We start from the raw sequence: 42,240 nt of genomic DNA, 5'->3' as shown, positions 1-42,240 counted from the left end.
CCCTCGCCCCTCGCCCCTCCCGTATACTCCCACTTTGCCCGCAGTCCCTAAGGAGCAGACCATGTCCCGCACCCCCGTCAAGAAGGTCGTGCTCGCCTATTCCGGCGGCCTCGACACATCCGTGATCCTGAAGTGGCTCGAGCAGGAATACGGCTGCGAGGTAGTCACCTTCACCGCCGACATCGGCCAGGGCGAAGAGGTGGAGCCCGCCCGCGAGAAGGCCCAGGCCGCCGGCATCAAGGAGATCTACATCGAGGACCTGCGCGAGGAGTTCGTGCGCGATTTCGTCTACCCGATGTTCCGGGCCAATGCCATCTACGAGGGCGAGTACCTGCTCGGCACCTCCATCGCCCGGCCGCTCATCGCCAAGCGCCTGGTGGAGATCGCCGCCGAGACCGGCGCCGACGCCATCAGCCACGGCGCCACGGGCAAGGGCAACGACCAGGTGCGCTTCGAGCTCACCGCCTATGCCCTGAATCCGGACATCAAGATCATCGCCCCCTGGCGGGAGTGGGATCTGCTCTCCCGCGAGAAGCTGATGAGCTACGCCGCCGAGCACGGCATCGCCATCGAGCAGAAGCGCGACGGCACCAAGTCGCCCTATTCCATGGACGCCAATCTGCTGCACATCTCCTACGAGGGCTACGACCTGGAGGACCCCTGGGTGGAGCCGGGCGGCGACATGTGGCGCTGGACCAATGACCCGCAGGACGCGCCGGACACGCCGCTGGAGATCACGCTGACCTTCACCCGGGGCGACGTCACCGCCATCGACGGCAAGGCCATGACTCCGGCGGAGGTGCTGGCGGAGCTGAACCGCATCGGCGGCGAGCACGGCATCGGCCGCGCGGACATCGTCGAGAACCGCTACGTCGGCATGAAGTCCCGCGGCTGCTACGAGACCCCCGGCGGCAGCATCCTGCTCAAGGCCCATCGCGCCATGGAGTCGCTCACGCTGGATCGCGAGGCGGCGCACCTAAAGGACGAGCTGATGCCCCGCTACGCCGAGCTCATCTACAACGGCTACTGGCTCAGCCCCGAGCGCGAGATGCTCCAGGCCGCCATCGACCAGACCCAGGCCGTGGTCAACGGCGATGTCCGCCTGAAGCTCTACAAGGGCAATGTGCTGGTGGTGGGCCGGCGCTCAGAGACCAATAGCCTGTTCGACGAGTCCATCGCCACCTTCGAGGAGGACGCCGGCGCCTACGACCAGGGCGACGCCACGGGCTTCATTCGCCTGAATGCGCTCAGGCTGCGGGTGCAGGGCCGGCAGCGCTGAGCCGCCGCCGGCGCGGGGGCGACCTGCCATGATCGATATCCTGGAGCAGGATCGCCCGAAGGCAGCGGAATCCGTCGGCGCCCGCACCCGGACCGGCTCGCCGATCATACCGGCAGCGCGAGCCCTCGAGATCTATGCAGACCTCCGAGCCGGCGGCTACGGGCAGGTGGCACGCCGGCGAAGCACGTGCGCGACTCGAGACCTGGGTCGGGGCGGCGTTAGAGCTGGATGCCGCGCTCGCCTGAGGCGGCCGGGGAGACGCCGAGTGGCTTGTCCCGCGGCGGCCGAGGTCAACGCCCCCCTGCCGCCAGCAGATCCTGAAGCGCCCGCAGCAGGTCTGTCTCGGTGATGATGCCGACCAGGTGGCCGCCGCCGTTGTCGGAGACGGGCAGGCAGCCGATGTGGTCGTCCATCATGAGCGCCACGGCGGTGCCGAGATCCGCGTCCGGGGTGATGGTGGTGACGGGCTTGTGCATGATCTCGCCGATCTCCACCGGCGCCTCCTGGAAGCAGCGGGCCGCGAGCTGAAGGTCGCGGCGTGCCACCAGTCCCGCGCAGTTGCCGGTCGCGTCCAGCACCGGCAAGTGGTGGAGGTTCTTCTCCTGCATGACACTGAAGGCCTCCTGATAGTCGGCGCCGGTCTCGATGGTGACGGGGGCGGGGCTCATGTAATCGCGGACTTGCATTGCAGCGGCTCCTGTTGGTGATGCGTTATTGGGGTTCATATTAGCGCTCGACGCAGTCCCCGGCAGCATGCGCCAGGTGCAAGCGCTTGAGAAGTGTTGTTGATCAAGCAAAGGCCGCCACCCAAAGCTCCGCCACGGTCGCTGCAACACCACTGCCCGCGCACCTTTGCCCTGAATCAAGTGAAATGCGCGCCATGGGTCAGCCGACAAGCGGTACCAGCCGCGCCGGCGCCGCCACAGCCCGGAAGGCAGCCTGGCACAGCGGCGTACCTGGGCCATCGCCCCCGGTACAACCAAGTACAGCCCGGCATCGCGTCGCGGGAGACACCGCGCTGAATCCTGGGTTAGGATGAAGTGCGAGCTGCAGTACGGGTTTTCCAACAACCGGGGGCGGAGGCAAGACCACCAGTGACCCGCGGCATCCGACTGAAAGCGCACACCCACACCGACCTCGGCCACCCCGGCCTGGCGCCGGGCACCTTGCAGGGCGGTATCCAGCTCGCCGACGGCGACCAGACCCCAGACGCCGAGAGCATCGCCGCCGAGACCATCGCAATAGCCCGCGAGGTCCGGCAGACGCTGGAAACCGTCTTCGACATCCTCAGCGCCGCCCTGCCCCCGGAGCGCGGCTGAGCCAGCGCGTGACGCGCGCTGCCCACAGCGCCGCTCCCGCGGCCACCGAAGCGCATACCACCGCAGCGGCGCCCGGCTCAGTCGGCGTGCTTGGCCGCAAAAAAAGACCGCCACGGCAGGGTGTGTACTGCCTGGCGGCCAACTGGCTTGCTGCCCAGAAATCGTGTGCGGGGGCGCTATGCTGGAGACTGCGACGCCGGCGCTCGGCCCCCAAGCGCGCAGCGAGGACCGGCCTCGACTTGTACGTGCGGCGTTCGCGGCTGGCGCCGCATGGGCAGGGCTACAGGAGAAGCAATGTGCCCCCGACGGAGCTCATCGTCGCCCAGGGGCGGCCGCGCGAGGCGCTCGGGTGGTGCCCTCGGACGAACTCCGCTCGACTCAGTCCGTGCCGGTGTCCTGCTCGTCCCTGCCGCGCAGGCGCTCGTTATTGCGGACGACGCCGACGATGAACCCGGCGCTCACGAGCGCGGCAACAACACCGCTGATGGTCAATGCGTCGAAACTCATGGTACTGCCTCTGTTTCCCGCAATTGCGCTGGGGAGATGGCGATTCCTTGGCCATGCTGGCCAAAAATCGCACGGAGCCCGAAAATGCGACTCTATGGCGCCTTCATTTTCAGCGGCTTACGCCGCTGCAAACGACGCGACATCCTGCCTTGGACGGGAAGCGCCCATGAATCGGCGTGTCCCTAGTCTTGCCGCAAGGCGAGCCGCGACCACCACCGGGGCGACGGGGCGACGGCCGGGGTCTTGACCGCAGGCTTAGGATTCTCCACGAGGGCGCTCACCAAGGTATTTCCTCACATACTAATATTGTGACAACTTGTTACAGCGCCGCAGCGCACAGCGGCGCAGCGCAGTAGCCCCGTGCGCCCAGCGATGCCGCTCGCATCCCCTGCACAACGACCTGGACCAAAACGCAAGCCATGCCCGCCGCCGAAGGACCCACCCGCGTACTCGTCATCGATGACGATGCCTCCCTGCGCGAGCTGCTGAGCGATTACTTACGCCAGGAAGGCTTCGACGTGAGCGCCGTCGAGGACGGCACCGCCATGCTCGAATGGCTGGAGACCCACCAGGCAGACCTGCTGATTCTGGATCTGATGCTGCCCGGGGAGGACGGCCTCACCTTGGCGCGACGACTGCGCACCATGGATGACACGCCTATCATCATGCTCTCGGCCCGCGGCGAGGACATCGACCGCATCGTCGGATTGGAAGTGGGTGCCGACGACTATCTCGCGAAGCCCTTCAACCCCCGCGAGCTCCTGGCGCGCATCCGGGCCGTGCTGCGCCGCCGAGCGCCGGCCGCGGAAGCCTCCGCCGCGGAGGCGAGCACCTTCGGCCCGTATCGGCTGGACATCGCCGCCCGCCAGCTCACCCGCGACGGCGAGCCAGTGACCCTAACCGGCAGCGAGTTCGACCTGCTGTGCATCTTCGTCGAGCATCCAAACCAGATGCTGCACCGCGACCGTCTGCTGGATCTGCTCAAGGGCTACGAGCGCAACCCCTTCGACCGCAGCATCGACGTGCAGGTGGCGCGGCTGCGCGCGAAGATCGAGCCCAACAAGAAACAGCCCATCTATATTCGAACCGTCTGGGGCCGCGGCTACATTTTCACGCCTCAGGCCGAGGGGTGAGCCCGTTGCGCTCCCTGCTGCCGGCATCATTGTTCGCACGGGTGCTGCTGACGCTGCTGCTGACCTTCGGCAGCTTCGCGCTCATTACCTTTGTTACCGTCGTCTACTATGCGCTGTTCCCGGTCGTCCAGCGCTCCACGGCGGACCTCGCCGCCTTCATGGAGCTCTCTGCACGCACCCTGGTGCAGCTGCCGGCGGACATGCGCAGCGAATACCGCTTCAAGCTCCTGAACGACTACCAGCTTTGGCTGCGCACCGAGGAGGAGCCGCCCGCCAACCTGCGCCATTACTTCTTTCCTTATGTGCTGCGCCTGAGCCAGGCCTTGAGCGAGCGCACCGGCGCGCAGGTGCAGATGCAAAGCAACGTCATCGACGGCAAGCGCTGGTTCTGGGCGGATCTGGCCACATCACAGGGCCAGGTCTGGGCCGGTTTTCCGCGGGATCGCATCAATACCAAGCCCTTGGAGGGCTTGTTCATCATCTCGACCCTGGCCCTGCTGCTGCTGGTGGTGACGGCCTCCGTGCTGGCCCGGCGCATCACCTCACCGCTGACCCGTATGGCACACGCGGCCGAAGAGGTTGCGAAAGGCCGTTCCCCGGAGCCGCTGCCGGAGACCGGACCGCGCGAGCTGGCGAATCTCGCTAGGCAATTCAACGAGACCAGCCAGCAAGTGCGCGAGCTCCTGGCGGACCGCACCGTGCTGCTGGCGGGCATCTCCCATGACCTGCGCACCCCGCTGACGCGCCTGCGCCTCGCCCTGGAGATGCTGCCCCGACAGACAGACCCGGCGCTGAAGGCGCGTATGGAGCGGGACATCGAGGAAATGAACGCCCAGATCAGTCAGGCGGTGGAGCTCGGCAGCACGCTCGGCGCCGGCGAGCGCCATCGCCTGGACATCGGCCGGCTCGTCAATGAGGTCGTGGGGGCGCGCCCGCGCATCGTCTGGGAGCCGGTGCGACATTGCATCCAAGCCGTGAACGCGCTGGCACTGCGGCGCATCCTCGGCAACCTTATCGAGAACGCGCTGCGTTACAGCCAGGCGCCGGTGGAGGTTCGGCTGGACTGCAACCACCGCGCGGCGGTGATTTTCGTGCTCGACCGCGGTCCCGGTATCCCGGAGGGCGACCGCGACGCGGTGTTCCGGCCCTTCTACCGCCTCGAGGGCTCGCGCAATCGCCGCACCGGCGGCTCCGGGCTCGGCCTCGCCGTCGCCCGCCAGCTCGCGGTCGCCAACGATATGGAAATCCATTTGAGCAGCCGCGTCGGCGGCGGCACGGTCGCCAGTGTGCGGCTGCCGCCGAAAGAGCAGGCGCCGGAACAGCACGACAGCGGCGGTGATACCGCGAGCGCCGCCCCCGCAGCTGCTGCACCGCCGCCGGCGTCCGGGCCCGTCGCGCAAGCCCCGACTGGGCAGCGCACCACGGCCCGCACCCACGACGCCGATGACTCCTGAACGCAGCGCAGCGCAACCACATCGCGCATTGACGCGCTGCGGTTGCGGTTGACGCCCGCTCGGCGCCTGCCTACATTTCGCCGGACATTCGACAGCGGACGCTCGCATCTTCGCCGGGCGACAGGCGCACCGCCGCCAGAGTCCCGGGCCATAACCGCTGATCAGGGGGAGACCATGCTGCAACCCGGCGACTCGGCACCGCCTTTCTCACTGCCCGACGCGGATATGGAGCGCGTCGACATCACCCGGCTCTGGGCGGAGCACAACCTCGTGCTCTGCTTCTACCCCAAGGACGACACGCCGGGCTGCACCATGGAAGCGCTGGAGTTCACGGACCTGCACGAAGATTTCGCGGCCGCCGGGGCGGACATCGTCGGCATCAGCCGGGACACCTGCGCCAGCCACGGTGCCTTCCGCGATAAGTACGGCCTCAGCGTCACGCTGCTCGCGGACACCGACGGCGACGTCTGCGACGCCTATGGGGTCTGGCGTGAAAAAGAGAAAAACGGCATCAAGAAGATGGGCATCGTACGCTCCACCTTCATCGTCGGCCGCGACGGCGTCATCCGCCACGCGCTGTACGACATCAAGCCCAAGGGCCACGCGGAGCGGGTCCTGGAGCTCGTGCGCGAGCTGTGAGCCGCTCCCACGGCGCCTTGATTCGCCGCGCTGTGTCAGGGCGTGGTTAGAGCGCCTGTCCAGCCAAGCTCGGCGAGCAGCCTGCCCCACTGCGCATCGAGCGGTGCTTCCAGATCCAGGGGCAGACCGCTCATCGGATGCGTGAAGCTGAGCTGCCAGGCGTGCAGCAGCAGCCGGTGCAGCCCGAAACGCTCGCGAAAGAAACGATTGTGCCGGCCCTCACCATGGCTGGTGTCGCCGATGATGGGATGGCGTATGTGCAGGAAATGCCGGCGGATCTGGTGCCGGCGCCCGCTGCGGGGCTGCACCTGCATCAGCGCATAGCGGCTGGTGGGGTAGCGGGTAACGGCCACCGGCAGCTCCACCGTCGCCAGGCGCCGATAGCGCGTCAGCGCCGCCCGGGGTGCGCGCTGTCCGGCTGCGCTCGCCTCCGGATCATCCAGCGACCGGTCGATAGCGCCCTCCGCCGGCGGCCAGCCGCGCACCACGGCGAGGTAGCGCTTGACCACCCGTTGCGCCTGGAATTGCGCTGACAGCCGCCGCGCCGCCTCCGCCGTGAGTCCGAACACCAGCACGCCGGAGGTGGGGCGGTCCAGGCGGTGCACCGTATGCACGCGCCGGCCGAGCTGATCGCGGAGGGCTTGCAGCGCGAAGGCATCGGCATCGGCAATGCGGCTGCGGTGCACCAGAAGCCCTGGCGGCTTGTCCACCGCCACCAGGTCGTCGTCGCGGTAGAGCAGGGTGAGGCGCATGGTCACAGATCATCGTCGCAGCGGGAGGCGGCGGGTCTCAAGGCGGCATCGAATCCGCAGATGGCGGCCGGCATGCCCATTCCCTCGGCCGCCGGTGGCCGTTATCGTAATTCGCTGGTCTAGGTCTTGAGGCTCGGCGTGAAGCTCCGCTACTACATTCTGATCCTGTTGCTGCTGTTCGGGCTGGCCCCGTTGATCGTCGCCGTGCTGATCAACCTGCCGCTGGTGCTGGACCGCACGGCGATGTTCTACCAAAAAGCCTACCTGCAGAATCTGCGGGCGGACTTCCGCGATCTGGATCAGCACCTGGCGAGCCGCGACGAGATGATCCGTCTGCTCGCGAAGCTGCCGGAGCCGGGGGTGATCCTGGGAGAGAAGGGCAGCGAGGACCAGGTGGACCGCGCGCGGGCACGCTATACCGGCTGGATCAATCAAATGCTCCCGGATCAGCTGGACGTGATCCAGATCCTGTTCGTGGACGCCGGCGGCAACGAGCGCTTCTGGCTGCGCCGCGACGCCCAGACCCACGAGTGGGAGCCGGCACCGCTGCCGCCGGAGCCGCCGAGCCGCGGTTTCGTCAACGCCGGCATCAAGCTGCAGGCGGGTGAGGTCATCGTCAGCCGCATCCGCATCAATCCCTATGCCGGGATGGAGGACCCGCGCCAGCTCATGACCCTGCAGCTGGCGAGTCCGGTGGGCGAGCGCAGCGGCGCCGATGGACTGCCGCCCGGACTGCTGTTGATGACCATCGACGTCGGCGGGCTCGCCCAGTACTACCGCGACACGCTCTGGGTGACCAACGACGGCAGCTATCTGCGCCCCGGGGAGCCGCTGAGCGACGCGGCAACGGCCTTCGATGAGTTCCCGGGCTTGGCGAAGATCTTCGAGCAGGGCAAGCTCGCCCTCTGGAAAAACCCGAACGGCCCGCCGCTGCTGTGGGTGCCCATGTTCCTCACCGAAGAAGGAGTGCCCCTGTGGGTGGGCCGCCCGGTGGACCCCTCCCCCATCGAGCAGTTCCGCGACGCGCTGATGGCGCGCGTGCTGTCCATCATCCTGGCGTTGGTGCTGGTGGTGCTGCTCATCGCCCGCTGGCTCGCGAACCGGGCCGAGCGCTTCGGCCAAGAGCTCACCAGCGGCGTGGAGTCCATCCTGCGCGACAGCGAGCCGCAGCGGTTCGATTGGCAAGGGCCGCAGGAGGTGCGCGAGCTCGGCCGCCAGCTCAATGCACTGGCGCGCAACCATGCCGAGCACATTGCCACCGAGCGCCAGCACACCCGGGAGTTGGAGCAGTCGAACCGCTACAAGTCGGAGTTCCTGGCCAACGTGAGTCACGAGCTGCGCACGCCGCTCAACTCCATCCTGCTATTGTCCAAGATGCTCGCGGCGCAGGAATCCGGACTCGACCACGAGCAGCGCCGCCAGGCCCAGGTCATCAACGAGGCCGGCCGCGACCTGCGCACCATGATCGACAATATCCTGGACATCTCCCGCATCGAAGCGGGACCGGTCACCGTGAGCCTGGAATGGGTGGAGCTGGGGCCAATGTTGGCCGAGCTCGCCGAGATGATGCGCCCGCCGATGGCCCAAAAGGGGCTCGCGCTGGACCTGGACATCGCCGCCGACGCCCCGGAGCGGATCTACACCGACCGCGGCAAGCTGCGCCAGATCCTGAAGAATTTCCTGTCCAATGCCGCCAAGTTCACCGACACCGGCGGCGTCACCATTGCGGTGAGTCGGGGCACGGAGGCGCGCCCGCTCGCCATCACCGTGGCCGATACCGGCATTGGCATCCCGCCGGGCAAGGAGCAGATCATCTTCGAGGCCTTCCAGCAGGCGGACGGCTCCACTCGCCGGCGTTACGGGGGCACCGGGCTCGGGCTCTCCATCAGCCGCGAGCTGGCACAGCTGTTGGGCGGCGAGATCGGTGTCGAGAGCAGCCTCGGCGAGGGCTCGCGCTTCACCCTGTGGCTGCCCCAGGCACTCGACCCAGAAGAGCTGGATGCCGTGGAGATCCTGGAGAAGCGCTCGGCACCGCCGGCCCTGGAGACGGAGCAGCCATCGGAGCCGGCGGAGGTGATCCGCCCGCAGCGCGCGCCGATCGCGTCGGCGCCGGCCGTCGCAGACCTGCCCCAGAACCGCTGGGTCTTGTTGGTGGAGCGCGACGTACAGTGCCTGGTGACGGCCACATCGGAGCTGGAGCACATGGGCGTGCGGGTGCAGACCGCCGCCGACGCGGACGAGGCGCTGGAGACCCTGTCGGAAGAACGCGACTGCGCGCTGCTGTTGCTCGCCGCCTCGGCGTCGACAGAAGAAAGCTGTGCTAGGATCAAACGGATTAATAATGACACGGCTGGCGCCGGGCCGCCGATCTACGTCATCGGCAACCTCGACGAGGCGCAGCGCGAGCGCTGCCGGGCCGCCGGCGCCGACGGGCTCCTCGCCAAGCCCCTGGATGGCCGCGCCCTTGCGGGCATCCTGGAGCGAGCGTTGACGCAGGCTCCGATTGACACTAGCAAGGCAGCGACACGGGACATGGCATGACGGCTGGCATGACAGACGCCTCCGGTTACAAGATCCTGATCGTCGACGATCATGCGCACAATCTGTACACGCTTCGCACGCTGATCGAGAAGCATCTGCACTCGGCCTCTGTGCTGGAGGCGTCCTCCGGGCGCGAGGCCATTGATATCACACTCGAGCACCGGGACATCGATCTCATCATCCTGGACGTGCAGATGCCGGAGATGGACGGATTCCAGACCGCCTCGCTGCTGAAGCTGCGCAAGCGCACCCGCGACATCCCGATCATCTTCCTGACGGCCGCCTTCAAGTCCGAAGAATTCCAGCAGCGCGGCTTCGCCGTCGGCGCGGTGGACTATCTGCTCAAGCCCATCGACGACAATCTGCTGATCAACAAGATCAGCACCTACTTCCGGCTCATCGCGAAGGAGCGCGCCCTCAACGTCGCGCTGGAAGAGAAGGTCGCCGAGCGCACCCGCGAGCTGGAGCAGGCCCGGCAATACCTGGAAAACATCGTCAGGTACATGGGGGAAGCCCTGCTGGTGCTCGACGCAGAAGGCTTGATCAAACAGGCCAACCCGGCGGCCTGTGCCATGCTGGACTACCCGGAGCAGGATCTGATCGGGCTGTCCATCGGCGACGTCTTCGAAGAAGAAGGCGACGAGGAGGCCGGCGCCTTCATGGGCACCTGGCTGGAAGCCCTGATCCGCACCGGCGCGCTGGCCAAAATCGAGGCGCGCTTCATCGCCAAGGACGGCAGCCGTGTGCCGATTCTGTTCTCGCGCACCGCGGTCAAGGACGAGGCGGGTACGATCAGCGAGATCATTTGCATCGCCAAGGACATGAGCGGCTATGTTCGCGTCGACGACGAGGCCGCCTATCGGGCCAGGGACGCCGGCAGCCGGGAGACGGTCTCATGACCCCGGCACTGCCGTTCGGACCCGCCACGATAACAACGACGCCGACAACCGCGACCCCCGCGCACAGCGGGTGTGCCCACCAAAGGTAAGCGATGGTTGTAACGATGAACGAGCAAAACCCCGCGGACGAGTCCACGCCGCCCTCGCAGGAGGACACCGCCCTGACGGCGATGGCACTAAAGGCGATGGCGCACCCGTTGCGCTGGAAGATCCTCTGTTCCCTGGGCGACCGCGAGCTCTCGGTCGGCGAGATCGTGGAGCGCACCGGTACCTCGCAGAGCAACATCTCCCAGCACCTGGAGCAGCTGCGCAACAAGAACATCGTCGTGGCCCGCAAAGAGGCCAACCGCATCTTCTACCGCATCCGCAATCACCAGTTGCTGGAGCTGATCGGTATCATGCGCGACGTGCTCTGCCCGGCCAATCTCGACGACCGCTATCCGCGCTGAGCCCACACAGACCGCCCGGCCGGACAGGTCAAGGGGGTCTTGTACCCAATCCACACCAGCCGCCGACGAAGCCGCCCCATGCCGACCCTTGACGACAAACACTGGTTCACCGAGGTGGAGGACGTCGCCGGCAGTGCCTTCTCGCTGCTCATTCGGCGCAAGCTGCACGAAGAGCGCAGCGACTACCAGACCATCGAGGTCTACGAGACCGAGCACTTCGGCAACCTCATGGTCATCGACGGCTTCACCATGCTCTCCTCGCGCGAGAACTTCCTCTACCACGAGATGCTCGCCCACCCGGTGCTGCTGACTCATCCGGCGCCCAAGCGCGTGTGTATCATCGGCGGTGGCGACTGCGGCACTCTGCGCGAGGTGCTAAAGCACGACAGCGTCGAGCAGGCGATGCAGATCGACATCGACGAGCGCGTCACGCGTATCGCCGAGCAGTTCTTCCCCGAGCTCACGGCCAGCAACGACGACCCGCGCGCCGAGCTGCTCTTTTCCGACGGCATCCAATGGATGGCCGACGCCGAGCCGGGCAGCCTGGACGTGATCATCGTCGACAGCACCGACCCCGTCGGCCCGGCCCAGGGTCTCTTCACCGCGGACTTCTACACCGACTGCCGCCGCGCGCTCGCCGACGACGGCCTGCTGGTGCAGCAGAGCGAGTCCCCGCTCTTTCACCTGGACATCATCACCAGTATGCACCAGGACCTGCGCAGCGCCGGCTTCGGCGCCGTGCGCACCCTCTTTTTCCCCCAGGCCATCTACCCATCGGGCTGGTGGAGCGCCACGATGGCCGCCACCGGCGAAGCCATCCCCGACTTCCGCCGCATCGACGCCGGCGCGGCGCTGGACACCACCTACTACAACGCCGACATCCACGCCGCCGCACTGGCCCAGCCCCAGTTCGTGCGCCGACACCTCGCAGCACAGGACTGAGCGCCAAGCGCGATACGCGGGACGGCAGAGGCGCAGCGCGGGGCCAATCGGCTGGACATAACTGCGGGGAAGCAACGGCGCGATGCCGGTTCAGTCGCAATGCGGCCAGCCGTAGCCCCAGCGCCACGGCAGTGCACTGCAGGGAATACCTCCTAAGCGTACCGAGCGGTACATGAGATCGGCGATCGCGCGATAGAGCGCCGCGACCTGCCCCTGGCTCAGGCCGTATTCCCCCGCCAGGGCAGGCGTGCGCTCGACACCGGTGGACAGGACGCATTGCCGCAGCGCCAGGTCGGCCGCCCGGCGCGCATCGAAGCTCTCCCGCGGTGTCGCATCGCGGGCTCCGCCGGCGTGATAAAGGCGGTCGTGATCGACACAGCAGTGCTGCCAAGGGGGCAGCTTGCCGTGCACCTGGCGGAACTCGCCGATCCAGGACGCGAAAGCGTCCCAAGCGGCAGACAGCCCGCCGCTGCAACCATCCGTGGCAAATGCGGCCAGCGCATTGCGCGGGTCCGTTTTCTGTGCTGCCAGGCGTTCGTGGTGCGGGATCTCCAGCGGCAGCTCAAGGGCTTCTGTCAGTGCCGGCAGGGTCATCGCCTGAGGGGCAGCATGCGCCGACGGCTGCGGCGCTCGTTGCGATGCCGCGGCGCCCGTGGCCGGGGCCCCTGCGCCGGCTGCGGTAACGTCCGGGGCGAGCGTCGTTAGAGCGAGCAGCAGCACGAGCCGTTGGGTGCGCCGGCGGGGCCGGATGCATCAGGGTGAGTCATCGCGGTAACGGCGCGCGGGGGGCGGTCGGTCGAACAGCAGGGCCGTGCGCAGCAACAGCAGCTCCACCGAACCCATCTCCCGGCGCTCGGCAAGCAGCCCGCGCATGCGCTCGGGCTCGTCGGTGATCACACCGGAGACACCGGCAGCGACGACACGCGCCAGCGCGGCCGGGTCGTTGATCGTCCACGCAAAGACTGGCTTGCCCGCGGCCTCGGCATGATGCACAAAGTGCGCCGTCGCCATGCCCTGATTCACGGCCAAGAAATCGACGTCCCGTCGGCTCAGATCGCCGATGGCCTTGGCGGCCAGCAAGCCAATGCGCCACTCGGGCCGCAGGGCGCGGACTTTCTGCACACCATGATATTGCAGCGACATGATCGCGACATCGTCGGCCATGCCCGCGGCTTCCACCAGATCCACCACGCGCTGCTCGAGCAGCTGGTCATGGCCGTAGTACTTGAGCTCAATCACCAGCTTGGCCCGACCGCGCACCGTCTCCAGCACCTCACGCAACGTCGGCACCTGCTCGCCAGCGAAGCGCGGGCCGCGCCAGCTCCCGACATCGATGCGGCGGATCTGCGCCAGCGTACCGTCCCAAACCTTCAACCGCTCCCCGGCCAGCTTCATGAAGTCGCTGTCGTGCACCACAACGACCTCGCCGTCGGCAGTCTCCTGCACGTCGATCTCGATCCAGTCAGCACGATCGCGGATCGCCTGGCGGACCGCGGCCAGGGTGTTCTCCGGTGCCTTGCCAGCCGCCCCGCGGTGGGCTACCACCAAGACGTCGTCGCGCACGTCGATCCCGCCGAGCAGCCACATGCCGGTCGCAGCGGCGATGCCGGCGACCACGGCCATGACGGCTGCGACACGCCCGGTAGTGAGCTGCGGCAGGCGTGCGGCGGGCCGGGGCGCCGGCGCTGCGGCAAAATCAGTCCGCAGCGGCGCGCCCAGACGGTCGGCGAGAGCCAAGGTCACGCCCGCAAACGCTGATGCGTTGATGGTGCCAGCGAGAAAGCTCAGCAGCCCCCAAAGCGCGACCAAGGCACCGAGCACGGCCACGAGCAGCGTCAGCGAGTCGCCCAGCTGCGGGATGATCCAATCGCCCAGCGTGTCGATGAGTGCCAGCACGACAGCGCCCAGCGCGATCGCGATGGCGGCCCAAACCGCGAACGCGCCCAACACCAGCGCGCGCTTTCCCCGCGTCAGCCGCTCGCTCTCGGCGAAGGCGCTCGCCGGACCCTGATTCGCAAACAGCAGCAGCGGCAGCACCAGCGACCAGCCAATCAGCTTTCGGACCAGCAAGAACGCCAGCACTGCCAGCAGCAAGCCGATGACGACCGCGGCGATCCAGAACACGGGCGGGCGCTCGGCCAGGTAGTAATTGATGTCGTGCGCGCTAAGCGCGAGCCATGCCGTGGCGGCCGCCAGCGCGATGAAGGGTATCGCCAGCGCCAGCACCCGCACGACCAGCCGTACCGACACCGACAGGATGGGCACGAGACGCCGAAAGGCGAACAGCACGGCATTGCGGGCCCGCCCGCCGGCCGCCGCGAGATACAGCAGCGACGCCTGCGTCAGCGCGGCAACCGCGACCAGCACAGTCGCCGCCAGGATCAGCGCAGCGATGCCCCAAGGCGTCACCAGGAACAGCGCGATCTCCTGGTCCGACAATGCCGTTTCTCCCGACAGGGCCAGCAGCAGCCGGAACACGATGCCCGGCAGCGGTGCCAGCAAAACCAGGCCGAGCACTGCATAAACGGCATTCACGGCCAGCATGCCGCGCCACACCGGGTGCAGGCGCAACACCATTGTCCGCCACAACGATAAGATCGATTCCATCGGCATATGCACAGCTTGCGCGAACCGGACGTGGGCGTCCACTGCCCCCGGCATCCCCACGCGGCTTGGCAGTGCTATGAGATCGAAGAGGTCGCCGCCGTCGACTGCGACGCCCGCGACCGCATCTACCGAGGCAAGGTCCTTGGTCTCACCGAGCGCATCACCTTCGAGGGCGAAGCCCTCCAATCATTCGGCGAGCCGCGGCACACGGCCTGGCACCGCGCCGGCACGTCCTGAACCGCTATGCGATCCAGCTTGGCGATCAGCCGTGCCTGCAAGGGCTCGTGCAAGCGCTCCTTGACGGGCATCAAGGCGAGCTCGTGACGGCGCTCCTCGTCGATGCGATGCAGCGCCAAACCGGTGCGTCGCGCCCGGTCACAGCCGCCTGTCCGGCGGGCCCGGTCGCCGTTCGCGGACCGGCCATGGACAGCTTGAGGTTCCACGCCATAAGCCATAGCATCGACTCGGAGGTGGACCACCTCTCAATCAAAAAGTCAGCCACGCCGGCGCATCACATCTCAGCGCCCTCAGTGCGAGCGCCACCAACCTGGTCTCTCTAACGGAGCTCCTGTCCCCGCCGTGAATTTGTGCCGCCGCCGGTTGCTTTGCGTGCTCATGACCTGGGTGGTGCTCGCGCAGCCGTCACTCGCGGCCGTGCTCGGGCCTGCGCACGTATTCGCAGAGCACGGCGGCGCCGAGGTGCACGCCGATGCCGGCCGGCACCGGCACTTCGTGGCTGATGCTCAGCCAAGCGCGGGCGCATCGCAAGCGCCGGACTCAACGCGCGCGGCCCCGCCGTCTCAGCCGGACGACGCCCACCACCACGGCTGCGATCACGCCTGCCACGGCTGCGCGCACTTCCTGGGTCTACCCCAGTGCATGCTGCCGATCGCCTGTCCCGGCGTCCGCGACGGCGTCTCCTGGTACTGCGCGACCTGCCGGTCGCAGCCCTGCTCCCCGCCTGAGAGGCCCCCTCGCCCCATCGCCTGATCCCCAGTGCCGTGGCGGCGGCGACGTCGCCCCGGGCTCGTGTGCTCAACGCGATGGAGGTGATCGAGCGTGACCACCCTGACCCAATGGGTCCGCCTGCGGCGGAGCCTTGCAGCATGCCTTGTCCTCAGCGTCACGCTGGGAATGGCCGGCACAGCCTGTGCCGACTCGCCCGCGGCCGACGGCGCCGCCGAGCCCCTCGGCGCTGACGAGGCCTCGGCTCACCGCCACAACCATGACGACGACGGCAACCCGGAGCCCGACGCCGACGAAGCGCATCGCCACGCCCGGGGCGGGCATCAGGATGGCTCACTATGGCATCGATTCCAGCACTGGCTGATCGGCGCGCTAGGCGGCGAGCATCCCCACGACGATGCCCACGACCATGCCACGGAGTCCGCGGAGATCCTGACGGCGACCCGCTACACGCGGGAGCTGGAGCTGTTCCTGGAGCGCCCGCCATTGGTCGCCGGGAAGCCCGCGACCTTGCTCGTCTTCCTGACCCGGCTCGCGGACTTCTCGCCGGTGCGCGCCGGTGAGGTCGCGGTGTCCCTCGTCCCCGAGGACGCTGACCAAGCCGCACAGGGTCCGGCGGCGTCGATCACCGCAGCGGCCGCCGCGCCGAGCCGCCCCGGGGTCTATCGACTGCGGCTGACGCCGACCCGAGCCGGGCGCCATCGGCTCGAGCTGGCTTGGGCGGACGGCGCCGAGACGGCCAGCTTCTCGTTGGCGGTTCCGATCACAGGGGGGAAGTCAGCTGCGGGGCACGCCGAGCCGCACGATCACGCAGCGGATCACGAACACCCGGCAGAGCATGATCATGCGGAGAATCACGAGCATGAGCACGGCCCCGGCGAGGATCAGGCGCATATCCACGCGGACGCGCACGAACATGGACACGAGCACGACCAAGAGGCCGGCGCGCCCCGCGACCATGCCGCTGCGGCCCGCGGCGAGCAAGCCGCGGCAGGCGACAGCGTCCGGCTGACGAAGGAGCAGCAATGGCTGTCGGACTTCGCGACGGCGGTGGTCGAGCGGCGCATCCTGCGCGGCTCCGTGCCCGCCACCGGGGTCCTGCGCGCGAGCGCCGACGGCGATGCCCATGTCACGGCACCCATCGACGCGCATTTGCGCTCGGCAGCGGGCGGCTTCCCGTACACCGGCCTGCGGGTGGAGCCCGGCCAGACCCTCGCCTACCTGGTGCCGCGGCTGAGCGGTGAGGCGGATGTCGCGGGCCTGGAGCTGGCCGTCACCCGCGCCGCAACGGCGCTGGACCTCGCCCGCCAGGAGCGCGAGCGGCTGGACGCCCTCTGGGAGGACCGCTCGATCCCCTTCCGGGAGGTCCTTCAAGCCCGCGGCGACGAGGAAGTGGCCGCGGCGGAGCTGTCCGCGGCGCGCCGCCGACTGGCGCAGATCCAGCGCACCGAAGAGGGCGAAGGCGCCGGCGTGCCGGTGCGCGCACCCATCGGCGGTGTGGTCGCCCGTGTCGAGGTGGCCCCCGGTGCCTTCGTCGAGGAGGGGGCCAGGCTGTTCCACCTGGTGAGCCCCGAGCGTCTGTGGCTGGATGCCCGCGTCGCGGAGGCGGACGTCGGACGCATCCAGACCCCCGTCGGTGCCTGGTTCAGCGTGCGGGGCCTGAGCAACGGCGACGCCGATGACGGCGGCCAGACGTTCGCCCTGACGCCGGCGACCGGCGCTCGGCTGGTGGCCTACGGCGCCATGGTCGACCCCGAGAGCCGCACCGTGCCCGTCGTCTTCGAATTCGAGCGTGCCGGGCATCCCAACGGCGAGCGCCTGCGGGTGGGGCAGTCCGTCAGCGCCCGCGTCTACACCGGCGAGGTCTCGCACACCCTGGTGGTTCCGGCCGGCGCCTTGATCAACCACGCCGGCGCCGACGTGGTCTATGTGCAGGTCGCCGGCGATCGATTCGAACGCCGCCTGGTGCACACGGGACTGCGCGACGGCGACCTCGTGGGCGTGCACGATGGCGTTCGGCAAGGCGAGCGGGTCGTGAGCCGCGGCGCCTACCTGGTGCACCTGGCCGCCGGCGCCGAGGGCGATACCGGCGCACATCACGGCCACGATCACTGAGGGGCCCGGCATGATCGCCACTCTGATCGATTGGTCCCTGCGCAACCGGCTGTTCGTGCTCGCCGCCGCCGTGCTGCTGCTGGGCTACGGCAGCCATCGCGCCGTGCAGATGCCGGTGGATGTCTTCCCGGACCTCACCGCGCCCACCGTGACCATCCTCGCCGAGGCCCCGGGCCTGGCCCCGGTGGAGATGGAGACCCTGGTCACCATCCCCATCGAGACGGCCATGAACGGCGCCTCCGGCGTGCGCCGCATCCGCTCGTCCACCAGCATCGGTGCGGCCATCGTCTACGTAGAATTCGATTGGGACGCGGACATCTACCGCGCCCGGCAGATCGTCGGCGAGCGGCTGCGAACCGCCCTGCCCGCGCTGCCGGCGGACATGGCGCCGCCGACGCTGGCGCCGGTGACATCCATCATGGGCGAGGTCATGTATATCGCGTTGCGCTCCGAGCTGGACGCGGCCGGCCGGCCGCGCCACGACTCGATGACGCTCAAGACCGAGGCCGACTGGACCCTGCGCCGGCAGCTGCTGGCCGTGCCGGGCGTGGCGCAGATCGTCCCCACCGGCGGCGACACCCGTCAGTATCAGGTGCTGCTGAATCCGCTGAAGCTCGCCGACTACCGCACCGGCATCGACCAAGTCCGCGCGGCGCTTGCCGAGACCAATACCAACACCGCCGCCGGCTTCCTCGCCGAGAATGGCCAGGAGTACCTGATCTACGGCCTGGGCCGGGTGCACAGCGCCGAGGACATCGCCACGACGGTCATCGCCGAGCGCGGCGGCGTACCGGTGCACGTCGGCGATGTCGCCGAGGTGCGCATCGGCCCGGCGGTGCGCCGGGGAGCGGCCTCCGCCAACGGGTCGCCGGCGGTGGTGCTGGCCATCCAGAAGCAGCCGGGCGCCAACACCCTGGCCTTGACCGCGCGCCTGGACCGGCGCATCGCCGAGCTGCAGCAGGGCCTGCCCGCGGGGATGGTGATCGAGGCCGAGCTGTTCCGTCAGGCGAACTTCATCCAGCTCGCGGTGGACAATGTCGAGGAAGCCCTGCGCGACGGCGCCATTTTGGTGGTGGTGATCGTGTTCCTATTCCTGTGGAGCGCCACCGCCACGGTGATCACGGCCCTGGCGATCCCGCTGTCCCTACTCGCGGCCGTGCTGGTGCTGGAGGCCATGGGTGCCAGCATCAACACCATGACCCTGGGCGGCATGGCCATCGCCGTCGGCGCCCTGGTGGACGACGCCATCATCGATGTGGAGAACATCGCCCGGCGGCTGCGCGAGAACACCGCGCTGCCCGCCGAGGCGCGCCGCCCGACCCTCGCCGTGGTCTACGCCGCCACCCACGAGATCCAGTCCACCATCGTCTTCGCGACCCTGATCATCATCCTGGTGTTCCTGCCGCTGTTCTTCCTCAGCGGCGTGGAGGGCCGGCTGCTGGCTCCGCTGGGGCTCGCCTACGTGGTGGCGCTGGCGGCCTCACTGCTGGTGGCGGTCACCATCACGCCGGTGCTCTCCTACTACCTGCTGCCGCGCTCGTGGGCCATCCGCGTTGGACGTGAAGCGGCTTTGGTGCGCTGGCTCAAGGCGGGGTACGGGCCGCTGCTGGATGCGACGCTACGACGCTGGCGTCTGCTCGCCGGCACGTCCTTTCTGCTGCTGGCCCTGGCGCTGCTGGCGCTGAGCCAGGCCGGCCAGACCTTCCTGCCACCGTTCAACGAGGGCAGCCTCACTATCATGGCCAGTACCCCGCCGGGGACGTCGCTGGCGCAGTCCGACGCCCTCGCGGAACAGCTGGAAGCGGCCCTGCTGGCACAGCCCGAGGTCGTCGGCACCGCCCGGCGCACCGGCCGCTCGGAGCTGGCCGAGCATACCCAGGAGGTCAACAGCACCGAGATCGAGGTGAATCTGGACCTGAGCGGACAAGGAGGCGGCACCCGCGACATGGACACTCTGCTCGCCGCCCTACGCGAGCGTTTGCAACAGGTGCCGGGCCTGGCCATCACTATCGGCCAGCCCATCAGCCACCGGGTGGACCACATGCTCTCCGGCACCCGCGCCGCGGTGGCCGTCAAGGTCTTTGGCGACGACCTCTACGAGCTGCGGCGCCTCGCTCGCCAGGTGGAGGCGGCCATGCAGGACGTGCCCGGCGTGGTGGACCTGTTCGTCGAGCAGCAGGCCGACATTCCCTTCGTGCACATCGACCTGGACCGCACCGCGCTGGCCCGCCACGGGCTGCGCGTCGGCGAGGTCTCCCGCGCCATCGAGGCCGCCTTCTACGGCAGCCGGGTCTCCAGCGTGCTGGAGGGCCAGCGCAGCTTCGACCTGGTGATGCGCTATCCGGACGAGGCCCGCGCGGACCTCCAGGCGATCCGCGAGACCCTGATCACCACCCCCGACGGCGCCCGGCTGCCGCTGCACGCCCTGGCCGACATCCGCCGTGACCGCGGCCCCAACACCATCAGCCGCGAGGACGTGCAGCGCAAGATCGTGGTCTCCGCCAACGTCGCCGCGGCCGGCGCCGGTACGGACCTGCGCTCGGTGGTGACCAACATCCAGCGGGCCGTGGCCGAGCAGGTGCAATTGCCGCTTGGCCAGTCGAGTGGAAATTGGCGCATCGCCTACGGCGGCCAATTCGAGAGTGCGGCCCAGGCGCGCCAGACGCTGCTGATTCTCGGTGCCGGGGTCGTGACGGGCATCTTCCTCTTGCTCACCGTCGCCTTCCGCTCCACCGGCGACGCAGCCCTGGTCATGCTCAACCTGCCGCTCGCGGTGGTCGGCGGCATCTTCGGCGTCTACGCCGCCGGCGGCGTGGTCTCCGTGGCCTCCATCGTCGGCTTCATTGCGCTGTTCGGCATCGCCACCCGCAATGGCGTCATGCTGGTGACTCACATCCGCCACCTGATGGACGACGAGCACATGACCGACTTCCACGCCGCCGTGCGCCGCGGCGCGATGGAGCGCCTGGCGCCGATCCTGATGACCGCCCTCTCCGCCGGACTCGCCCTGGTGCCCCTGGCCCTGGCAGGCGGTCAGCCCGGCAGCGAGCTGCAAACCCCCATGGCCATCGTCATGCTGTGGGGGCTGTTGTCGTCCACCGCGTTGAACATGTTGGTGGTGCCGGCGTTGTATCTGCGCTTCGGTACGGCAGCGCGGCAACCGAGCGCCGATGACCAACCGAAGTCCGGCATAGCGCCGCAAAAGGCCGAAGCGGATAGTCGCTGATGTCGCTGATAGCCAAAGGCGCCGACGGCAATGGATCGAGCCGATGCCCTGCTCCCAACCGTTGAGCGCCTGCCAGCACCGGCGCAGGCGATCAGCGCCGCGCGGGCGCGCGCCGGCGGCGCGGACTCGCGCTGCCCGCCTCAGCCGGCACGGGGCGAGCGGACCAGAAGCCACACCATCCAGATCAGCATCGCCACGACCAGCGCCGTGAGCAGGGACACCGCCGGTGATGGGTTGACCGGATTCGGCGGCTGCGGCAGCTGCGGTGCCAACGCCCGCGCCTGCGGCAAGATCGGGTTGATCTGCTCGGGCTTGCCAAGTGCCGCATTGATGCGCTCGACGGCGAGGTCCGTCAGTGGTACCGCCTGCGGGATGAAGCTCGCTCCCGGGCCCTGGTCGCCGACGGCCGCGTGCGGACGCGGGGCCGGGCCGGCCAGCACCAGCTGCGTGACCAGCGTCTCCACCGGCTCGCGCAGCTGCGGATAATCGGAGACCGTGAGCTGCGCCATCTGGAGATAGGGCGCATATTCGCTGGGGCTGAGCTGCGCCGGCTGCAGATACGGGAAGACCAGCCGATTGCCTTGCCGATTCCAGTCGGTCACCGAGAGCAGGGGGTAGCCCTGTTCCATCAGCGCGAGCGCAGTCCAGTTACCGATCGGCTGCATCAGCACGGCGGCGTCGGCACCGCTGGCAACCATGGCGTCGGCCAAGCCCTCGGCATTGTCCGCTTCAACCGTCCGCAGCTTCGCCGACAGACCAAGCGCGTCCACCAAAGACTGGGCCGTGCGATGACCGCTCGAGCCTTTGGGGCCCGTCGCGATGACGGTGGCGTCGGCAAGGCTACCCAGATCGGGCTCGAGGGCAAAGACATGCAGATAGCTGGTGCCCACCAACGCCACGGCCTCGACACCGGATCGCAACGGCGGCTGGCCCGTGGCCGGGTCGATCGAGCCGGGCGCGAAGAACGCGGGCGCGCTCACCAACGCCACACGCGCGGTGCCGGCCTCCACGGCGCCGAGGGGATCGGACGTCGGACTCAGCTGCACATTGCGGGTCGGAAACGAGCGGCGCAGCGCCCGCTGCACGGTCGCGGCCTCGCCGTCGGCGTTCGCCGAGGGTGAAATGGCGAGGTTGAGCGCCTGGCGCGTCGTCTCGGCGGCGACGCCCCGGAGCAGCCCGAGACGGACCAGCTCGGTCCGGGCCACCTCCGCCGGGTCTTCACCGCCGAGGGTGACCCGCGCGGTAAGCTGCCGCATGGTTTCTATGTCGAGCGCGCCGGTGAGCTGCTCCAGCACCGTCCCCAGCGCCGGGTAACGCGCCATTGCGGCATCGCGGTAGAGCAAAGCCGCCGCGTAGCCGGCGAAAAAGCCCTCATCGTCCTCGAGCCGGTGCAGATCGAAGTCGTCGATCTGCGGGTCGGCGTTGTAGACGAGCGATACGTCGATCCGCCCCCGCAGGAGCTTGTCGTAGAGGTCTATACGATCGGCCAGGGGCACCTCAATGACCTCCGCGAACTGCATCCCGTAGCGCCGCTGCAACGACTGCAAGCCGTCCACCGGGCGCATGCGGAACTCGTCCTCGACGCCCAGCACCAGCTCCTGGGAATGACGTGCGAGATCCGAGAAGGTCTGGATGCCGAGCGGCTGCGCCCGCTCGCGCAGCATCGCGAGCCCGTATTCGTTGTCGAAGCCGAGCAGATCACTCCAGCCGAGCCCCAATGGCGCAAAGCGCTCGCGCACGCGCGCCAGGGCCTCGTCCGGGTCGGCGATCGGCGGCAGGCCGAGCATCGCCAGCCCGGTACCGGTGTATTCCGGGTAGATGTCGATATCGCCGCGCTTCATCGCCGCGAGGGTGACACGGGTGGAGCCGAGCCCGATGCGGCGCGTGACGGGGATGCCGGCCTCCTCGGCTAGGGTGGCCACCATCTCGGCGACGATCTCGTCCTGCGGGGAGCTCTTGCCACCGACCACCAGCGGCTTGCGATCGGCGCCACAGCCGCTGAGCACGGCCAGCGCCAGCACCGCGGCGATGATTCTCAGCACAGTCATGTCGCGTCTCCTGCTGCCGCCGCTTCCGCCGCCGGGTCGGGCCGCCTCGGGGCGCCCCGCTCGCTGCGGATCGCACGCATGAATCCGATCACCTGTAGCAGCAGCACCACCGAAAAGGGGACCGCACCGGTCACGGCCATCGCCTTGGCGACCTCTACCGAGCCGCTGAAGAGTGTCGCGACGGTCAGGATCGCGACCAGCGTGCCCCAGATCAGCTTGTAGGGCAGCGGCGGATTCAAATTGCCGTCGCTGGTCATCATCGACAGCACGAAGCCACCGGAATCCGCCGAGGTTACGAGAAAAATGAAGATCAGAAACAGGGCGATGAAGCCAAGCAACTGCCCCAACGGGAAGAAATCCAGGAACACGAACAGGGCCCGGGTCACGTCCTGGAACACCAGCTCGGCGATGCCGCCGGTGCCGAACAGCTCGATGTATACGCCGGCGCCGCCGAGGGCGGCGAACCAGAACATCGAGAACAGCGTCGGCACCAGGATCACCCCGGCGCAGAACTCCCGAATGGTGCGCCCGCGGCTGATGCGGGCGATGAAGATGCCGACGAAGGGTCCCCAGGCGAGCCACCAGATCAGATATGTCAGGGTCCAGCCCGCGGTCCACTGCTGTAGCCCTTCGAAGGGCATCAGATGGAAGGCCAGGGCGGGCAGCTGGGTGAAGTATTCGCCGATGGAGTCGATGAAGGTCTCGAAGATGAATGCCGTCGGCCCGAACAGCGTGATGTAGAGGATCAGCAGCACTGCGATGACCATGTTGATGTTCGACAGCAGCTTGATGCCGCGGTCCACGCCCACGGCCGTCGAGGTCATGTAGGTGGCATACATCACGCCCATGATCACCAGCGACATGCCGAAGTTGAGCGGCGTGCCCACCAGCTCGCCGAGGCCGGCGCGGATCTGCAAGGTTCCCATGGTCAAGGAGCCGGCGAGACCGAACACCACGGCGAAGACACCGAGCACATTGGCCACTGCGCCGATGCGCTGACCGGTCCTGCCGGGGAACAAAGACTCGATGGGGGTCGAGATCAAGGGTTTCTGTTTCTTGCGAAAGGTGAAATAGGCGATGACCATGGCGCAGACACCATAGGTGGCCCAGGCGTGCAGACCCCAGTGCAGATTGGTCAGCGCAAAGGCGAGCCGGGCCGCCTCGGGTGTCTCACCGGTCATGCCGGGCGGGCTGCGGAAGTGATACAAGGGCTCGGCCACACCCCAGAAGATCAGGCCCGCCCCCATGCCGCCTGCGAACAGCATCGCGATCCAGGAGACGGTTGAGAACTCGGGCTCCTCATCGTCGCCACCGAGCTTGACGTGCGCATAGGGCCCGAGCGCGAGGAAGGCCGAGAGAATCAGAAACCCGGTACAGATCAAGAGCCAGTACCAGCCGACGCCGGTGAGCATGAAGTCGGTGAAGCCGAGCGAGGTGGCGCTCATCCCCTCCGGATCGATCAGCCCCCAAGCGCCGAACGCGGCAACCAGCACCAGTGAGACGAGAAAGACGCGGTTCAAGGTCACGCCGGCGATGCGGCCGCCGAAGGCTGCGGGCATGGATATCCTCCTCAAAGCTGGCGACGCAGGGCGTTGAGTCGAGCCGGACGGGGTCGAGACGACGCGAGCGCGTCACGCGGCGATGGCTGGCCCGGGCATTGCAGGGGACTGACGCCGGGGGCCAGTGAATGATCGTGTTGTTGGCTTGCGGCGGCGTGCAGGAGGCTTTTGCTTAGCCCGTCGATCCCTCACCACCGGGATGAGCGGCCACCAGCGGTGGCGGCGCGGGGCGGTAGTCTACGCACTCCGCTTGCTCACAACCACCGATGGCGGCGCCTTGCGCACTTGGAAGCGTGCGATTTATTGGCCATCCTGGCCAGAAATTGGACGAAGCCCGCCCTGTTCTGAAAAAGGGGGCGGTTGCCGGGCTCCTTCATTTTCAGCGACTTAGCTCGCTAAAAATGGCGGGGCCTTCCTGCAGTGCACGAGAAATGCCGACAAATCGGCGTTTCCTTTGGACGCGCCCTGTGCAAACAGGCGGCTTCCGGCCACTATCGCGTCGTCAGCGAGATTGCTAGCGTCAATAAGCGAATATGATCGAACTGTGCGCAGCGCGGTCGCTAACCAGCGGGGCAGCCGGCCGGCTCGCGGCCTTGCCGATGCTGTTGGTGGCCATGGCGATGCCGGCACCGGCGGCCGCGGAAGCCACGGCCCCAGAGGCAGCATCGCCAAGGGTCGAGGCCGAGCTGAACCTCGCCGATGATCGGCGCATCCAGGAGCGGCTGACGGCAACCTACGACGCCCTGCCATCGCTCGCCGCGGTGGAGCCCAAGGTCATCGCCGGCGTGGTGGTCCTGCGGGGTACCGTGCCGAGCTCGGAGGCCGCGAGCCTAGCCGGGCGTCTCGCCGAGCAAGTGAAAGGCGTCGCCGCCGTCGAGGACCAAATCGACGTCGATCGCACCATCCGCGGTCGGCTGAATGCGCAGCTGGCGCGCGCCGAGGATCTCGGCTCGGAAATGCTGTTCGGGCTGCCCCTGCTGGTGCTGGCGGTGTTGGTGTTCTCTCTGGTGGCCTGGCTCGGCAAGCGCCTGGCACGCACGCGGCGGCTCTTCGCCGCTACCACCGACAATGTCTTCCTGCAGGACCTGATGCGCCAGATCGTGCAGGTCGGCGCGCTCCTGCTGGGGCTGCTGCTGGCGTTGGACCTGCTGGACGCCACCGCCTGGCTGGGCGGCGCACTAGGCGCCGCGGGCGTGGTGGGCCTGGCGATTGGCTTTGCCTTCCGCGACCTCGTAGAGAACTACATGGCGAGCGTGCTGCTGAGCTTGCGCCAACCCTTCCTGCCACACGATCACGTGCGCATCGAGTCCTACGAGGGCAAGGTGGTGCGGCTCACCTGGCGCTCGACCATTCTGCTCACCTTCGACGGCAACCAAGTGCGTATCCCGAACTCGGTGGTGTTCAAGTCGGTGGTGGAGAACCTCTCCCAGCAGCCGGAGCGCCGGCTGCAATTCGACGTCGGCGTCGGCAGCGAGGAGGACCTCACGGACGTGCAGGCACTGGCGGTGGGCATTCTGGGTGACGTGGACGGCATACTCGCCGATCCACCGCCGCAGGCGCTGGTGCACGAGCTCGGCGACTGGGCCGTGGTGCTACGCTGCTCGGGCTGGATGGACACCCGCGAGACCGACTTTGGCAAGGTACGCAGCCAGGCCATCAAGCTGGTGAAGGAGGCCTTCGATCAAGCGGGGATCTCCATGCCCCTACCTCAGCAGCGCCTGGAAGTGCTGCAGGCCGATGCGAGCGCAGGCGAGCCGCCGCCGGCTCCCGCGCGCGCACAGCCGAGTCAATTGCCGCCGCCCGCCGCCGCCCCGGACATCACGCCGAACCGCCACCTCGATGAGAAGGTGGACCACGAGCGCGCCCGGGGCGACGGCAAGGATCTGCTGCAAGGGCGGGGGAAGCTGGATTGATCGCCGTGGGTGACGGCGCCAAGGCTCAGCGCCGGCGACACGGAGACGCCGACCGCGTGCGCTGAGTGGCGCGCCCCGATCAGCCCGCGATGGTCTCCATGCGCCCGGCGAGGCTGAAGTCCAGCTCGGTGATGCCACCGGCGTCATGCGTAGCGAGGTCCACGCGCACCGTGCGGTAGACGTTGAACCATTCGGGGTGATGGTCCATGGACTCCGCTACCAGCGCGGCGCGGGCCATGAAGCCGAAGGCCTCGTTGAAGTCCTTGAACTGGAACTCCTTGTGCAGCTTGCCCTCGATCACCTTCCAAGGCGACGCCGCGGAGGCATTCAGGGCGTCCAGGGAGCTTTGGATTTCTTGCTCGGTCAGCTTGGTGCGGCTCATCGTGATCTCCTGGTTGGGGATGACGATGCCGGAAGTTGCCCCGGTGCAGCCTGGGTTCAAGTGAGGGATTGGTTCAGCGCAGCCGTACGAAAGTACAGAAGTGCAGGTGCGCACCGATACGGCGGTGGGTGAGCGGGGGAGTGCGCCGAGGGCCGTGACGCGCGGCATACGTAGTGCGCGCCGGCTATGTCGCCTTAGGCTACGGCTGCACTGACTGCATGCCCGCACTACCCTACACCGTGTTGAACCGGCGCCGGCGGGCGCGTCGGCGGGCCCCGCCGGACTCGCCGCCGGCTAGCGCCCGCTCAGGCGTCCTGCTTGCCGTCGCTCGCGTCGTCGACGGCCTCTTCGGCCTTTTTCGCGCTGCGCTTGGCCTTCTTCATGGCCTCGTCGACGACGGTCTTGGCCTTGTCGGAGACGTTTTCGGCGCTGTGTCCGACGGCCTCTACGGCGGCCGTCGCCTTCTCCTTGGTGCTGCGCCCGAAGGCGGGCACCCAAGCGGTCATCTTATCGGCGCCGGCCTTGAGCTGGCTCACGGTCTTGTCGGTGATTTGTGCGACACGTTTGTGCAGCGCCTTGTCGGTGGCGCCATAGGTGGCGAGCGAGCCCACGGCAACGCCCGCGGCGAAGGGAATCAGAGGGAACGCCATGGAGACCTCCAGTAATGGCGGGCAACGCAAATCGGCCCGCAGGTCGAGCGGGGCGCGCGCCAGCTAAGGTCTAAGCACTGAGCCCATGAGCGGCGGCGACCACGGGAGCGCACCCGCACGCTCGGCGCGGCAGCGGGCAACGCACTATTTCGTCTAAGCTTAGCAGATGACAGAAATATGACTGCGCGATGGACGAGTGAGCGCCGGGCGGTCAGCGCACAGGCACAGCTGGTGCGCGCGACGAACAGCTGTAACGCCAGCCTGCCCGGCCACCGGCCTCAGCAGGCGCGGCGGCGGCGCTCAGGGGACTGGGCAAGCATCTGCCGTAGGTCGGGCTGCGCCACGCAGCCCGACACCAAGCCGGCGGCAAACGCCTGGTTGCCGGGCCTGCCAACGTCGGCCCGACCGACGTCGAGGCAGGCGCTGACCGCCGACAAGCAATACTTGCCCGGTCTGGTCGCTCACCCGGTCTGGTCGCTCAGGCAGCCTCGCGCTCTTCGAGCTTGCGGATGAGCGGGTAGAGGTGCTCGGTCTCGCGCTGGATGCGGTCCAGCACCAGGCCGAACATCTGCTCGGTCTCGCTCAGGAACTCATCGTGGTTGCGGATGGTGAGACGGCGGCTCGACTCGTTGCACCAGTCCTTGAGGTACTTGTTGAAGATGCGCTTGATCTCGGTGGAGCCGGACAGGAAGCGGTCGGCCGTGTTCTTCACCGTCTGGTCGGGATAGGAGATCAGCTTGCCGCAGAGCTCGCGGTCCACCAGCTCGATGTGCTCCTTGACCTTGCCGGTGTACTCGAAGAAGACATCACAGGCGGTCTCGGTGTCGCACATCTCACGGCTCTGCACGAGGTACAGGAAGACGTTGGAGAGCTCGGTGATCTTGTGATTCTGCGCATGCAGCTTAGAGAAGGCAGTCATTGCAGGGCATCCTCCATCGGAGCGCTGTCGTTGTCTTGGATGGTCTGTGAAAACGGGTTGCGGTTGTAGGCTGCCGCGTCGCGGCGGCAGGGCGCCGCCGGCCCCTCTGGGTGGTCACCTGGACGCCGGCTTCGCGCAGCAGAGGCATCCAAGCCAGCGCCCATAACCGCAAAAAGTGTAGCTGAATCGGCCAGGCGCCGTCGCGTCCCAATGGTTACAACGCCCTGAATCCAATGGTCAACTCTCGATCATGGCCGCCAGGCGCTGGCCCGGCGGAACCATCGGTAGCACATTTTCCGCTTTGTCTACCCAGACATCCACCAGGACGGGTCCGGGCTGTGTCAGGGCCTCCTCCACGACTTCCCCGAGCTTGCTCGGTAGACGCACGCGGTAGGTGGCCAGGGGCGGGTAGACGGCCTTTAGCGCAGTCAGATTCGGCAGCTGACGGCGGCAGTTCTGGTCCATGCTGGTGCAGTCCGGATCGCAGTCCCACTGGCGGGCCAGGCAGGTCTCGTGGTGATGGCCGTCGTCCATCATGTCCTCCCACTGGCGAACCATGCCGAGGAAGCTGTTGTTGAGCACGAACATCTTGAGCGGTATGCGGTTGGCAACCACCGTGGCGAGCTCTTGCATGTTCATCTGGAAGCTGCCGTCGCCGTCGACCAGCACCACCGGCTGCCGCGGGTTACCGTACCAGGCACCGATGGCCGCCGGCAGCCCATAGCCCATGGTGCCGAGCCCACCGGAGCTGATCCATTGCCGCGGCCGGCTGAAGCGGTAGTACTGCGCCGCCCACATCTGATGCTGGCCGACGCCGGTGACCACAGTCGCCTGACCGTCGGTGCGCTCCGACAGGCAGGCGATGACGGCCTGGGGCTTGATGTAGTCGCCAGTGCCGTAGGGCAGCGGCATCTTCTCGCGCCATTGGCGCACCCGCGCCATCCAGTCGCCATGGCGGGCATCGCGCCCGCAATCCAGGGCGTAGGCCAAAAAGCGGTTCAGGGGCGCCACCAGCGCCAGATCGCATTTGATGGTCTTGTCGATCTCGCTCGGGTCGATGTCCACATGCGCGATGCGCTTGTCTTCGGCGAACCCGGTTACCGCGACGCGATCATCGAAGCGCCCGCCGAGGGTGAGGATCAGGTCCGCGTCGCGCAGCGCATAGTTCGCCGGCACTGTGCCGTGCATGCCGGGCATGCCCAGGCTGTACGGGGAGCCCATGGGCACGGCGCCCAGGGCGTTGAAGGTGGTGGTAACCGGGGTGTCGAAGCGCTCGGCAAAGGCGCAGAGGGCGTCTGCGGCCTCGGCATGGATGACGCCCCCGCCGGCCTTGATCACCGGGCGCTCGGCGGCAGCGAGCGCGGCCAGGATGGCATCGGCGGCGGCCGCATCGAAGGACACTTGCGGGCGGTGCCGCAGCCGCGGCGGATGGGCTGCGCCGAGGGTCGCCAGCTGCACGTCCTTGCAGATATCCAACACCACCGGGCCGGGGCGGCCGCTGCCCGCCAGCGCGAAGGCCTCACGCAGCATCCATTCCAGGTCCGCGATGTCCTTGACCAGGTAATTGTGCTTGGAGATGGGGCGGGTGACGCCGACGGTGTCTACCTCTTGAAAGGCGTCGCTGCCGATGGCCCCGCTCGGCACCTGGCCGGTGATGAACACCGTCGGGATGGAATCCTTGTAGGCGTCGGCGATGGGCGTGGTGAGGTTCGTGGCACCCGGACCAGAAGTGGCCAGCGCCACGCCCACCCGACCGCAAGCGCGGGCATAGCCTTCCGCGGCGTGGCCGGCGCCGGGCTCTTGACGGCACATGACCACCTGCGGGACCGGCTCCCGCCGGCGCAGGCGCTTGTTCAGCTCCACGTGCAGCGGGATCACGGCGCCGCCGGTATGCGCGAAGACGACGGCCACGTCGAGCTCCACCAGGATGTCGAAGAGCACGGCAGCGCCGCAGCGCACGGTGGGGTCGGCATTGCTCATAGATGGTCGCGGTGATGGTCGCGGTCCGTGGCAGCTTGCGCTCATTGCGGCATGATAAGACCCTGTCGCCAGCACGCCATGATGCGCGCCAACTCCCGCGTCATTGTCGACTCGGCACCGCGCCCGCACCACAGCACAGAAGCGTCATGAACAATCCCGTCAGCCGCTGGTGGCGGCGCCGCCGGCTGGAGCGCGCCCATGCCGACATCGACCCTGCCCTGTGGCCCGACATCTGCGCCGGGCTGCCGCTGCTGGCGGGCTTCGACGCGGCGAGCCGCCAGCGGCTCATAGACATCGCAGCGCTGTTCCTACACCAGAAAACCTTCGAGGCCGCCGGCGGCGCCGAGCTTTCCCTGCGCACCGGTATGGAGCTGGCCCTGCAAGCGGCCCTGCCGGTACTTGAGCTGGGGCTCGACTGGTATCGGGGCTGGCACGCCGTCATCGTCTATCCAGACGAGTTCGTGCCTGCGCGGGAGGTGATGGACGAGGACGGCCTGGTGTGGCAGGACGACGAGCCCAAGAGCGGCGAGGCCTGGGAGCAGGGGCCGGTGATCCTGTCGCTGACCGACGCCCTGGCCGGGCGCGAGCGCAGCGGCTACAACGTCGTCATCCACGAGCTGGCGCACAAGCTGGACCTGTGCGACGGCGCCGCCAATGGGCATCCGCCCCTGCACCGCGGCATGGACGAGCGCAGCTGGGCGCGGGCCATGCAGCGCGCCTACGATGACCTGGGCCGCCGCGCCGACGCCGCCCCCGACTTGTCTGTGGTGGATCCCTATGGGGCCACCTCGCCGGCGGAGTTTTTCGCCGTCGTCAGCGAGCTCTTCTTCGAGCTACCGCACCGCCTGCGGGGCGTCTATCCGGAGGTCTATGCCGAGCTCGCCGCCTTCTACCGCCAAGATCCGGCACTGCGACTGCGGCCCGTGAGCCAACCGCTCGGCTCATGACGCTTCGCTTTGCGGCCCGGGCCCGCTCATGCAAAGCCGTTGGCGTTCGCAAACCCTTTGCGTTGCCTGAAACGCTCTCCTAGCGACTGGTGAGCGTGATGCGATTTTCTTGATCGTGGATGGTGAGCTGGTAGCGACCGAGCACGCTCATGCCCAGCAGACCGGCCTTGCCCAGCTTGTCGTCGTCGAGGAAAGCGACAGACACGTCCGGGACGCGCCGGGCGCCGAGCCAGACCGCATCGAGCCTGCCCGTGAGCGCCTGTGTCATGCCGTTGGCGGTTTGCACCTCGCGCTCCTGCAGGGCGTCCGCATCCATCCCCAGGGCGTCGATGAGCGAGACCGGCAGCACCACGGTATCCGCGCCGGTATCGATGAGCAGCAGACGCGCCAGTCGGCGACCGTCGGTGCCTTCCAAGGCCACACGCACCGAGTGCTGACTGCCCTGGCGGACGGTCGGCAGCTCGATGGGCGTATCCGGCGGCGGCCCCCCGTCTACAGCCACCAAGGGCTGCGTCGGCGGCAGGCCGGGCTCGGCGGGCCCCAGCACGATGACGCGCTCAATGCCGCCGCGGCCATCCTCCACGATGATGTGATCGAAGCCCTCGAGCAGGATGCGCAATTGCCGCACCGGGCTGGCGTCCTCCGCGCGGCCAATGCTCTCCGCCAGGTGCTCGTCTCCCGTGACCGAGAAGCCATAGGCGGCGGCGAGCCGCTCGAGCTCCGCGGCGACGTCCACCTGCCGGGCATCGCCGGCGCGCGCGGGCAGCCCGAGCGAGAGCAGCAGGAAGACCAGCACCGGTGCGGTGACCGACGGAAATTTCTGCATGGGACACCAAAGAGGGGTTACGCGGCGCCGCGACCTGCTCCGACGGCCGCAGAGCACGCCGACCTCAACACCGACAGGCCGCAAGCCGACCTGTCGCATTCAATGACCGCGGACTCGACTGGCGAGCATACCAGCGCACCGGAGTGCCAACCAGGTACCTTCGCGGCCGCGGGGCATTGCTAGACTGTTGGCAACGGCTCGTCTGGAGAATGACACTTGGTCGCGCTCGAGAGCGCAGCCGCAGACGCTACGGCGCACACTGCGGCCGCGGACACCAGGACCATCGATGCGCAGCTCGCGGGGCTCTTCATCAGTGCCGTCCCGCTGGCATTGCTGGCGGTGGTCATCAACGCCGCCGTCCTGGGCTGGCTCCTCAAGGGCTCCGCTCCGACACCGGTGCTGACGCTCTGGCTCAGCGCTGTGGCATCCCTGAGTGTCATCCGCTACCTGGACTACCGCCGCGCCCGCGCACACCGCGGCGACGCCGCGGCGCTCCTGCGCCACCTGCCCAGGATCCAGGCCGAGGTACTGCTCTCGGGCGGCCTCTGGGGTGCGGCGAGCATTCTGCTGTTCCCGGCGGACAACGTCGCCCACCAGGCCGTGCTCACCGTGATGCTCGCGGGTCTCGCCGCCGGCTCGGTGAACACCTTCTCGGTGTGCTTGCGCATTTCTTGGGTCCTGCTCGCGCTAATGCTGGTGCCTTTGCTCGTGCGCATGGCGCTGCAACAGACCGAGGCGGGCTATGCGATCGCCCTGCTGACGCTGCTGTACCTGGGGCTCATGCTGAACATCGCCCAGCGCCATCATCGAACCGTGGTCAACAGCCTGCGCGTTCGCCACGCCCGCGAGCGCGCCGAGGCCACCGTCGTGCAGCAGGCCTACTATGACCCCTTGACGACGCTGCCGAACCGACGCCTGCTTTGCGACCGGCTCCAGCTGGACCTGGCCCGCCATGCCCAGCAAGGCCAAGTGGGCGGTCTGTTGTACCTGGACATCGATCGCTTTGCGCTGATCAACAACTCCTTCGGTCACGAGGCCGGCAATGATCTCATCCAGGCCCTGGCGCGACGCATCAATGACCTGCTGGGCGGGGTCTACACCATCGCGCGTATCGAAGGCGACCGCTTCGTCATCGTCCTGACAGAGCTGGGTGATACCACCCCGGCTGCGGCCAACCGCGCCCGCCAGCGCGCCGAGAACCTGCGCCGAGTGCTGGCGATGCCGCTGGAGGTGGAGGGACGGGACATCCAGCTCACCGTCAGCATCGGCATCGCCCTGTTCCCCGGTGACGGCGACACCCCGGATGACCTGCTGCGAGCCGCAGAATCGGCGCTGACACAGGCCAAGGGCGCCGGGCGTGACTGCACCCGCTTCTACCTGCCGCAAATGCAGGCAGCGGCCAAGGCGCGCATGGACCTGGAAGGCGCCCTGCGGCGCGCGCTGCGCGGCGGCGATCTGACCCTGTTCTACCAGCCCCAATGCGACCGCCAAGGCCGCATCGTCACCGTCGAGGCCCTGATCCGCTGGCCCCGCAGCGATGGCGCCGAGATGGTGGCGAGCCCGGGGGTGTTCGTGCCGCTGGCCGAGGACAGCGGCATGATCCACGAGCTCGGCGAGTGGGTGCTGTACCAAGCCTTGCGGGACATGCGCAGCCTGGACCGCGAGACCGACGCGCTTCACCCGCAGCGGGTGGCACTCAATGTCAGCCCGGCACAGTTCCGCCAGGCGGACTTTGCCGGCGCGCTGGCAGGGCGGCTGCTGGCAGAGCACCTGGACCCGCATCGCCTGGAGCTGGAGCTCACCGAGCACGTGCTGGTGGCGGATTTTCGCGACACCGCAAAGAAGATGACCCGACTGCGGGAGCTCGGCGTGCATTTTTCGGTGGACGATTTCGGCACTGGCTATTCGTCCCTGAGCTACCTGAAGCGCCTGCCGCTGGACGCGCTGAAGATCGACCGCTCTTTCGTCCGGGACGTGGCCACGGACGCCTCCGACGCCACCATCGTCGAGACCATCATCGACATGGCCCATCGCCTCGGCCTGCGGGTGGTGGCCGAGGGTGTGGACAAACCGGCGGTGCAGGCCTTCCTAGAAGCGCGCGGCTGTGATCGCTACCAAGGCTTTCTTCTCTATCGACCCATGCCGCTAGCCACGCTGGTGAAGGTCCTGCTCCAGCAAGCCAGCGCCGCCGATACCGGCTGACGACCCGTCGTCACAGGCGAAGGCCCGTCCCGGGGCGGGCCGCCGAGCTGGATTTGCCTTGCTTGACAATGTGCTGATAGGCTACTCGGCTTTCTCGCAAGGTCCCTACCTTCGTCGCCGACGGGACCCGCTCGGCATCCGCGCAGCAACGCCGGCACACCGCCAGCACACCTGGGGCGGCCCGCGCAGTACTCGGGTCGCCTGTTTCGTTTTCGGCGCCGTCCAGGGGTTTCAGGTGTCATGACAGACCATCTGCCCGATCATCTTATGGCCACCTACGGCCGCCTTTCCGTGAGCTTCGAGCGCGGTGAAGGCGCCTGGCTGTGGTCGGACGACGGCAGGCGCTTCCTGGATGCGCTGTCCGGCATCGCCGTCTGCGGCCTGGGGCACGCCCATCCCGGCGTCCGCGCGGCCATCTGCGAGCAAGCAGCGCAGCTGGTGCACGTCTCCAACCTGTATCGGATTCCGTCCCAGGAGACGCTCGGCGAGCGCCTCTGCGCCGCCGCGGGCATGGAGCGGGTGTTCTTCGCCAACTCCGGCGCAGAAGCCAACGAGGCCGCCATCAAGCTGGCCCGCCTGCTGGCCCACGGCCGCGGCATCCAGCGCCCGGAAATCCTGGTGATGGAGAACAGCTTCCACGGCCGCACCCTGGCCACGCTCACCGCCACCGGCAGCCGCAAAGCGCAAGCGGGCTTCGAGCCGTTGGTGTCCGGCTTCGTACGTGTGCCCTACGATGACCTCGGCGCCGTGGAAACCGCCGCCGGCAACCGCGCCAACATCGTCGCGGTGCTGGTGGAGTCCATCCAGGGCGAGGGCGGCATCGTCATGCCGAGCGCGGGCTATCTCGCCGGGCTGCGCGAGCTCTGCGACCGCCATGGCTGGCTGCTGATGCTCGACGAAGTGCAGTCCGGCATGGGCCGCACCGGCCGGCTCTTCGCCCATCAGCACGAAGGCATCCTGCCGGATGTCATGACGCTGGCGAAGGGGCTCGGCAACGGCGTGCCCATCGGCGCCTGCCTGGCGCGGGGCGAGGCGGCCGGCGTCCTCGGCCCCGGCAGTCACGGCTCGACCTTCGGCGGCAATCCACTTGCCTGCCGGGCTGCGCTGGCGGTGCTGGACGCCCTTGAGGCCGACGACCTGCCCGCGCGCGCGGGCGCCGCGGGCGAGCGCATCCGCAGCGGTCTACGTGATGGCCTCGCGGACCTCTCCGGTGTGGTGGCCGTGCGCGGCCGCGGACTCATGATCGGCGTGGAGCTGGACCGAGCCTGCGGTGAGCTGGTCGCGACGGCGCTCGACGCAGGGCTTTTGATCAATGTCACCGCGCAGCGGGTAGTGCGTCTGCTCCCGCCGCTGATCATCGACGACGCCCAGGCGGAGCAGATCGTCAGCACGGTCGTGCGCATCATTCGCGACTTCCTCGGCGCCGACGGTGCCGATACCGGGCCCAGCCCGGGAGCCTGATCCCCGGCCCGCGGCGGCCGCCCTTGCCCCGCTGCCGCGCCCCGCCAGGTTATGCCCAGCCCGCCGCCCCGTCCACGGATCCCCAGCCCAACGCTCGGCACCGACCCCACCAGGTGCCCGCGAGGAAGTCTGCCATGCCCGAGCCTATCCGCCATTTCCTGACCCTGCGCGACCTGACCGCCGATGAGGCCCGCGCGCTGCTGCATCGGGCCATCGCGCTCAAGCGCATGCGCGCGGAAGGGGTGGATTATCGCCCGCTGCGCCACCGCACCCTCGCCATGGTGTTCGAGAAGTCGTCCACCCGCACCCGGGTCTCCTTCGAGGCCGGCATGGTGGAGTTCGGAGGACATGCCTTGTTCCTGTCTCCGCGGGACACCCAGCTCGGCCGCGGCGAGCCCATCGAAGACAGCGCCCGCGTCCTCTCCCGCATGGTGGACGCGGTCATGATCCGCACCTTCGATCACGACAAGGTAGAGCGCTTCGCGGCGCACTCCCGCGTGCCGGTCATCAACGGCCTGACCGACCGCTTCCACCCCTGCCAGCTGCTGGCGGACATGCAGACCTATCTGGAGCACCGCGGCGATATCGCCGGGCGCACCGTCGCCTTCGTGGGCGACGGCAACAACATGTGCCATTCGTACATGAACGCGGCGCGCCTGTTCGACTTCGAGCTGCGTGTCGCCTGCCCCGCGGACTTCGAGCCGGACGCAGACCTGATCGCCGCCGCCGGGAATCGCTGCAGCCTGCTGCGCGACCCGCGCGAGGCAGCCGCGGGAGCCGACTTGGTGGTCACGGATGTCTGGGCCAGCATGGGACAGGAAAGCGAGCAGGACGACCGCGCCACCGCCTTCGCCCGCTACTGCGTGGACGCCGAGGTGATGGCGGCGGCCAAGCCGGACGCGATCTTCATGCACTGCCTGCCTGCACACCGCGGCGAAGAGGTGAGCGCCTGCGTCATCGACGGCCCCCAATCGGTAGTCTGGGACGAGGCGGAGAACCGTCTGCACGCGCAAAAGGCACTGTTGGAGATGCTGCTGCTGGGGGGCATCCCCGACGCCTGACCCCTGAGCCTGATCCCTGAGCCTGATCCCTGGGCCCAGACAGAGCAGCCCACCACCGATACCGGATCTAGGCTAAAGCCGGATGCGGCGACGAATATCGCGTTATCGCGATCTTTGTCGTTCTCGCGCATCGACGATCGGCACAACGACGACGCCGACAACGAGCAAGGCCCGCACCTCACTGCCCGGCTTCGGGCCCGGCTTCGGGCCCGGCTTCGGGCCCAGGTGGCCGCCGACTCAGCGGAACTTCCAGACCCGATAGTGCAGCCGCCCGCTCGCCGGGTCCTCGACGAGCCAGCGGCCGTTCTCGAACGGCAGATCCGTGTTGCGGTACTCGCAGCAGCTCAGGGTCGAGCTCGCCAGGGCCAGCCCGTCGAGCGCAAGCTTGGCGTCGAAATAGGCGCGCACCGGGGCGCAATCGACCGGGCGATAGGCGTCGGCAAAGCGGGGCGTCAGGTCGCGGTTTGGCGTGAGCCTGAGCCAGGCGTCATAGGCACCGACGATGGTGCCGCCGTCGGCTTCGATCTCCACGGCGGCCAGCGGTGTCTCGAAGGCGTCCTTATAGACCTTCTTCGGCTGCGGGGCGGTCGGGTCGTCGCTGCGCGCGCAGCCGCCGACACAGATCAGTGCCAGGAGCACGACACCGGCTCCCCGCAGCGGCCGGGTCAGCCGCATCCCTTGTTGCCCCGCTGCGCTCATGCCCTAGGCTCCCCTCTCGGCGACAGGCTTTAAGACGGGTCAGTATCGCAGAAAGCCAGTGTTACCGGGGGCGGCTCGGGCGCCGCCAGCACGGACGAGTCGAGGCCACTGGCGGCGGCGCGGGCGGGCCCCAGGCCATGGCCGCGGGCCCGGAGCGGGCCTTGCCAGGGGCTGGCTCAGCGCGGCCGCGCAGGAGCGGGTCAAGCCGCTGCCGCGGCGCTTGCTGTGACCGACGCACAGGCGCCGGGCAGCCAAGGGCTGGCGGCATCGTCGAGCAGGCTGCACCAGTCGTGGTGCATCGCCACAGGGTCCGGCAGCACGAGCCCCGGCCAAGCGAATGCCGACGCGTCGCCGGCGGGGCGCCGCTCCACCGGAATGGTATAGACGAGACTATCCGCGTCGCTGCCGACGGGCTCGCCGCCGAAGCGCTCGGCCAGCGCCCGCATGGGCTGATTGTGCCAGAGCACGTCGCAGTGCAGCCGATGAATACCGCGGGGTCGGGCGTGCGCCATCAACGCCGACAGCAGAGCGCACCCAAGGCCGACGCCCCGGGCATCGTCGGCGACGGCGATGGCGAAGTCCGCCGTGTCACGCCGATGCGGCAGGCGCAGGCAGCGCACAGCGCCCAAGAGCTCCTGCTCGCGGCCGGCGCCGTCGGCGGCGAAGGCCGCCAGCGCCATGTGCTCCCAGCCGTCGGGGCGGGAGAAATGCGCGATCTCCGCATCCGTGAGCCTGCGCTTGGCGGTGAAGAAGCGTGCGAGGCGCGCCTCGTCGGACATGCGCGCGAAGCAGGCCGCGAGCCGTGGCCCGTCGTCCGGCCGCAACCGGCGGATCTGCCAGCGGCGGCCGTCGGCGAGCCGCCCGCGTCCGGTGGGGCGGGCGCGCGGCTGCGTGACAGCTTCCGCGCGGCCGGTTGAAGTCGATTCAGCGACAGTCTGCAAGGTGCTCAAGTCGGTCCTCCGTGGCCACCAGCAGCACGACAAAGCTACCGGAGGCGATTGCGGACGCAATGCCTGCGAGGGACAGCAGATCGAAACTCATGACAGTTCTCCAGATACAGCTCATTCAAGGGATGGCGTCGAAGCGGCGCTCGCGCGCCGGTGCTTCGTGCTCTGGCTGCCATCTTCCTCGGAAAGCGTTATCCGAGTGTTTCGCTGCGGTACCACATTGCAACAAGTTGTGACATCAACGCGTCAATTTTGTCTCTTTCACGCAACGCACGTCGACCAGTTGTCGCCGGCAGGGCCGTCTAGGCGACGAGGCGTCGGTTGCGGATTGCCACGCAGATGACAATCCCATGAATCACTGATTTCTTATATACTGGCGTGCTTGCTCGACTAAAACCCTCGGATACCCCATGCGCTTTCAAGTCAGCCGCGAAGAGATCAAGCGCGCCAACCTGCCCCATGAGATCTTCCTCACCAATCTCATCGGCAACCATATCCTGATGGCGGTGGCCGCCGGCGGCGTCGCCGGCAGCTTTCCGTGGGTCATGGCCCTGATCCCGGCCATTTCCTTCGCCATGCTGGGCTATATCCTGTTGCGGGCGCACCGCGGCGTCGGCCGCGACCCCTGGTACGTCATGTGCCATTGGCAGGTCTGCGCGCGCCGCAGCCGGCTGTTCATTCTCATGCTGACGCTGCTGCTCGCGGCCGTCGCCCTGGCCTGGGCCGGCCACGTCTACGGCGGCATGATGAAGGAGGCCGCCATCGCGCTGGTGGCCGGCGTCGGCATCCTGCCGGTGATGGTGACGGTGCTGGTGCTGATCATCGTCGAGTCAGACGCCCTCTATCACGCCAACCAGGCGAAGCTGCCGTCCTGGGTGGTGGAGCGTTTCCCGAACCCTGACGCCGTCGTCATCGAGGACGCGGCACCCGCCACCGCAGCCCAGTCCTGACGCTGCCGCCGCGGCGGCCCAACATGCGACTGCCGCTAAGGGCAACGGTGCTTAGAACCAAACACCAACCCCGCCGCCGCTCCAGCCGCGGCCACCGCCGACACCGACGCTGATCCAGGGCCGCACCCGTGCGTTGTCGTAACCGGAAGCGCGCCGTCTCTCGGGCCACACCCGGGGGGCAGCGTCCTCCAGCACCGGGAAGCGGTAGTCGGCCTCGCCGATGCGCCCATCCAGCAGGGCGATGATGCGCCCGCTGGCCGTGATGGGCCGCCCGGGCTCCAGATCCGCGGTCTCCAGATAGCCGGGGTGACGGATGATGAACCGCCCTTGTGCAGGCTCGCTCAGCAGGGGGCGACCGCAGTCGTCCAGCGGATAGGCCAGCACCTCCAGGTCCGTCGCATCCGCCAGGTTGCGGGCGGACACCAGCGTTCCGCCCCAGGTGATAGCCTCGCCCTGATGGCCGCCTTGCGCGGCGACCACGGCCGGTGTCAGTGCGCGGTTCCCGATGGGCGCTCGGCAATCGCCGGCGCCGGTGCTGGCACAACCGCTGATGAGCAGCGCCGCGGCGAGCAGTGCCGCGACCATTCGGTTTCCGGACATGCGAGGTGCCCTCGGCTGGCGGATGTCCGCCCTGTTGGCTGGCATCATGCGCGACAGGTCACGTGTCCAGCCGGCTTGCGGTACAGTGCCGCCGCGGCCGACATGGGTACCCGTCGCTGCCGCATTCTAGCGCGCTGACACGCAGGATGGCCTTGGCGGCGGCTCGCCGGCCAGGGGCAGCGCAGCCGAGGGAAGGCTCCCGATGCCGTGGCCGGGCCCGAGCAGCGCACGGCCCTCCACCAGTCCGACCGCGCCTCATCGACAGCCTCCCAGACAGCCTCCCAGCCATGCCCTTCGACTCGGTGACGCTCTCGGCCCTGGTGTTTGGGCTCATCAGCGCTGCCACCTTGCCCGTCGGGGCGGCAGTGGGGGTCCTCTGGCGCCCGCCGGATCGTGTCATGGCCTTCCTGCTCGCCTTCGGCGGCGGTGCCTTGCTGGCCGCGCTCACCATCGATCTCATCGCGCCCGGCGTGGACCGCGGCCACTTTCGCGACCTGGCGCTCGGCGCCATCATCGGCGGCACGCTGTTCAAACTCTTGGATTGGGCCGTGAACCGCCAGGGCGGCTACCTGCGCAAGCCTTCCACCGCACTCAACTTCTGGCGCAACCAGGCCCGGCGGCGGCTGCGGCGCGTGCTCGCCGGGATCCGCCGCATCCCGGCACTCGCGGCGCTGTCCCCGGAGACCCTCGACAGGCTCCTCGGCATCGTGCAGATCCAGGAGTTTCCGGCGCACCGCTGCCTCTACCGCGCCGATGACCCGCCGAGCTACATGTACGTGATCCTCGACGGCGCCGTCGAGTTGAGCGACCCCGCCGCCGGCGGTCGTGTGTTCGAGCACCTCGGGCGCCATGATGCCTTTGGGCGGATGAGCTTCATCTCGGACCTGCCCCGTGCGACCGAAGCGCACACGGCGGCCGATACCAAGCTGCTGCTGATCCCGCGCGAGGCGTTCATGCGGCTGGTGTCCGAGTGCTCGGAGCTGCGCGCCGTGCTGGGCGGTCTGCTCCGTGACGCGGAGCTGACCCAATACCTGGAGGAGCGCCATGGGCTGAGCGATGACGCCATCGAGCGCTGGCGCCAAGAAGCGCTGACGGAGCTCGACACCGAAGGCGCCTACGATCCGCCCATCGAGCCCCAGCAGATCAGCGAAGAGCCGGTGGAGCTGATGCGCGACGAGCCCCGGCTCGGCTTCTTCCCGGGCCTGTCGGAGGCGACCCTGAGACGCATCGCCGCACGACTGGTGCACAAGCGCGCGCCGGACGGCTACAACTTCTTCCACCAGGGTCAGCCGGCGGAGCGGCTCTACCTGCTGCGCCGCGGCACCGTCTATCTGTTCGACCGGGATCAGCGCAGCCGGCGCCCGCAGGTGGTGGAGGCCGGCGAAGGCTTCGGCGGTTTCGCCTTTTTCACCGAGGGGCTGCACGCGGCGACGGCGGTGGCCCACGACGAGGTGGAGGTCTCGGAGCTGCGGCGGCGGGATTTCGAGCAGCTGTTGACGGACCTCCCCGAGCTGCGCGCTCGGCTCGCGGACTACCTCAAGCGCAATCCGGTGCGCGCCTATCTCACCGAGCAGCAGCACCTCGGGGCCAAACGCGCCGCGGCCTGGATGGACCGGGCGGCCAAGCGCGTCGCCGGCGGCCATGTCGTGCCCTCGCTGGCGGAGATGACCCGGCAGGTAGCAGGACACAAGGGCGCCGCGGTGGCCATGTTCCTCGGCATGACCCTGGACGGTATTCCCGAGTCCTTCGTCATCGGCGCCAATGTCCTGGTCACCGGCGGCATCAGCCTGTCGCTGCTGGGCGGGCTCTTCCTGGCCAACCTGCCGGAGGCACTGTCCAGCGCCGCGGGTATGAAGGAGCAGGGGCTCGGGGTGCCGCGCATCCTCGCCATGTGGACCAGCTTGATGCTCATGACCGGGCTCGGCGCAGCGCTCGGCGCCGTGGTGCTGGCCGACGCGTCCGCGGAGGTCTTCGCCCTCATCGAGGGCGTCGCCGCCGGGGCCATGCTCACCATGGTGGCGGAGACTATGCTGCCGGAGGCCTTCCACAAGGGCGGCGGCGTGGTGGGGCTGTCGACCTTGGCCGGGTTTTTGTTGGCGATCTACTTCAATACATTGTGAAGGGCTGAGGGCTGAGGGCTGAGGGCTGGGGGCTGGGGCTCGGTTTACTGTGCGTAGTGCGGGGGGAATAGTAGGAAGTACGGAGTACGGAGTACGGAGTAGGAAGTACGGAGTACGGAGTACGAAGTACGGAGCACGGAGTACGGGG

Annotated in this window: 34 protein-coding genes; 18 read left to right on the top strand and 16 right to left on the bottom strand. The window is 68.3% G+C overall.

Translation table 11 applies throughout. The annotated features are described in order from the left end of the window. The first annotated feature begins 61 nt into the window (after positions 1 to 61). Entirely contained in the window at positions 62 to 1,279 is a 1,218-nt protein-coding gene (locus tag CKO31_RS17770; protein ID WP_200240112.1) for an argininosuccinate synthase, read from the top strand. Positions 1,280 to 1,569: 290 nt separating this feature from the next. On the opposite strand, the gene CKO31_RS17765 is transcribed toward CKO31_RS17770, so the two are convergent. Continuing rightward, on the bottom strand, positions 1,570 to 1,965 hold the full coding sequence (locus tag CKO31_RS17765) for a CBS domain-containing protein (RefSeq protein WP_200240110.1): 396 nt from the start codon (positions 1,963 to 1,965) through the stop codon (positions 1,570 to 1,572). Positions 1,966 to 2,373: 408 nt separating this feature from the next. Here CKO31_RS17765 and CKO31_RS17760 point away from each other — a divergent pair, with 408 nt between their 5' ends. Then, the gene (locus CKO31_RS17760; RefSeq protein WP_200240109.1) at positions 2,374 to 2,598 is read left to right on the top strand and encodes a hypothetical protein; all 225 of its coding nucleotides are present in this window, start codon (positions 2,374 to 2,376) and stop codon (positions 2,596 to 2,598) included. Between the two features lie 378 nt (positions 2,599 to 2,976). Here the strand turns inward: CKO31_RS17760 and CKO31_RS27290 are convergent, their stop codons facing one another. Continuing rightward, positions 2,977 to 3,105: a hypothetical protein gene (locus tag CKO31_RS27290; protein WP_274607771.1), complete on the bottom strand. Its 129-nt coding sequence runs from the start codon at positions 3,103 to 3,105 to the stop codon at positions 2,977 to 2,979. Between the two features lie 419 nt (positions 3,106 to 3,524). Here CKO31_RS27290 and CKO31_RS17755 point away from each other — a divergent pair, with 419 nt between their 5' ends. The 3 genes from CKO31_RS17755 (at position 3,525) to CKO31_RS17745 (ending at position 6,331) form a co-directional block, all read left to right on the top strand. Next, a complete protein-coding gene (locus CKO31_RS17755; RefSeq protein ID WP_200240107.1) occupies positions 3,525 to 4,238 on the top strand; it encodes a response regulator in 714 nt (237 codons plus the stop codon). Continuing rightward, complete coding sequence (locus CKO31_RS17750) at positions 4,235 to 5,692, top strand: ATP-binding protein (RefSeq protein WP_200240105.1); 1,458 nt, start codon at positions 4,235 to 4,237, stop codon at positions 5,690 to 5,692. Before CKO31_RS17755 ends, CKO31_RS17750 begins: the two co-directional genes overlap by 4 nt. A 174-nt stretch (positions 5,693 to 5,866) precedes the next feature. After that, the gene (locus tag CKO31_RS17745; protein WP_200240103.1) at positions 5,867 to 6,331 is read left to right on the top strand and encodes a peroxiredoxin; all 465 of its coding nucleotides are present in this window, start codon (positions 5,867 to 5,869) and stop codon (positions 6,329 to 6,331) included. Positions 6,332 to 6,366: 35 nt separating this feature from the next. Here the strand turns inward: CKO31_RS17745 and CKO31_RS17740 are convergent, their stop codons facing one another. Further along, positions 6,367 to 7,083 carry a pseudouridine synthase gene (locus CKO31_RS17740; protein ID WP_200240101.1) on the bottom strand — a complete coding sequence of 239 codons (717 nt, stop codon included), beginning with the start codon at positions 7,081 to 7,083 and terminating at the stop codon, positions 6,367 to 6,369. Between the two features lie 138 nt (positions 7,084 to 7,221). Between CKO31_RS17740 and CKO31_RS17735 the strand changes: the two genes are divergently transcribed. From CKO31_RS17735 to speE, 4 genes are all read left to right on the top strand, one after another. After that, the gene (locus CKO31_RS17735; protein ID WP_200240099.1) at positions 7,222 to 9,624 is read left to right on the top strand and encodes an ATP-binding response regulator; all 2,403 of its coding nucleotides are present in this window, start codon (positions 7,222 to 7,224) and stop codon (positions 9,622 to 9,624) included. Between the two features lie 8 nt (positions 9,625 to 9,632). Continuing rightward, positions 9,633 to 10,523 (top strand): response regulator, encoded by an 891-nt coding sequence (locus tag CKO31_RS17730; protein ID WP_200240098.1) that lies wholly within the window; start codon positions 9,633 to 9,635, stop codon positions 10,521 to 10,523. Positions 10,524 to 10,627: 104 nt separating this feature from the next. Beyond that, positions 10,628 to 10,972, top strand: coding sequence for an ArsR/SmtB family transcription factor (locus CKO31_RS17725; protein WP_200240097.1), 345 nt, complete (start codon positions 10,628 to 10,630; stop codon positions 10,970 to 10,972). A 78-nt stretch (positions 10,973 to 11,050) separates the two neighbouring features. Further along, on the top strand, positions 11,051 to 11,914 hold the full coding sequence (gene speE / locus CKO31_RS17720) for a polyamine aminopropyltransferase (protein ID WP_200240096.1): 864 nt from the start codon (positions 11,051 to 11,053) through the stop codon (positions 11,912 to 11,914). 90 nt (positions 11,915 to 12,004) lie between these two features. Here speE and CKO31_RS17715 read toward each other — a convergent pair whose 3' ends face one another. From CKO31_RS17715 to CKO31_RS27285, 3 genes are all read right to left on the bottom strand, one after another. Continuing rightward, positions 12,005 to 12,508 (bottom strand): hypothetical protein, encoded by a 504-nt coding sequence (locus CKO31_RS17715; RefSeq protein WP_200240095.1) that lies wholly within the window; start codon positions 12,506 to 12,508, stop codon positions 12,005 to 12,007. A gap of 159 nt (positions 12,509 to 12,667) precedes the next feature. After that, positions 12,668 to 14,707, bottom strand: a complete 2,040-nt coding sequence (locus CKO31_RS17710; protein WP_200240094.1) for a glycerophosphodiester phosphodiesterase — start codon at positions 14,705 to 14,707, stop codon at positions 12,668 to 12,670. Between the two features lie 456 nt (positions 14,708 to 15,163). After that, positions 15,164 to 15,289, bottom strand: a complete 126-nt coding sequence (locus CKO31_RS27285) for a hypothetical protein (protein ID WP_274607770.1) — start codon at positions 15,287 to 15,289, stop codon at positions 15,164 to 15,166. Positions 15,290 to 15,580: 291 nt separating this feature from the next. Here CKO31_RS27285 and CKO31_RS17705 point away from each other — a divergent pair, with 291 nt between their 5' ends. Together CKO31_RS17705 and CKO31_RS17700 are read left to right on the top strand one after the other, a co-directional pair. Further along, positions 15,581 to 17,602, top strand: coding sequence for an efflux RND transporter periplasmic adaptor subunit (locus tag CKO31_RS17705; RefSeq protein WP_200240093.1), 2,022 nt, complete (start codon positions 15,581 to 15,583; stop codon positions 17,600 to 17,602). Between the two features lie 10 nt (positions 17,603 to 17,612). Then, entirely contained in the window at positions 17,613 to 20,828 is a 3,216-nt protein-coding gene (locus CKO31_RS17700) for an efflux RND transporter permease subunit (protein WP_200240092.1), read from the top strand. Positions 20,829 to 20,968: 140 nt separating this feature from the next. On the opposite strand, the gene CKO31_RS17695 is transcribed toward CKO31_RS17700, so the two are convergent. Further along, positions 20,969 to 22,876: a glycine betaine ABC transporter substrate-binding protein gene (locus tag CKO31_RS17695; protein ID WP_200240091.1), complete on the bottom strand. Its 1,908-nt coding sequence runs from the start codon at positions 22,874 to 22,876 to the stop codon at positions 20,969 to 20,971. After that, a complete protein-coding gene (locus CKO31_RS17690) occupies positions 22,873 to 24,435 on the bottom strand; it encodes a BCCT family transporter (RefSeq protein WP_200240089.1) in 1,563 nt (520 codons plus the stop codon). The genes CKO31_RS17695 and CKO31_RS17690 overlap by 4 nt, the downstream gene beginning before the upstream one ends. A gap of 599 nt (positions 24,436 to 25,034) precedes the next feature. Between CKO31_RS17690 and CKO31_RS17685 the strand changes: the two genes are divergently transcribed. After that, the gene (locus tag CKO31_RS17685; RefSeq protein ID WP_242475467.1) at positions 25,035 to 26,348 is read left to right on the top strand and encodes a mechanosensitive ion channel family protein; all 1,314 of its coding nucleotides are present in this window, start codon (positions 25,035 to 25,037) and stop codon (positions 26,346 to 26,348) included. A gap of 79 nt (positions 26,349 to 26,427) precedes the next feature. On the opposite strand, the gene CKO31_RS17680 is transcribed toward CKO31_RS17685, so the two are convergent. The 4 genes from CKO31_RS17680 to ilvB form a co-directional block, all read right to left on the bottom strand. Further along, complete coding sequence (locus CKO31_RS17680; RefSeq protein WP_200240086.1) at positions 26,428 to 26,730, bottom strand: 4a-hydroxytetrahydrobiopterin dehydratase; 303 nt, start codon at positions 26,728 to 26,730, stop codon at positions 26,428 to 26,430. A 305-nt stretch (positions 26,731 to 27,035) separates the two neighbouring features. After that, on the bottom strand, positions 27,036 to 27,380 hold the full coding sequence (locus CKO31_RS17675) for a hypothetical protein (RefSeq protein ID WP_200240084.1): 345 nt from the start codon (positions 27,378 to 27,380) through the stop codon (positions 27,036 to 27,038). 478 nt (positions 27,381 to 27,858) lie between these two features. Beyond that, a complete protein-coding gene (locus CKO31_RS17670; protein WP_200240082.1) occupies positions 27,859 to 28,299 on the bottom strand; it encodes a hypothetical protein in 441 nt (146 codons plus the stop codon). A 237-nt stretch (positions 28,300 to 28,536) separates the two neighbouring features. Further along, the gene (gene ilvB / locus CKO31_RS17665) at positions 28,537 to 30,279 is read right to left on the bottom strand and encodes a biosynthetic-type acetolactate synthase large subunit (RefSeq protein ID WP_200240080.1); all 1,743 of its coding nucleotides are present in this window, start codon (positions 30,277 to 30,279) and stop codon (positions 28,537 to 28,539) included. Positions 30,280 to 30,425: 146 nt separating this feature from the next. Between ilvB and CKO31_RS17660 the strand changes: the two genes are divergently transcribed. After that, positions 30,426 to 31,226 carry a M90 family metallopeptidase gene (locus CKO31_RS17660; protein ID WP_200240078.1) on the top strand — a complete coding sequence of 267 codons (801 nt, stop codon included), beginning with the start codon at positions 30,426 to 30,428 and terminating at the stop codon, positions 31,224 to 31,226. Between the two features lie 79 nt (positions 31,227 to 31,305). Here the strand turns inward: CKO31_RS17660 and CKO31_RS17655 are convergent, their stop codons facing one another. Continuing rightward, positions 31,306 to 32,052 carry a retropepsin-like aspartic protease family protein gene (locus CKO31_RS17655; protein WP_200240077.1) on the bottom strand — a complete coding sequence of 249 codons (747 nt, stop codon included), beginning with the start codon at positions 32,050 to 32,052 and terminating at the stop codon, positions 31,306 to 31,308. A gap of 216 nt (positions 32,053 to 32,268) precedes the next feature. Between CKO31_RS17655 and CKO31_RS17650 the strand changes: the two genes are divergently transcribed. The 3 genes from CKO31_RS17650 (at position 32,269) to argF (ending at position 36,776) form a co-directional block, all read left to right on the top strand. Further along, a complete protein-coding gene (locus CKO31_RS17650; RefSeq protein ID WP_200240075.1) occupies positions 32,269 to 34,254 on the top strand; it encodes a putative bifunctional diguanylate cyclase/phosphodiesterase in 1,986 nt (661 codons plus the stop codon). A 252-nt stretch (positions 34,255 to 34,506) separates the two neighbouring features. Continuing rightward, positions 34,507 to 35,715, top strand: coding sequence for an aspartate aminotransferase family protein (locus CKO31_RS17645; RefSeq protein ID WP_438874020.1), 1,209 nt, complete (start codon positions 34,507 to 34,509; stop codon positions 35,713 to 35,715). Positions 35,716 to 35,849: 134 nt separating this feature from the next. Then, the gene (gene argF, locus CKO31_RS17640) at positions 35,850 to 36,776 is read left to right on the top strand and encodes an ornithine carbamoyltransferase (protein ID WP_200240073.1); all 927 of its coding nucleotides are present in this window, start codon (positions 35,850 to 35,852) and stop codon (positions 36,774 to 36,776) included. 237 nt (positions 36,777 to 37,013) lie between these two features. Here the strand turns inward: argF and CKO31_RS17635 are convergent, their stop codons facing one another. Both CKO31_RS17635 and CKO31_RS17630 read right to left on the bottom strand, forming a co-directional pair. Next, entirely contained in the window at positions 37,014 to 37,475 is a 462-nt protein-coding gene (locus tag CKO31_RS17635) for a hypothetical protein (protein WP_200240071.1), read from the bottom strand. 200 nt (positions 37,476 to 37,675) lie between these two features. Beyond that, positions 37,676 to 38,425, bottom strand: a complete 750-nt coding sequence (locus CKO31_RS17630; protein ID WP_200240069.1) for a GNAT family N-acetyltransferase — start codon at positions 38,423 to 38,425, stop codon at positions 37,676 to 37,678. A 407-nt stretch (positions 38,426 to 38,832) separates the two neighbouring features. Between CKO31_RS17630 and CKO31_RS17625 the strand changes: the two genes are divergently transcribed. Beyond that, entirely contained in the window at positions 38,833 to 39,372 is a 540-nt protein-coding gene (locus CKO31_RS17625) for a hypothetical protein (RefSeq protein ID WP_200240068.1), read from the top strand. Positions 39,373 to 39,423: 51 nt separating this feature from the next. Here CKO31_RS17625 and CKO31_RS17620 read toward each other — a convergent pair whose 3' ends face one another. Beyond that, positions 39,424 to 39,972: a Slp family lipoprotein gene (locus CKO31_RS17620; RefSeq protein ID WP_200240066.1), complete on the bottom strand. Its 549-nt coding sequence runs from the start codon at positions 39,970 to 39,972 to the stop codon at positions 39,424 to 39,426. A gap of 287 nt (positions 39,973 to 40,259) precedes the next feature. Between CKO31_RS17620 and CKO31_RS17615 the strand changes: the two genes are divergently transcribed. Further along, on the top strand, positions 40,260 to 42,092 hold the full coding sequence (locus tag CKO31_RS17615; protein WP_200240064.1) for a cyclic nucleotide-binding domain-containing protein: 1,833 nt from the start codon (positions 40,260 to 40,262) through the stop codon (positions 42,090 to 42,092). The last annotated feature ends 148 nt before the right edge of the window (positions 42,093 to 42,240 follow it).

It is taken from the genome of Thiohalocapsa halophila (assembly GCF_016583825.1).
Lineage (GTDB): Bacteria > Pseudomonadota > Gammaproteobacteria > Chromatiales > Chromatiaceae > Thiohalocapsa > Thiohalocapsa halophila.
The sequence above is the reverse complement of the archived record's forward strand: the minus strand, read 5'-3'. Positions and strand labels throughout refer to the sequence as shown.

What these genes read in the sequence shown, in the direction of transcription:
- CKO31_RS17625 (WP_200240068.1), top strand. Translation starts at nt 38,833, where the DNA reads ATGCGCTTTCAAGTCAGCCGCGAAGAGATCAAGCGCGCCAACCTGCCC.
- CKO31_RS17675 (WP_200240084.1), bottom strand. Translation starts at nt 27,380, where the DNA reads ATGGCGTTCCCTCTGATTCCCTTCGCCGCGGGCGTTGCCGTGGGCTCG.
- speE (WP_200240096.1), top strand. Translation starts at nt 11,051, where the DNA reads ATGCCGACCCTTGACGACAAACACTGGTTCACCGAGGTGGAGGACGTC.
- CKO31_RS17690 (WP_200240089.1), bottom strand. Translation starts at nt 24,435, where the DNA reads ATGCCCGCAGCCTTCGGCGGCCGCATCGCCGGCGTGACCTTGAACCGC.
- CKO31_RS27290 (WP_274607771.1), bottom strand. Translation starts at nt 3,105, where the DNA reads ATGAGTTTCGACGCATTGACCATCAGCGGTGTTGTTGCCGCGCTCGTG.
- CKO31_RS17655 (WP_200240077.1), bottom strand. Translation starts at nt 32,052, where the DNA reads ATGCAGAAATTTCCGTCGGTCACCGCACCGGTGCTGGTCTTCCTGCTG.
- ilvB (WP_200240080.1), bottom strand. Translation starts at nt 30,279, where the DNA reads ATGAGCAATGCCGACCCCACCGTGCGCTGCGGCGCTGCCGTGCTCTTC.
- CKO31_RS17745 (WP_200240103.1), top strand. Translation starts at nt 5,867, where the DNA reads ATGCTGCAACCCGGCGACTCGGCACCGCCTTTCTCACTGCCCGACGCG.
- CKO31_RS17730 (WP_200240098.1), top strand. Translation starts at nt 9,633, where the DNA reads ATGACAGACGCCTCCGGTTACAAGATCCTGATCGTCGACGATCATGCG.
- CKO31_RS17715 (WP_200240095.1), bottom strand. Translation starts at nt 12,508, where the DNA reads ATGACCCTGCCGGCACTGACAGAAGCCCTTGAGCTGCCGCTGGAGATC.
- CKO31_RS17660 (WP_200240078.1), top strand. Translation starts at nt 30,426, where the DNA reads ATGAACAATCCCGTCAGCCGCTGGTGGCGGCGCCGCCGGCTGGAGCGC.
- argF (WP_200240073.1), top strand. Translation starts at nt 35,850, where the DNA reads ATGCCCGAGCCTATCCGCCATTTCCTGACCCTGCGCGACCTGACCGCC.
- CKO31_RS17770 (WP_200240112.1), top strand. Translation starts at nt 62, where the DNA reads ATGTCCCGCACCCCCGTCAAGAAGGTCGTGCTCGCCTATTCCGGCGGC.
- CKO31_RS17680 (WP_200240086.1), bottom strand. Translation starts at nt 26,730, where the DNA reads ATGAGCCGCACCAAGCTGACCGAGCAAGAAATCCAAAGCTCCCTGGAC.
- CKO31_RS17615 (WP_200240064.1), top strand. Translation starts at nt 40,260, where the DNA reads ATGCCCTTCGACTCGGTGACGCTCTCGGCCCTGGTGTTTGGGCTCATC.
- CKO31_RS17695 (WP_200240091.1), bottom strand. Translation starts at nt 22,876, where the DNA reads ATGACTGTGCTGAGAATCATCGCCGCGGTGCTGGCGCTGGCCGTGCTC.
- CKO31_RS17765 (WP_200240110.1), bottom strand. Translation starts at nt 1,965, where the DNA reads ATGCAAGTCCGCGATTACATGAGCCCCGCCCCCGTCACCATCGAGACC.
- CKO31_RS17725 (WP_200240097.1), top strand. Translation starts at nt 10,628, where the DNA reads ATGAACGAGCAAAACCCCGCGGACGAGTCCACGCCGCCCTCGCAGGAG.
- CKO31_RS17740 (WP_200240101.1), bottom strand. Translation starts at nt 7,083, where the DNA reads ATGCGCCTCACCCTGCTCTACCGCGACGACGACCTGGTGGCGGTGGAC.
- CKO31_RS17670 (WP_200240082.1), bottom strand. Translation starts at nt 28,299, where the DNA reads ATGACTGCCTTCTCTAAGCTGCATGCGCAGAATCACAAGATCACCGAG.
- CKO31_RS17620 (WP_200240066.1), bottom strand. Translation starts at nt 39,972, where the DNA reads ATGTCCGGAAACCGAATGGTCGCGGCACTGCTCGCCGCGGCGCTGCTC.
- CKO31_RS17685 (WP_242475467.1), top strand. Translation starts at nt 25,035, where the DNA reads ATGCTGTTGGTGGCCATGGCGATGCCGGCACCGGCGGCCGCGGAAGCC.
- CKO31_RS17755 (WP_200240107.1), top strand. Translation starts at nt 3,525, where the DNA reads ATGCCCGCCGCCGAAGGACCCACCCGCGTACTCGTCATCGATGACGAT.
- CKO31_RS17700 (WP_200240092.1), top strand. Translation starts at nt 17,613, where the DNA reads ATGATCGCCACTCTGATCGATTGGTCCCTGCGCAACCGGCTGTTCGTG.
- CKO31_RS17635 (WP_200240071.1), bottom strand. Translation starts at nt 37,475, where the DNA reads ATGAGCGCAGCGGGGCAACAAGGGATGCGGCTGACCCGGCCGCTGCGG.